The 46,868-nt window shown below is 32.6% G+C and carries 45 protein-coding genes and 2 pseudogenes; 29 read left to right on the top strand and 18 right to left on the bottom strand.

Annotated elements, in window-relative coordinates; genetic code table 11:
• The 3 genes and pseudogenes from ABJD66_RS05135 to ABJD66_RS05125 all read left to right on the top strand — a co-directional run.
• Positions 1–143: pseudogene (locus ABJD66_RS05135) on the top strand (D-alanine--D-alanine ligase); the annotation flags it as partial.
• A 76-nt stretch (positions 144–219) separates the two neighbouring features.
• Complete coding sequence (gene coaD, locus ABJD66_RS05130) at positions 220–675, top strand: pantetheine-phosphate adenylyltransferase (protein WP_100895093.1); 456 nt, start codon at positions 220–222, stop codon at positions 673–675.
• A gap of 43 nt (positions 676–718) precedes the next feature.
• Positions 719–2,464, top strand: a complete 1,746-nt coding sequence (locus ABJD66_RS05125; protein WP_348128927.1) for a M14 family metallopeptidase — start codon at positions 719–721, stop codon at positions 2,462–2,464.
• A gap of 2 nt (positions 2,465–2,466) precedes the next feature.
• Here ABJD66_RS05125 and ABJD66_RS05120 read toward each other — a convergent pair whose 3' ends face one another.
• Entirely contained in the window at positions 2,467–3,054 is a 588-nt protein-coding gene (locus tag ABJD66_RS05120) for an NUDIX hydrolase (protein WP_100896827.1), read from the bottom strand.
• 7 nt (positions 3,055–3,061) lie between these two features.
• Between ABJD66_RS05120 and pyrE the strand changes: the two genes are divergently transcribed.
• Together pyrE and ABJD66_RS05110 are read left to right on the top strand one after the other, a co-directional pair.
• On the top strand, positions 3,062–3,703 hold the full coding sequence (gene pyrE, locus ABJD66_RS05115) for an orotate phosphoribosyltransferase (protein WP_013620152.1): 642 nt from the start codon (positions 3,062–3,064) through the stop codon (positions 3,701–3,703).
• 4 nt (positions 3,704–3,707) lie between these two features.
• On the top strand, positions 3,708–4,100 hold the full coding sequence (locus tag ABJD66_RS05110; RefSeq protein ID WP_348128922.1) for an SRPBCC family protein: 393 nt from the start codon (positions 3,708–3,710) through the stop codon (positions 4,098–4,100).
• Here the strand turns inward: ABJD66_RS05110 and ABJD66_RS05105 are convergent.
• Positions 4,097–4,828 carry a biotin--[acetyl-CoA-carboxylase] ligase gene (locus tag ABJD66_RS05105; protein ID WP_348128920.1) on the bottom strand — a complete coding sequence of 244 codons (732 nt, stop codon included), beginning with the start codon at positions 4,826–4,828 and terminating at the stop codon, positions 4,097–4,099. The genes ABJD66_RS05110 and ABJD66_RS05105 overlap by 4 nt on opposite strands.
• Before the next feature lie 93 nt (positions 4,829–4,921).
• Between ABJD66_RS05105 and rsfS the strand changes: the two genes are divergently transcribed.
• The 6 genes from rsfS to ABJD66_RS05075 are packed head-to-tail and all read left to right on the top strand — an operon-like array spanning position 4,922 to position 9,651.
• The gene (rsfS, locus tag ABJD66_RS05100; protein ID WP_100895089.1) at positions 4,922–5,299 is read left to right on the top strand and encodes a ribosome silencing factor; all 378 of its coding nucleotides are present in this window, start codon (positions 4,922–4,924) and stop codon (positions 5,297–5,299) included.
• Positions 5,300–5,308: 9 nt separating this feature from the next.
• The gene (ftsH, locus tag ABJD66_RS05095; protein WP_100895088.1) at positions 5,309–7,291 is read left to right on the top strand and encodes an ATP-dependent zinc metalloprotease FtsH; all 1,983 of its coding nucleotides are present in this window, start codon (positions 5,309–5,311) and stop codon (positions 7,289–7,291) included.
• Between the two features lie 31 nt (positions 7,292–7,322).
• Positions 7,323–7,931: an LUD domain-containing protein gene (locus ABJD66_RS05090; protein WP_100895087.1), complete on the top strand. Its 609-nt coding sequence runs from the start codon at positions 7,323–7,325 to the stop codon at positions 7,929–7,931.
• 2 nt (positions 7,932–7,933) lie between these two features.
• On the top strand, positions 7,934–8,737 hold the full coding sequence (locus ABJD66_RS05085) for a phosphatidate cytidylyltransferase (protein ID WP_303545079.1): 804 nt from the start codon (positions 7,934–7,936) through the stop codon (positions 8,735–8,737).
• Complete coding sequence (locus ABJD66_RS05080; protein ID WP_100895085.1) at positions 8,727–9,392, top strand: phosphatidylserine decarboxylase family protein; 666 nt, start codon at positions 8,727–8,729, stop codon at positions 9,390–9,392. Before ABJD66_RS05085 ends, ABJD66_RS05080 begins: the two co-directional genes overlap by 11 nt.
• Positions 9,385–9,651: an acyl-CoA-binding protein gene (locus ABJD66_RS05075; RefSeq protein ID WP_100895084.1), complete on the top strand. Its 267-nt coding sequence runs from the start codon at positions 9,385–9,387 to the stop codon at positions 9,649–9,651. The genes ABJD66_RS05080 and ABJD66_RS05075 overlap by 8 nt, the downstream gene beginning before the upstream one ends.
• Here ABJD66_RS05075 and ABJD66_RS05070 read toward each other — a convergent pair whose 3' ends face one another.
• Positions 9,652–10,920, bottom strand: coding sequence for a sterol desaturase family protein (locus ABJD66_RS05070; RefSeq protein WP_348128915.1), 1,269 nt, complete (start codon positions 10,918–10,920; stop codon positions 9,652–9,654).
• 117 nt (positions 10,921–11,037) lie between these two features.
• Positions 11,038–13,671, bottom strand: coding sequence for a valine--tRNA ligase (locus tag ABJD66_RS05065; RefSeq protein ID WP_348128912.1), 2,634 nt, complete (start codon positions 13,669–13,671; stop codon positions 11,038–11,040).
• A 197-nt stretch (positions 13,672–13,868) separates the two neighbouring features.
• Between ABJD66_RS05065 and ABJD66_RS05060 the strand changes: the two genes are divergently transcribed.
• A complete protein-coding gene (locus ABJD66_RS05060) occupies positions 13,869–14,264 on the top strand; it encodes a DUF1573 domain-containing protein (protein ID WP_075694382.1) in 396 nt (131 codons plus the stop codon).
• A gap of 47 nt (positions 14,265–14,311) precedes the next feature.
• On the opposite strand, the gene ABJD66_RS05055 is transcribed toward ABJD66_RS05060, so the two are convergent.
• On the bottom strand, positions 14,312–15,640 hold the full coding sequence (locus ABJD66_RS05055; protein ID WP_348128909.1) for an aspartyl protease family protein: 1,329 nt from the start codon (positions 15,638–15,640) through the stop codon (positions 14,312–14,314).
• A 145-nt stretch (positions 15,641–15,785) separates the two neighbouring features.
• Here ABJD66_RS05055 and ABJD66_RS05050 point away from each other — a divergent pair, with 145 nt between their 5' ends.
• The 9 genes from ABJD66_RS05050 (at position 15,786) to ABJD66_RS05010 (ending at position 24,595) form a co-directional block, all read left to right on the top strand.
• The gene (locus ABJD66_RS05050) at positions 15,786–16,976 is read left to right on the top strand and encodes a pyridoxal phosphate-dependent aminotransferase (protein ID WP_100895080.1); all 1,191 of its coding nucleotides are present in this window, start codon (positions 15,786–15,788) and stop codon (positions 16,974–16,976) included.
• On the top strand, positions 16,976–17,992 hold the full coding sequence (gene murB, locus ABJD66_RS05045) for a UDP-N-acetylmuramate dehydrogenase (protein ID WP_348128905.1): 1,017 nt from the start codon (positions 16,976–16,978) through the stop codon (positions 17,990–17,992). Before ABJD66_RS05050 ends, murB begins: the two co-directional genes overlap by 1 nt.
• A gap of 206 nt (positions 17,993–18,198) precedes the next feature.
• A complete protein-coding gene (locus tag ABJD66_RS05040) occupies positions 18,199–18,762 on the top strand; it encodes a sigma-70 family RNA polymerase sigma factor (RefSeq protein ID WP_100895078.1) in 564 nt (187 codons plus the stop codon).
• Positions 18,759–19,523 (top strand): anti-sigma factor, encoded by a 765-nt coding sequence (locus tag ABJD66_RS05035; protein WP_100895077.1) that lies wholly within the window; start codon positions 18,759–18,761, stop codon positions 19,521–19,523. The genes ABJD66_RS05040 and ABJD66_RS05035 overlap by 4 nt, the downstream gene beginning before the upstream one ends.
• A 56-nt stretch (positions 19,524–19,579) precedes the next feature.
• Entirely contained in the window at positions 19,580–19,789 is a 210-nt protein-coding gene (locus tag ABJD66_RS05030) for a membrane or secreted protein (RefSeq protein ID WP_100895076.1), read from the top strand.
• Between the two features lie 24 nt (positions 19,790–19,813).
• Positions 19,814–20,383 carry a sigma-70 family RNA polymerase sigma factor gene (locus tag ABJD66_RS05025; RefSeq protein WP_100895075.1) on the top strand — a complete coding sequence of 190 codons (570 nt, stop codon included), beginning with the start codon at positions 19,814–19,816 and terminating at the stop codon, positions 20,381–20,383.
• Between the two features lie 57 nt (positions 20,384–20,440).
• A complete protein-coding gene (gene lipA, locus ABJD66_RS05020) occupies positions 20,441–21,316 on the top strand; it encodes a lipoyl synthase (protein WP_100895074.1) in 876 nt (291 codons plus the stop codon).
• 64 nt (positions 21,317–21,380) lie between these two features.
• Positions 21,381–22,391: a type I glyceraldehyde-3-phosphate dehydrogenase gene (gene gap, locus ABJD66_RS05015; protein WP_348128899.1), complete on the top strand. Its 1,011-nt coding sequence runs from the start codon at positions 21,381–21,383 to the stop codon at positions 22,389–22,391.
• Positions 22,388–24,595: a response regulator gene (locus tag ABJD66_RS05010; RefSeq protein WP_303571904.1), complete on the top strand. Its 2,208-nt coding sequence runs from the start codon at positions 22,388–22,390 to the stop codon at positions 24,593–24,595. The genes gap and ABJD66_RS05010 overlap by 4 nt, the downstream gene beginning before the upstream one ends.
• Here the strand turns inward: ABJD66_RS05010 and lpxK are convergent.
• Entirely contained in the window at positions 24,588–25,586 is a 999-nt protein-coding gene (gene lpxK / locus ABJD66_RS05005; RefSeq protein ID WP_348128895.1) for a tetraacyldisaccharide 4'-kinase, read from the bottom strand. The two genes, ABJD66_RS05010 and lpxK, sit on opposite strands and share 8 nt — an antisense overlap.
• A 50-nt stretch (positions 25,587–25,636) precedes the next feature.
• Here lpxK and ABJD66_RS05000 point away from each other — a divergent pair, with 50 nt between their 5' ends.
• Both ABJD66_RS05000 and ABJD66_RS04995 read left to right on the top strand, forming a co-directional pair.
• The gene (locus ABJD66_RS05000; protein ID WP_348128892.1) at positions 25,637–26,731 is read left to right on the top strand and encodes a Nif3-like dinuclear metal center hexameric protein; all 1,095 of its coding nucleotides are present in this window, start codon (positions 25,637–25,639) and stop codon (positions 26,729–26,731) included.
• Positions 26,732–26,735: 4 nt separating this feature from the next.
• Entirely contained in the window at positions 26,736–27,515 is a 780-nt protein-coding gene (locus ABJD66_RS04995) for a C4-type zinc ribbon domain-containing protein (protein WP_100895070.1), read from the top strand.
• A gap of 52 nt (positions 27,516–27,567) precedes the next feature.
• On the opposite strand, the gene ABJD66_RS04990 is transcribed toward ABJD66_RS04995, so the two are convergent.
• A complete protein-coding gene (locus ABJD66_RS04990) occupies positions 27,568–28,911 on the bottom strand; it encodes an NAD(P)/FAD-dependent oxidoreductase (RefSeq protein ID WP_348128888.1) in 1,344 nt (447 codons plus the stop codon).
• 163 nt (positions 28,912–29,074) lie between these two features.
• Positions 29,075–29,623: an ATP-dependent Clp protease proteolytic subunit gene (locus tag ABJD66_RS04985; RefSeq protein WP_100895068.1), complete on the bottom strand. Its 549-nt coding sequence runs from the start codon at positions 29,621–29,623 to the stop codon at positions 29,075–29,077.
• A 116-nt stretch (positions 29,624–29,739) separates the two neighbouring features.
• On the opposite strand from ABJD66_RS04985, the gene ABJD66_RS04980 reads away from it, so the two are divergent.
• Positions 29,740–30,441: a hypothetical protein gene (locus ABJD66_RS04980; RefSeq protein ID WP_348128885.1), complete on the top strand. Its 702-nt coding sequence runs from the start codon at positions 29,740–29,742 to the stop codon at positions 30,439–30,441.
• On the opposite strand, the gene kynU is transcribed toward ABJD66_RS04980, so the two are convergent.
• Positions 30,442–31,716 carry a kynureninase gene (kynU, locus tag ABJD66_RS04975; protein WP_348128882.1) on the bottom strand — a complete coding sequence of 425 codons (1,275 nt, stop codon included), beginning with the start codon at positions 31,714–31,716 and terminating at the stop codon, positions 30,442–30,444. It lies immediately after the preceding gene.
• A gap of 60 nt (positions 31,717–31,776) precedes the next feature.
• Between kynU and ABJD66_RS04970 the strand changes: the two genes are divergently transcribed.
• Positions 31,777–32,418 (top strand): O-methyltransferase, encoded by a 642-nt coding sequence (locus ABJD66_RS04970; protein WP_100895066.1) that lies wholly within the window; start codon positions 31,777–31,779, stop codon positions 32,416–32,418.
• Here ABJD66_RS04970 and ABJD66_RS04965 read toward each other — a convergent pair.
• The 9 genes from ABJD66_RS04965 to ABJD66_RS04925 all read right to left on the bottom strand — a co-directional run bounded on the left by ABJD66_RS04965 (position 32,396) and on the right by ABJD66_RS04925 (position 40,047).
• Entirely contained in the window at positions 32,396–32,956 is a 561-nt protein-coding gene (locus ABJD66_RS04965; protein WP_303545128.1) for a phosphatase PAP2 family protein, read from the bottom strand. The two genes, ABJD66_RS04970 and ABJD66_RS04965, sit on opposite strands and share 23 nt — an antisense overlap.
• Before the next feature lie 3 nt (positions 32,957–32,959).
• Positions 32,960–33,241, bottom strand: a complete 282-nt coding sequence (locus ABJD66_RS04960; protein WP_303545131.1) for a twin-arginine translocase TatA/TatE family subunit — start codon at positions 33,239–33,241, stop codon at positions 32,960–32,962.
• A gap of 99 nt (positions 33,242–33,340) precedes the next feature.
• Positions 33,341–35,650 (bottom strand): M1 family metallopeptidase, encoded by a 2,310-nt coding sequence (locus ABJD66_RS04955; RefSeq protein ID WP_100895064.1) that lies wholly within the window; start codon positions 35,648–35,650, stop codon positions 33,341–33,343.
• A gap of 59 nt (positions 35,651–35,709) precedes the next feature.
• Positions 35,710–36,210: a DUF6702 family protein gene (locus ABJD66_RS04950; protein WP_348128877.1), complete on the bottom strand. Its 501-nt coding sequence runs from the start codon at positions 36,208–36,210 to the stop codon at positions 35,710–35,712.
• Between the two features lie 85 nt (positions 36,211–36,295).
• Positions 36,296–37,054 carry a carboxypeptidase-like regulatory domain-containing protein gene (locus ABJD66_RS04945; protein WP_303545137.1) on the bottom strand — a complete coding sequence of 253 codons (759 nt, stop codon included), beginning with the start codon at positions 37,052–37,054 and terminating at the stop codon, positions 36,296–36,298.
• Complete coding sequence (locus tag ABJD66_RS04940; RefSeq protein ID WP_348128874.1) at positions 37,047–37,793, bottom strand: carboxypeptidase-like regulatory domain-containing protein; 747 nt, start codon at positions 37,791–37,793, stop codon at positions 37,047–37,049. The genes ABJD66_RS04945 and ABJD66_RS04940 overlap by 8 nt, the downstream gene beginning before the upstream one ends.
• A 7-nt stretch (positions 37,794–37,800) precedes the next feature.
• Entirely contained in the window at positions 37,801–38,520 is a 720-nt protein-coding gene (locus tag ABJD66_RS04935) for a carboxypeptidase-like regulatory domain-containing protein (RefSeq protein ID WP_348128871.1), read from the bottom strand.
• A gap of 21 nt (positions 38,521–38,541) precedes the next feature.
• Entirely contained in the window at positions 38,542–39,303 is a 762-nt protein-coding gene (locus ABJD66_RS04930) for a hypothetical protein (RefSeq protein WP_100895059.1), read from the bottom strand.
• Positions 39,304–39,306: 3 nt separating this feature from the next.
• Positions 39,307–40,047, bottom strand: a complete 741-nt coding sequence (locus tag ABJD66_RS04925; protein ID WP_303545147.1) for a hypothetical protein — start codon at positions 40,045–40,047, stop codon at positions 39,307–39,309.
• A gap of 149 nt (positions 40,048–40,196) precedes the next feature.
• On the opposite strand from ABJD66_RS04925, the gene pepE reads away from it, so the two are divergent.
• From pepE to ABJD66_RS04905, 4 genes and pseudogenes are all read left to right on the top strand, one after another.
• Positions 40,197–40,889, top strand: a complete 693-nt coding sequence (pepE, locus tag ABJD66_RS04920; protein WP_348128866.1) for a dipeptidase PepE — start codon at positions 40,197–40,199, stop codon at positions 40,887–40,889.
• A 130-nt stretch (positions 40,890–41,019) separates the two neighbouring features.
• On the top strand, positions 41,020–43,605 hold the full coding sequence (locus ABJD66_RS04915) for a hypothetical protein (RefSeq protein WP_348128863.1): 2,586 nt from the start codon (positions 41,020–41,022) through the stop codon (positions 43,603–43,605).
• Position 43,606: 1 nt separating this feature from the next.
• On the top strand, positions 43,607–44,764 hold the full coding sequence (locus tag ABJD66_RS04910) for a gliding motility-associated C-terminal domain-containing protein (protein WP_348128860.1): 1,158 nt from the start codon (positions 43,607–43,609) through the stop codon (positions 44,762–44,764).
• Between the two features lie 363 nt (positions 44,765–45,127).
• Positions 45,128–46,868: pseudogene (locus ABJD66_RS04905) on the top strand (hypothetical protein); the annotation flags it as partial.

Raw genomic sequence — 46,868 nt, 5'->3', positions numbered from 1 at the left:
TTGTAGACAATGAGCCATATATGTTAGAAATGAATACTACACCTGGCCTAACCGAAGAAAGTATTTTACCGCAGCAAGCAGCAGCAGCAGGAATATCTTTACCAGAATTGTTTGAGAGTGCAATAACAGAGGCTTTAAGATAAATTAAGTAACTTTAGCGTTCGTAAAAATCTGCTATACAACTTAATACATTTTTACATTAAAATAAAAACCACTACTATGAAACGTGCCATATTCCCTGGGTCTTTTGACCCTTTAACTTTAGGCCATACAGATATTATTAACAGAGGTATTACACTTTTTGATGAAGTAATTATTGCTATAGGTATTAATGCTGATAAAAAATACATGTTTACCCTAGAACAACGTATGCAATTTATTAGTGAAGCTTTTAAAGATGAGCCAAAAATAAAAGTTATGACCTATGAAGGGCTTACGGTAGAATTTTGCAAAAAAGTAGACGCTCATTTTATTTTACGTGGTCTGCGTAATCCTGCAGATTTTGAGTTTGAAAAAGCCATTGCACACACCAACAGAAAATTATCAGAAATTGAAACCGTATTTTTACTAACTTCTTCTGGCAAATCTTATATAAGCTCATCTATTGTGCGCGATGTTATTAGAAACAATGGTGATTATACCAGCTTAGTACCAGATACAGTTAGAGTTTTATAAATACAAAACCACCCCTTATTAAACCAAAAAATCAATTTTTAAAATGAAAAAAATTATAGGTCTTTTTAGCTTGCTATGCATTATTGCTTGTAGCGATAAACCAGAAGACAAGGAGAAAGATTTTCAGACTTTTTTTGAAACTAGCAACGGATTAGAAACACCTACTTATACAGAGGTTATAGATTTTTATTTAGAACTTGCTCGTGAGTTTCCACAAATAAACGTGCTTACTATTGGCGAAACAAATAGTGGCCTTCCTCTGCATTTAGTAACTTATAATCCTGATGGAGAATTTAATTTTAATAAGTTAGAGGATAAAACGGTTATATTAATTAATAACGGTATTCACCCTGGTGAAAGTGATGGTATAGATGCTACAATGCTCCTTTTTAGAGATTTAGTAGTAAATAAAATTAGTGCTCCTAGAAAAACAGTATTAACCACCATTCCTATTTATAACATTGGAGGCGCACTAAATCGAAACTCTACATCTAGAACCAACCAAAACGGACCTAAAGAGTACGGGTTTAGAGGTAATGCGCAAAATTATGACCTAAACAGAGATTTTATAAAAAACGATACCAAGAATGCAAAAACTTTTGCAGAGATTTTTCATTTAACAAAACCAGATATTTTTATTGACAACCACGTTAGTAATGGTGCCGATTACCAATATACATTAACACATTTATTTACACAACATAATAAATTAGGTGGCGATCTGGGTAATTATCTTCATACAGAGATGATGCCAAATTTAGAAACTTCACTAGAAGAAATTAATTGGCCTATAACGCCATATGTAAACGTTTTTAATAGTGTTCCTGAAAAAGGTTTTTCTCAATTTATGGACCATCCTAGATACTCAACCGGTTATACTACGCTTTGGAACACCCTAGGGTTAATGGTAGAAACCCATATGCTTAAACCTTATAAAAAGCGAGTTATGGGTACGTATTATCTAATGCAAAAAATGATAGACATATCTGAAAAAGATCATAAAAAAATAAAAGAATTAAGATCAAATGCTTTTTTAGCAGACCAAGAAAAAACAACTTACCCTATACAATACACAATAGACACCACTAAAACATCTACTCTAAACTTTAAAGGGTATGAGGCAGATTTTATAGAGAGTGAAGTTACTGGACTTACAAGACTAAAGTACGACAGGTCTAGACCGTTTACAAAAGAGGTAGAATATAAAAATTACATAAAACCTACAAAGTTTGTTACCATACCAGAAGCATATATTATTCCTAAAGGTTGGAAAAAAGTGATTCCGTTTTTAGAGGTTAACAAAATAAACTACACCCAACTAGAAAAAGACACCATTATAAACGTTGCATCTTACAGGATTAAAGACTACCAAACACGTAAATCTGCTTATGAAGGTCACTACCCTCACAACAACACAACTGTTACTAGTAGTATGCAAAATGTACAATTTTTAAAGGGCGATTATTTTGTTCCCACAAACCAACCAGGTTTGCGTTACATACTAGAAACATTAGAGCCAGAAGCAGTTGACTCATTTTTTAACTGGAACTTTTTTGACACTATTTTACAGCAAAAAGAAGGTTTTTCTCCCTATGTTTTTGAAGACGTAGCTGCTAAATTATTAAAAAACAATCCGGCGCTTAAAGCAGAGTTTGACAAAATAAAAACTGAAGATCAAGGTTTTGCAAACAATTGGTATGCACAACTAGACTGGTTGCACAAAAAATCTGCACATTATGAAAAAGCGCATTTGCAATATCCTATTTATAAATTATTGAAGAGTAATTAAAATTACTCTTCAAACAGTATTTTAATATTAGCATAAGAATTTTCTAAGGCCTTGGCAATTTTGCTTGGGCCTTTCCATTTTACCTTCTCTATACCCTCTTCAAGCTGGCCAGTAAGCTCTCCTTTATATGAGGTTTTCATTGCAAACCAATGCACCTCTTTTAACTTGTACTTCCCATTTCGCTTAAAAATATGGTAGGTAATCTTCAACAAGTTTTCAATTTTTAAACCTTGCACACCTGTTTCTTCTTCAACCTCTCTAATAGCACATTGCTCTATAGTTTCGCCTTTATCTAGCTTACCTTTAGGCAAATCCCACTTGTCATTTCTATAAATAAAAAGTACTTTACCCTCTTTATTTGTTACAACGCCACCACCAGCAACCACTATTGGTATTTTTTTAGAGAATTTTTTTAAAATCTCCTCTTTATTAGGGTGGTAGATGTATGCCTTTGGCAATTTATTCTTAGACAAGGCCTTAATTGCCTCGTTAATTGCCTCTTCATTTAACAAAAAATATTTATTATCTGCTATATCTGACAGTTTATTTGTCAAAATCAAGGGCAATTCATTCACAAAAACTTTATACATTTGCGCTATGGTTTTAAATAAAGACACTGCAAAAAAAACAGCCGAACTTCTATTGCAAATTAATGCAATTAAGTTGAAACCAGAAAATCCTTTTACGTGGGCTTCTGGATGGCAATCTCCAATTTATTGTGATAATAGAATTATTCTATCTTATCCTATAATTCGTAACTACATACGAGAAGAAATGGCTAAGCAAGTAGAAGAACTATACGGCAAACCAGACGTTATTGCTGGTGTAGCTACTGGTGCTATTGGTATTGGTATGCTTGTTGCTGAGTACTTAGGACTTCCGTTTGTATATGTTAGACCAGAACCAAAGTCTCATGGAAGACAAAACCAAATAGAAGGTCAATTATCTCCTAACCAAAACGTTGTGGTTATTGAAGATTTAATTAGCACCGGAAAAAGTAGTTTAAATGCTGTTAAGGCTTTAAAAGAGGCCGGAGCAAATGTTAAAGGTATGGTAGCTATTTTTACCTACGGATTTAATGTTGCAGACGAAAACTTTAAAACTGAGGATATAGAATTACACACACTTAGTGACTACCCTAATTTAATACAACAGGCGTCTGACACTAATTACATTAAAGAAGAACAATTAAACACATTACTGCAGTGGAAAAGTAACCCAGCAGTTTGGAAACCATAATATTATGCACATAGAAGCTCCAAAAAAAACAGTAAATAAAAGCGACAAAGAAATTTTTGATTTTTTAATTGATATTAAAAACTTTGAACAGTTAATGCCAGAAAACATTAGTAAATTTGAGGCATTAAGTGAAGATAAATTTCTTTTTGCTCTTAAAGGAATGCCAGAAATAGTTTTAAAACTAAAAGAGCAACATCCTAATAATAAAATAATATTAGGAGCCGCTAGTGACAAACTTCCGTTTACTTTAACTGCAGATATTAATAGCATTGCAGCAGCAGAAACAGAAGTTACTCTTTGTTTTGAAGGCGAATTTAATGCAATGATGGCTATGATGATAAAAGGGCCTATTACTAAATTTATAGATACCTTATCAGACAACCTAAGTGTTATTTAATAAAGTAATTGTATTTCTTTTAAGTTATACTCTTTAAAAATATTATCCTCTAGTAGAACTATTAATCTTCCGCTAGAGGATACTCCTTTTATAAAGCCCATAAACAACTCTCCTTCTTTACTTTTAAAAGTTGATGGTTTATCTACTCTAAACATTATTTCCTGATATAACGCACGTAATGCGTCTGGACTATTTAAATAATCTGCAGTTAGATACTTTTTCAACTTTTTTAGTATCCCACTTAATACTTCATCTAAATTAAAAGTCTCTCCTTTAAGTAACTTTAAAGAAGATACATTGGGCAAATTGTTAAATTCTAGCTGATTTACATTTAACCCAATTCCTATAATAGATGACTGTATTTTACTGCCAGTCAGTATATTTTCAATTAAAATTCCACATATTTTAGAATTAGCTGACAGAATGTCGTTAGGCCACTTAACAGCTAAATTTGGTATATTTAATTCTTTTAAGGCCTCAAAAACAGCTAAAGAAACACACATATTTAACAAAAATTGATCTGCAACCTCTAAACCTTCACTTTTTTTTAAAACACTAAATGTTAAGTTTTTACCAGGTTCAGCAAGCCATTGTGTTCCCATTTGTCCACGACCTTGTATTTGTTTTTCTGCCGCAACCACAGTAAAATCGTCTAATGAGGTAGACACAATTAACTCTTTTAAATACTCATTTGTAGAGTTGGTGGCATTAAGTTTGATTATCTGCATATGTAGATTATAATAATATTCTGCAATCTTATGTTAAAAACAATAGTTAAAAAAACAAAAAAACAATAACTTTGTATAATCTAAAATTTTTGAATGCAAAAAAATACACCTAGTGCAGACGAACTTATTGCTTTAATTTTACAAGGAATTGAAGAAGTAAAAGGGCACGATATAAATTTACTAGACCTTAGAGAAATAGAAAATACTGTTTGTGACTATTTTATAGTTTGCAACGGTACCTCTAATACGCACGTTAATGCAATAGTAGGCTCAATCCAAAAAACCGTTAGTAAAGCCATACATGATAAACCTTGGCACGTAGAAGGCACAGATAATTCTGAATGGGTTTTACTAGACTACGTTAATGTTGTAGTACACGTTTTCCAGAAACAAATAAGAGATTTCTATGACATAGAAGGCCTTTGGGGAGACGCAAAAGTTACCGCAATAGAAAGTAGTTATAACCAGTAAATAATAAGAATGGCAAAAGATAATAGCACAAAACCTACTAAACCTAAATTTAACTCATGGTGGATTTATGGTATTTTAGTAGTTATAATTATAGGATTTCAATTTTTAAGTAGTGATGGTTTATCATCAACTAGTAAAAAAACAACATCAGATTTATTAGAATATATAAAAAACGGTGATGTTAAAAAGGTAATGATTATATCTAATGCAGGTTATGCAAAGGTATACTTAACAGAGGAAGCCTTAAAAAAGGACTCTCACAAGCCTGTTTCTAAACCTAGTTTCTCTTTAAATCCAACAGAGTCTCCTAGCTATGTTGTAAACTATGCTTCTTTAGAAATTTTTGAAAAAGAAGTAAAAGATGCAAAAGCATTAAATAATGTTGATACAATTATAGACAGTGAAAAAGAATCTAACACGTTTGAAAACTTGTTATTTACTTTACTACCATTTGTATTAATCATAGGTATTTGGATATTTATGATGCGTAGAATGTCTGGTGGTAGCGGCGGCGGTGCTGGTGGCCAAATATTTAATATTGGTAAATCTAAAGCAAAGCTCTTTGATGAAAAAACAGACACACGTACATCTTTTAAAGATGTTGCTGGTTTAGAAGGTGCTAAAGAAGAAGTTGAAGAAATTGTTGAGTTCTTAAAAAACCCAGAAAAATATACATCTTTAGGTGGTAAAATACCAAAAGGAGCTTTATTAGTAGGCCCTCCTGGTACAGGTAAAACATTATTAGCTAAAGCCGTTGCTGGTGAAGCTAAAGTACCTTTCTTCTCTTTATCTGGTTCAGATTTTGTAGAGATGTTTGTTGGTGTAGGTGCATCTAGAGTACGTGATTTATTTAAGCAAGCAAAAGACAAGTCTCCTGCAATTATTTTTATTGATGAGATTGATGCTATTGGTAGAGCCCGTGGAAAAAATAATGTTACAGGTTCTAATGATGAAAGAGAAAACACATTAAACCAATTACTAACAGAAATGGATGGTTTTGGCACCAACACAAATGTTATTGTATTGGCAGCAACAAACCGTGCAGACGTTTTAGATAAAGCATTAATGAGAGCTGGTCGTTTTGACAGACAAATTTATGTAGACTTACCAGACATTAGAGAACGTAAAGAAATTTTTGAAGTACACGTTAAGCCAATTAAAACGGCAGAAACGTTAGATTTAGATTTCCTAGCTAAGCAAACTCCAGGTTTTTCTGGTGCAGACATAGCTAACGTTTGTAATGAAGCTGCTTTAATTGCTGCTCGTAAAGAGAAAAAAGCTGTTAATAAACAAGATTTCTTAGACGCTGTTGACCGTATAGTTGGTGGTTTAGAAAAGAAAAACAAAATAATTACTCCAGGAGAAAAGAAAACTATTGCTTATCATGAAGCAGGCCACGCAACTGTAAGTTGGATGCTAGAGCATGCTGCGCCATTAGTAAAAGTTACTATTGTACCTAGGGGACAGTCATTAGGAGCTGCTTGGTATTTACCAGAAGAGCGCTTAATTGTTCGTTCTGAGCAAATGCTAGACGAAATGTGTGCTACTCTTGGTGGACGTGCTGCAGAAAAAGTTATTTTTGACAAAATATCTACTGGTGCTTTAAGTGATTTAGAAAAAGTAACCAAGCAAGCAAGAGGTATGGTTACTGTTTATGGTTTAAATGACAAAATAGGTAACTTAACGTATTACGATTCTTCAGGTAATGACTCTTATGGTTTCTCTAAGCCATACAGTGAGGAAACTGCTCGTATTATTGATGAAGAAATTTCTAAATTAATAGAAGAGCAATACGTAAGAGCTATAGAGCTTTTAGACAAAAACAAAGACAAGCTTACAGAGCTAGCAGAACGCTTATTAGAGAAAGAAGTTATCTTTAAAGATGATTTAGAAAAGATTTTTGGAAAGAGACCTTTTGCTAAAGATGTTAGAGAAAATGCAGAGGAAGAAGCAAAAAAAGACGCTACTACTAAGTCTTCAGAGGAAGAATAGTACGTATATAGTATAAATTTTAAGAATTTTAATGAGCATATTTGGTAAACTTTTTGGAACCAGTAAAAAAAAGAGTTCGGATGTACCCGCAGAAAACCGTGGTGTTCATATGCCAGAACTGGATTTACCTATAGACGAAAAGTTTACCATATATTTTAAAAAAAATGGCGGTAAATTTATTTACTGCGATTCTAATGACGAAATTTCATCTGCATTAAAAAATATAATGGAAGAGAACGACTGGCAAAACAGTTCTTTCTTTTCTTTAGATGACAGATTAGAAAAAAAATTTACTAACGAGCATATTACATTTTCTAAATCTGCTCAAAAAAGTACGGTGTTCTTTACAACCTGCGAGCATTTAATAGCTCAAAACGGATCTATCTTAATTTCTTCTAATCAGTTAAAAGAAAGAAAGATGAACGAGCTACCAGACAATTTTATTGTTTATGCAACTACAAGTCAGCTTACCGCGAGCTTAGGAGATGGTTTAAAAAGCATAAAAAAGAAATACCAAGGCAGAATCCCTGCAAACATCACCACCATAAAACATTTTCAGTCTAATATAAAAGAAGAAGATTTTTTATCTTACGGAAGTACAGCTAAAAACTTATATCTTATCTTGATGGAAGATTTATAAGTATGAAAGAAATTTATAAAAGAGCAATAACAGGTATTATTTACGTATTACTTTTATTATCGGCTGTATTTTTAAACTCAGATGCATTCGATTTTTTATTTATGGCATTTGGTTTAGCTTGTTTATTTGAGTATAAACGTATAGTAAAATTAAAAGGTTACTATGTATTTGTTGCCTATTTAGCACTTTGGTGGACTTTTATTTATTTTATACAAGATGAATGGGTTATTAATTTACTACTTATTGCAACTTTAATAACAGACGTTCTACTACTATACTTTTTACTCTCTAAAAAAGAAAAAACTTTTTCTCCAATTGAGAAATTCCTAACCGGACTATTATTTTTAGGAGGTGGATGTATTTTTTTAACTATGATACCTTACAGAGGTGGTGGTTTTGAAAAAATATTAATTATGGGAATTTTTATTTTAATCTGGGTAAATGACAGTTTTGCTTACCTAGTTGGCCGTAAATTAGGACGTAACAAACTTTTTCCTTCGGTTTCTCCTAAAAAAACTATTGAAGGCGCAGCAGGCGGATTAGTATTTGCCTTAATTGCTGCGTATATTATTTCTATCTTTGAAACTAATTTAAGTATTGTACAATGGCTTATATTAGCAACCGTAATAGTTGTAACAGGTAATTTAGGCGATTTAATAGAATCTAAATTTAAAAGAAAAGCTAAAGTAAAAGATAGCGGAGCAATATTACCAGGACACGGAGGAATTTGGGATCGTTTAGACAGTTTAGTCTTTGCTGCACCATTTGCATTTTTAACATTAATTATATTTTCACATGTTTCATAAAGAGGGACAAAAAATTATTATCATTACCTTTATTTTAGTAGCTGCAGCAGTTATATCTGCTCAATATTTTGTTACATTAAACTGGCTAAGATTAGGTTTGCAAGTTGCTGCATTAGTTTTTTTAATATTGATATTACAATTCTTTAGAAACCCTAAAAGAAAAGTAGTTAAAACTTTTGATGACATTTTAGCCCCTGTGGATGGTAAAGTTGTTGTTATTGAAGAAGTAGAAGAACCTGAATATTTTAAAGGTAAGCGCAAGCAAATTTCTATTTTTATGTCTCCAGTTAATGTACATGTTACAAGGTATGCAGCTTCTGGCTCTATAAAATATTCTAAGTATCACCCTGGAAAATATTTAGTTGCTTGGCACCCAAAAGCAAGTACAGAGAATGAACGTACTACAGTTGTAATAAACACTCCTAAATTTGGAGATATTTTATACCGACAAATTGCTGGTGCATTGGCAAAAAGAATTGTAAACTACGCTAAAGTTGGCGATAGTGTACACCAAGGTGAAGATGCTGGTTTTATTAAATTTGGATCTAGAGTAGATGTTTACCTACCACTAGATACCGTAGTTACTGTTAAATTAAACCAAAAAGTTGTTGGGGCAAAAACTTGTATTGCTACCTTACCAAGCCAGGATGACTAATGAAGAGCTACATAAAGAGTTTTTAGAGACTGTAGAGTACGTTAATAGCTATACAGAACCTTTGCCTGCAGATTTACTTTTAAAGCTGTATGCTTACTACCGTATAGCTCATAAAAACTTTGACAATCCAGGAAGTAGAACTCCACTTATTAATGCTTTTAAAGCAAATGCTTTAATACAAGCTAAAAACTTATCGCCTAAACAGGCAATGAAAAAATACATAAAATTAGTAGAGAAAGAAATTAGAATTAAAGAATAACTAGACTACAACCTCTTTATTAAAAAATTCTTTTTCTAACAATGTAAAATATATTGTTGCCGCTATAGTTATTAAAAAATAGCTCAGCATAACACTTGTTGCCCCCTTAAAATATACTTGCATTCCAAACCAACCATTTTGTATTATTAAATAGGCTACACCCAGCATACTCCTAATTACCTCAATAGTTAATGCATATTTTTTTCTATCCATTAGGGTAGTATACCCATAAATACCAACAAAAATAAAACTTCCATAAAGCAAAGCTGCTGTAAAACCTATGCTTTCAAAATTATAAAACAAAAAAAGCATTAGTCCTAAAGTAGCAAACATTTGAAAAATAACATACCCCTTAAATAACTTAGAAGCTTCAGTTGCATAACGATCAAAAGTATAAACATCTTCTATAATATCAATAGGATACTTTTGTTTAACATCATTTGGTCTCCAACCTGTTGGCATAAACCAAATTCTAATTTTATCCCACACATTTTTTGTATGCCAAGCATCTTTAGCTAAACGCAAAAAATGCTGAAAATTTATATGTACAGGGTTCCATGTCGCAGCAGGTTTTAAAACTCCGTATTGAGGCGGAACTTCATCTAACTCTTCTTGAAATGTACCAAAAAGACGATCCCAGAAACTAAAAATTTGACCTAAATTTTTATCTATATACTCTGAATTAATTGCATGATGTACTCTGTGCTGAGAAGGCGTTACAATAACATACTCTAACCATCCCAACTTACCTATATGCCTTGTGTGGTACCAAAACTGAGCAAACAAATGCAATGGCGCTAAAACAGCAATTACTTGCTCTGGAACACCCAAAATAGCTACTGGAAGCAATAATAAAGGCACGTAACCAATTAAATTAGAAATTGATTGACGTAACGCACAAGACAAGTTAAACTCTTCACTACTATGATGAATTACGTGTTGATTCCAAAAAATATTAATTTTATGACTCAATCTATGATTCCAATAACCAGCAAAATCAATAAATAAAAAGCCAATGAGCCAAACACCCCAAGAGTTACCAATATTAAATAGTGCTAAGTGTTTAACTAAAAAAGGATAAGACACAATTAACAGTCCTATCCCTAGAGAATCTTTTATAATATTTGTAAACCCAGAACTTATACTAGAAACAGTATCTAATACTGTATACATTTGTTTTTTAATAAAATATCCGTAAGCTATTTCTATAGCCATTAAAAGCATAAAAAACGGAATAGCGTACAAAAGAGCAGTGGTATAGCTAATCATAAATGTCTGGTTTACTCAAATTTACTAAAAAAAACCAAACGATTTACATTACACTTTTAACAAAAAAAGCTACTCTAAAACAGAGTAGCTTTTTGCATATTTATCAAAATAACAAGCTTATTTTAAACCTTTTAAACTCTTTTCTAAAGTTTCTATTTTAGCTTCTGCGTCTGCTTGTTTCTTACGTTCTACACCTATAACCTTGTCTGGAGCATTATTTACAAAACGCTCATTACTTAATTTTTTTTGTACAGAAATTAAAAAGCCTTTAGTGTATTTTAACTCCTCTTCTATTTTTTTAATCTCTGCCTCTATATCTATAGCGCCAACCATTGGAATAAAATATTCGTTAGATTTTACCCTAAAAGAAAGTGCGCCATCCACAGCAGCATCTGCATAGTTAATTGAAGATACATTGGTTAATTTAGCAATAACAACATCCCATTCTTTAGAAACATTTTCTGCATTTAACACAGAAAGCTCTAAAGCTTCTTTCATTGGAATATTTTTATTTTTCCTAATTGTTCTAACTCCAGAAACAACCTCAGCAGCAAAATCAAAATTAGCAATAATAGTCTCATCTACTTTTTGTTGTTTTGGCCATTGCGCAACAACTAAAGCTTGCTCTGGTGTACGATCTTCTATATGCTGCCAAACTTCCTCTGTTAAGAAAGGCATAAACGGATGCAACAACTTTAAATTTTGCTCAAAAACTGTAATTAGAGCATTGTAGGTTGTTTTATCTATTGGCTTTTGGTATGCAGGTTTTACAATTTCTAACAACCAAGAGCTATAATCGTCCCAAACTAGTTTATAAATTGCCATTAAAGCATCAGAAATACGATACTTACTAAAATGGTCTTCAATCTCTAACAACGTTTTATTAAACTTAGCGTTGTACCACTCTAATCCTATTTTAGACGCTTCTGGCTGTGGAATATCTGCTACTCCCCAACCTTTTATCAATCTAAAGCCATTCCAAATTTTATTAGCAAAGTTCTTTCCTTGCTGACAAAGAGACTCATCAAACATTAGATCGTTACCTGCAGCAGCACTTAACAAAAGCCCTACTCTAACGCCATCTGCACCATACTCTTCAATTAACTTTAAAGCATCTGGAGAATTACCTAGAGATTTAGACATTTTTCGCCTTTGTTTATCCCTAACCAGACCAGTTAAGTAAACATTTTCAAAAGGTTTTTGATCTTTATACTCATACCCAGCAACTATCATACGGGCAACCCAAAAGAATAAAATATCTGGACCTGTAACTAAATCGTTTGTTGGATAATAATATTTAATTTCTTCATTTTCTGGCTCTAATATTCCATTAAAAACACTCATTGGCCATAACCAAGAAGAAAACCAAGTATCTAGTGCATCTTCATCCTGACGAAGATCTTCAACTTTTAATGCTGCATTACCAGATTTTTCTTGGGCTAATTTTAACGCATCTTCTTTATTTTCTGCTACAACAAAATCATCTGCACCGTCACCAAAATAATAAGCAGGTATTTGCTGTCCCCACCATAATTGACGAGAAATATTCCAATCGCGAATATTCTCCATCCAGTGACGGTATGTGTTTTCAAACTTTTTAGGAAATAATTTAACCTCTGCATCATCACCAAGAACAGCTTCTATAGCTGGCTTAGCCAATTCTTCCATTTTTAAAAACCATTGGTCAGACAACCTTGGTTCTATAACAGCCTTTGTACGCTCTGATGTACCCACTTTGTTTAAATGTTGTTCAGTTTTTATTAAAAAACCTTTTTCTTCTAACTCTTTAGAAATTTCTTTACGAACAACAAATCTATCTTTCCCCTCATAATGTAGACCAAAACTATTTAAAGTAGCATCTGCATTAAAAATATCTACTACCTCTAAGTTATGCTTATCTCCTAAATTTTTATCGTTTACATCATGTGCAGGTGTAACTTTTAAGCATCCAGTACCAAACTCAAGATCTACATACTCATCTTCTATAATAGGTATAACCCTATTTACAATTGGCACTATTGCTTTTTTACCTTTTAAATGAGTAAAACGCTCGTCATTAGGATTTATACAAATTGCTGTATCTCCAAAAATAGTTTCTGGACGGGTAGTTGCAATTGTTAACGTGTCTTCAGATCCTTCAATTTTATAATTGATGTAATATAGGTTTCCTTGTTTTTCTTCATGAATTACCTCCTCATCAGACAATGTAGTTTGTGCCTCCGGATCCCAGTTTACCATACGGTAGCCACGATATATTTTTCCTTTGTTATATAAATCAACAAAAACTTTAATTACAGATGCTGACATATGATCGTCCATAGTAAAAGAAGTACGGTCCCAGTCACAAGAACACCCTAACTTTTTAAGTTGATCTAAAATAACTCCTCCATACTCATCTGTCCAATCCCAAGCGTGTTTTAAAAACTCTTCTCTGCTTAGGTCTGCCTTATTAATTCCTTGTTCTTTTAATTTTGCTACAACCTTAGCTTCTGTTGCTATTGAGGCGTGATCTGTACCAGGAACCCAACAAGCATTTTTACCTTGCAAACGCGCTCTACGTATTAACACATCTTGTATAGTGTTATTTAACATATGCCCCATATGCAAAACTCCTGTAACGTTTGGCGGCGGTATTACAATGGTATATGGCTCTCTTTCATCTGGAGTAGAATGAAAATAATTATGTTTTAACCAATAGTCATACCACTGGTTTTCAGATTTTTGAGAATCGTATTTTGATGCAAGTTCCATTCTTTGGTATAGTTTTTGTATTACTCTATGTGTGAGTATTTAATTTTTACAATAAAGCCTGCAAATTTAAAGAAAAATTAAGGATTTTTACTGTGTTTAAATACGAAACAAAAATAAGTAACGTTATTACATAACAAAAGAATTTTTAAAGGTTAAATTGTAAATAGTATATTTGATCTTAATTAAAACCCAAAATGATGAAAAAGATAGTATTAGTATTATTTGTTGGCCTACTAGCATTTAACCTAAGTGCACAAGACAAAAAGGCTAAAATTGAATTTAAAACTGAAACTGTAGACTACGGAAAAGTTGAACGTGGTGGTAATGGTGTAAGAGTTTTTGAATTTACAAATACTGGAGATGCACCTTTAATTATCAGCAAAGTAAACTCTAGCTGTGGATGTACTATTCCTAAAAAACCAAAAGAGCCTATTATGCCTGGAAAAACTGGTGTAATTGAAGTTAAATATGACACTAAAAGACCTGCTGGTCCTATTAGAAAAGCAATCACTGTTATTTCTAATGCAGAAACACCAACTAAGGTTTTAAAAATAAAAGGTGAACTTGTAGAAGCTAAATCTGTAGCACAATAATTACTACAAACCACAAAAAATAAAAAGCACCCTTTTTGGGTGCTTTTTTATTTAAATAAGTTTTTAATACGCAAATTAAAGAGTAGCCTTTCTCCCCTACGCTCTATTAAAACTACTACTTTTTTGCCTGGAATATCGTCTACCATATGCGTAAGCTCTTGCAACTTATACTTATGTGCTTCTTTTTTATTTACCTCTAAAATAACGTCACCAACTTTTAAACCAGCATCTTTTGCAGGACTGCCCTCTCTAAGGTCAGACACAACTATTTGGGGTACTAAACTTATAACCACCTCATTATCATAACTAACAGTTACTTTAGACGCAGAACCATTTTTACTTACTCCGCCAAAACCTTTTTGCTGCTTTAGCTTACTTTGTTTAATATAACGCATCCCTCCGTGTTGTAAAGCCATACCACTAGTTCTAAACCAAAAAGGCTTTTTATAGTTAGAATTTTTTTTGAAAGAAACCTGTTTATTAGGATAATCAATAACCCAATTAAACCTTTTTAAAACCTCACCGCCTACACTACCATTACGTTCTCCTTTTTGAGCTAAATACCTTATAGATGTACTATCCGGAAAAGCAGTTTTTGTATCTTTAATAACATAACTTCCCAATTTAAGATAATCTATCTTAGTTCTTTTCCCATAAATATCACCACTTAATCCTTTTCCTAAAAAGTCTTCAAAATACTTATGTTGCACAGCAATACCTTTTACTTTATTTTCAAAAAGCCAAACAGCATCACTACTACCCGTATCTATTAACAATTTTACAGGTACAGTATTTTGTTTTAATAACGCAGCCGCTTCTATATAGGCTTTTTTACGCTCTAAACTTAGCGGTAAATATTCTATTTTTTTATTTTTAGATTGCTTGTAAGTATTAGGGTTGTAAACTTTAATAAAGGTATTTGTGTAATTAATTTCTACAATATGATTTTTAAAAAAATCATACCCTAAAATACCGTGTATAGGAACACCTAATTTTGGAGAAAAATTTAAATCTTTTTCCAAAACAATATAAACTAATTGATTGGTGTTTTTAAACGAATTTAGCTCTAATAAGTTTCCTTTAGATTTTAGAGCTTTTATTGGCTCACCTCCACCAAGACCTTTAATAGTAATTTCTGATACGTTTTTAATATCTACTGAATCTTGATTAGAAAAATTAAAAAGTATAGGTTTACTTACACCAGTGTCTAATATAAAAGTAAATTGAGCACCATTGATCTTTGCTGGTAAAACAATGAGGTTGTTAATTAATTTAAACTTAATTTTCTCATACTTTTTACCTTCTGGTAACTCAAAATTTTGAGCTCCTGATAAAAAAGGAAAAAGCAGACAAAAAATAAAGATCCTGTGCATCATAATTACTGATTTTCAGCTCATACCCACTTAAAATACAAAAAAAAATGTTAAACCCCTTATTTTCAATCTTAAAATAGATGAAAAATAAGTATTTGGTTGTTGTTTTCTATGCTTGTATTTCTCATTTTTGCCTAAAATATTTTTTATGCCATCAATTTCAACAAAAGGGCTAGCAATGCCAGAATCACCAATTCGTAAATTGGTACCTTATGCAGAAGATGCAAAGAAAAGAGGAGTAAATGTTATTCATTTAAATATTGGTCAGCCAGATATTAAAACTCCACAAGTAGCTTTAGATGCAGTAAAAAATAACACACTAGATGTTATTGCATACAGCAGAACTGAAGGATCTGAAACATACAGAGAAAAAATAGCTGCTTATTATAAAAAACAAAATATAAATGTTACAGCACAAGAAATAATTGTAACAACCGGTGGATCTGAGGCTTTAGCTTTTGTAATGGGTAGTATTGCAGATGCAGATGATGAAATTATTATTCCAGAACCATTTTATGCAAATTACAACGGATTTGCTACTGCAGCTGGTGTAAATGTGGTTCCTGTTGTATCTAAAATAGAAGATAATTTTGCACTACCTGCAATAGAGGAGTTTGAAAAATTAATTACTCCAAAAACAAAAGCAATATTAATTTGCAACCCAGGTAACCCTACAGGATACTTATATAGTAAAGAAGAAATTAAAAAATTAGCTGCAATTGTAAAAAAACACAATCTGTTTTTAATTGCAGATGAAGTATACAGAGAGTTTACTTACGACGGTAAGGAGCACTACTCTATTTTACAAGAAGAAGGCTTAGAAGAAAATGCTATAATTGTAGATTCTGTTTCTAAAAGGTATAGTATGTGCGGTGCACGTATTGGTTGCTTAGTATCTAAAAATAAAGAGCTTATAAAAACAGCTCTTAAATTTGCACAAGCAAGACTATCACCTCCTACATATGCACAAATTGCTAGTGAAGCTGCTTTAGACACACCTAATAGCTATTTTACAGATGTTATTGAAGAATATGTAGAACGTAGAAACATACTAATAACAGAACTAGAGCAAGTAAATGGTGTACGTGTTGCAAAACCACAAGGCGCATTTTATTGTATAGCAGAATTACCTGTTAAAGATGCTGATAAGTTTGCACAATGGCTACTAGAAGACTTTAATGTTGACAACGAAACTGTGATGGTTGCACCTGCTGCTGGTTTTTATGCTACTAAAGGTCTTGGAAAAAATCAAATTAGAATAGCATACGTTTTAGACAAAGAACGATTAAAAAGAGCTGTTAAAATTATTAAACAGGCTTTAGCTGTATACCAAGATTAATGATTATTAAAGAAAACATATCATTAAAGGAATACAACACTTTTGGTATTGATGCAAAAGCATCTTACTTCTGTACAGTAACATCTGTAACAGAACTACAAGAAGCAGTAGCATTAACCAATTACCCTAACAAGTTTATTATTAGTGGTGGTAGCAATATGCTTATCACCACTAATATAAATGCACTAGTAATACACATAGCAATTAAAGGTATAGAGGTTAGCAAGGAAGATAGCAACAATGTGTGGCTAAATGTTATGGCTGGTGAAAATTGGCATAATCTTGTACTTTGGTCTTTAGACCGTAATTATGGCGGACTAGAAAATATGTCTTTAATTCCGGGTAATACTGGCACTGCTCCAATACAAAACATTGGAGCTTATGGTGTAGAGTTAAAAGATAATTTTGTAAGCTGTGAAGCTCTACATATTAAAAGTGGAGAAATACATAGTTTTACTAAAGAAGAATGCAAATTTGGCTACAGAGATTCTTTTTTTAAAAACGATGGTAAAGGAAAATACATTATTACATCTGTAGTTTTAAAACTGACTAAAAAAGATCATAATTTAAAAATATCTTATGGTGCTATTGAAGCAGAATTATTAAAAAATAATATAAACCAACCTACTATTAAAGATGTTTCTAATGCAGTTATAACTATTAGACAAAGTAAACTACCTAACCCGGCAGAACTTGGTAATAGCGGTAGCTTTTTTAAGAACCCAATAGTAGACAAATTAATTTTTGATAACTTTAGCCAAAATAATCCTGAAGCTCCGTTTTACGCCTTGCCAGACAATACGTACAAAATACCAGCTGGCTGGCTTATAGAACAATGTGGATTTAAAGGAAAAAGATTTGGTGATGCTGGCGTTCATAAAAATCAAGCTTTGGTTTTAGTAAACTATGGCAACGCAACAGGAAATGACATTCTTGAGCTATCTAAAAAAATACAAAACACTGTACTAAAGAGATTTAACATTAGTATTGAAGCAGAAGTTAATATCATAAAATAACCCCTGAAACCATAAAGGAACAGGGGTTATACCAAACCAAACTAACCAAAAATAAGTGGCAGTAACCAGCTGCCTACTTAAGTTGTAAATATTTTAATTATCGCAATCATTTTTGTAATCTTGCGTTGAACTATATACGTTAACAAATGTATATTTGGATGACGCAGTGTAAAAAAAATTTACAGAAATAGCGTAACACAACTAGAATGAGTACACTACTTGAAAAACATATTGTAGAATTACTACAAGACAGGGATGAAAAAGCAATATCTTTATTGTACGACCATTATGGTGATACTTTATTTGGTGTAGCTAACAAAGTTGTTAGAGACGAAGATTTAGCACAAGATGTGCTGCAAGAAAGTTTTGTGAAGATCTGGAAAAAAGCAGACTCTTATGATTCTTCTAAAGCAAAACTATTTACTTGGTTATTTAGAATTACACGTAACACAGCTATAGATAAACTTAGAAGTGTAAACACAAAATCAGATAAGGAAATCCAAATAGACGTTTCAGACGTATATAATTTAGGAACAGAGAGCACTAAGCCAGAATTAATGGATGTTAAGGATAACTTACACAAGTTAGAACCTAAATATAAAATTGTACTGGAAGCCTTATTTTTTGAGGGAATGACCCAACAAGAGGCTAGTGAAGAATTAGATATCCCTTTAGGAACTATTAAGTCTAGATTAAAAATAGGTCTTAGAGAATTAAAGAAAATATACGGTTCTACCGCATTAACAATACTTATATCATTTTTGTTATGACAGATAAAATAAAAAAATTCTTAGAATCAGACCTTCTAGAAAAGTATCTTTTAGACACCACTACTACAGAAGAAACGCTTAAGGTAGAACGCTACATAGCAATACACCCAGAGGTAAGTAAAACGTATAATGAATTGCAAGAAAATTTAGAGATTTTTGCAAAACTGCATGCTATTGACACTCCTGATGGTTTAAAAAATAAAATTTTAGAAAGAGTAAAAGCAGAGAAAAAATCGAACAAAAAATTCTATAGATATATAGGTATTGCATGTTCTTTAGCTTTTCTTTTTGCTGCTGCATCATTTTTCTTCTGGAATCAGAATAAATCATTACAAGAAGAAAACACTATTGTTAACAATAAAATGAAGACTATTGAAGACAATATGAAACAGCAATTAGAGGATGTTAGAAACCAATTTATTGTTCTTAACAACCCTAAAACAAAAAGATACAATGTAAAAGGAAACACAAAAGCAAAAGAATTAAAAGCAGTTGCTTATATAAATCCTGTTAAAAAACTATCATATATAAACGTTAAAAACATACCTAATTTACCAGAAGATCAATGTTTACAAATGTGGGCAGAAGTAGATGGTAAAATGATAAACATTGGTGTTATTAAAGACATTAGTGATAAAGATAAATTACTGGCATTACCTTACGGAGAAAATGCTATGGGTTACATTACAATAGAACCTAAAGGTGGTAACAAAACACCTACAGTAGAAAATATTGTAGCCAATATATCATACGCAAACTAACGTTAAAGTGTATACATATAAAAGCTATAATTAGTATCTTTGCTTAAAATTTAATTATGAAACTAGTTTTAATAACCATAGGCCTTCTAAGTCTTGGTTTTGCAGGAATAGCAATTAAAATTTGGGCAAAGAAAGATGGCAAATTTGCAGGGACGTGTGCTAGCCAAAGTCCATTTTTAAATAAAGACGGACAAGCTTGCGGTATGTGCGGCAAACTACCTGCGGAGCAAGATTGCAAAATGGAGGCATCAACAGAAATACAATAGGCAAATGAAAATTTGCCTTTTTTTATGAAATTATCTGAAGAAGAACTTATCTCTAACCTAACCAAAGCTAAAGCAGGTAACCAAATTGCTTTTAGCAACCTTTTGGACACTTTCTGGAACGATGTTTATGGCTTTTTATTAGTTAGAACAGAGAACGAGAATGATGCTGAAGACCTTACCATACAAACGTTTTCTAAAGCTTTTGATAAAATAAACACTTACGATGATAGCTATAAGTTTAAAACTTGGCTAATTACAATTGGTAAAAATTTACACGTAGATTTATTTAGAAAAAGAAAACGTAGTGTATTAGAAAATATGAATTATGGCAATGATGATGTTATAAAAGTATTAGACGATGCACCCACTATTGAAGATCAATTAATAATAGATCAAAATTTAGCAAATTTACTGCAAGACATAAAAAAGCTAAAACCAGCATATCAAAAAATTATAAACCTACGCTACTTTAACGAACTTAGTTACGCAGATATAGCCACAGAGCTAAACGAACCTATAAACAGTGTTAAAGTAAAACTACTAAGAGCAAAAAAACTACTTGCACAAATTATAAAAGCTAAACGTAAATCTTGACCACTACTCTATTATAAGTAACGCTATTTTGTTCGTATATTTGTACAAAATATTTTTATGAGTATTAACACTGTAGATAACGTAAAACCGCCTAAGGGAAAACCAAAATGGTTACGAGTAAAACTACCTACTGGTAAAAAGTACACACAATTAAGAGGCTTAGTAGATAAGTATAGCCTTAATACTATTTGTACTTCTGGTAGTTGCCCTAATATGGGAGAATGTTGGGGAGAAGGCACAGCTACATTTATGATTCTTGGTAACGTATGTACAAGATCATGTGGTTTTTGCGGTGTAAAAACAGGCAGACCAGAAGATGTAGATTGGGAAGAACCAGAAAAAGTAGCTCGTTCTATTAAAATAATGAGCATTAAACATGCTGTTATTACATCTGTAGACAGAGACGATTTAAAAGATATGGGTTCTATTATATGGGCAGAAACTGTTAAGGCCATAAGAAGAATGAACCCTGAAACTACCTTAGAAACTCTTATTCCAGATTTTCAAGGAATAAACACTCATTTAGATCGTATTATTGAAGTGGCTCCAGAAGTAGTTTCTCATAATATGGAAACTGTAAAAAGACTAACAAGAGAAGTGCGTATACAAGCTAAATATGAAAGAAGTTTAGATGTATTACGATACTTAAAAGATAACGGTGCCAGAAGAACTAAATCTGGTATTATGCTTGGTCTTGGTGAAAAAGAAGAAGAAGTTATACAAACTTTAAGAGACCTTAGAGATGCAAATGTAGATGTTGTAACTATTGGTCAATATTTACAACCTTCTAAAAAACACCTACCTGTTAAGGAGTTTATTTTACCAGAACAGTTTAAAAAGTATGAAGAATTAGGATTAGAAATGGGCTTTAGACACGTAGAAAGTGGCGCCTTAGTTAGATCTTCATACAAAGCACACAAACATATTAACTAACTTTAGCTTACCTATAATTTGCTAAAGACTGCTTTTAACTAAGCATTATTTTTTCGTATTTAAAATGAAAAAAATAAACATTGGTATTAACGGCTTCGGCAGAATTGGTCGTACGTTATTTAGGTTACTAAACCAATACCCAAATTTAAACGTAGTAGCTATAAATGATTTAGCAGATGCTAAAACATTAGCTCACCTATTAAAGTATGATAGTGTACACGGTATTTTTAATGAGAATATTTCTAATACAGAAAGTACTATCACTGTAAATGATGAAGTAATTAACCTTACAAATGCTAGTACTCCAAAAGATATTCCTTGGCACGCTAGTAATGTTGACTTGGTTATAGAATCGTCAGGTAAATTTAAAACGCAAGAAGATTTAAATTATCATTTACAAAACGGAGCTAAAAAAGTTATATTATCTGTTCCACCAGTAGACAACGCTATTAAAATGATTGTTTACGGTATAAATCACACAGATATAACTGCAGAAGATCACATTATTTCCAATGCATCATGTACTACAAATAATGCCGCTCCTATGGTAAAGGTTATTAATGATTTATGCGGTATAGAGCAAGCGTATATTACAACTATACACTCTTATACCACAGACCAGAGTCTGCATGACCAACCACACAGAGATTTACGTAGAGCAAGAGCAGCAGGGCAATCTATTATCCCTACAACAACTGGTGCAGCAAGAGCATTAACCAAAATATTCCCAGATTTGGCAGATGTTATTGGAGGTTGCGGTATACGCGTACCTGTACCAAACGGTTCTTTAACAGATATTACTTTTAACGTAAAAAAAGAAACATCTATAAAAGAAATAAATAATGCTTTTAAGTACCAATCAGCCAATGACTTAAAAGAAATTATGCATTACACCGAAGATCCTATTGTTTCTATTGATGTAAACAATAGTTTTTATTCTTGTACGTTTGATTCTCAGATGACTTCAGTAATTGGAAAAATGGTGAAAGTTATTGGTTGGTATGATAATGAGTCTGGATACAGCAGTAGAATTATTGACCTTATAAATTTGTTGGTTCAAAAAAAATATATTTGAAAAAAGTAAAACATAATCTAATTTTTAAAACAGTACTTGCTGCTATTTTTAGTTGCTTACTGTTTTCTTGTGCAGTTGCTCAAGAATCCCCAACTGCGCTTAAAGATTTAGATTACTACTTTGCTCTTGCACGAAAATACAAGAACCAGAACAACACAAAACCTGCCTTAGAAGCAATACAAAAAGCTACCGAATACGCAGAAAAAAATGAAGATGAAAAAGGTCAGATAGATTGTTTTCATCAATATGCATTTTTATATTTAAAACTTAACAATGTTCCTAGATCTAAATTTTATTGGGAACGCACCAAAGTATTATTAAAAGGTATTACATATCCTTATGGGTCTAGTGAAAGCAAATACCTTGAGGCAATTTATTTATACTTAGATAAAAATAATTTTCAGGCTGAAGAAAAATTAGTAGAAGCAAAACAACTAAGTAATGATCGTAATTTACTTAACCGCATAGTATTAACTCAGGCCAACATCAACTTTCAAAAAACAAATTTTTTAAAAGCATCTAGGTTTTATAATGCATTAGTTGTAAACTCAGACATTTACGAAAAAGACTATTTTACCACTCAAGGCTACTTGGGCCTTGCTAATATTAATTCTTTAGATAATCCTGAAGATTGTATTAAGTTTTGCTTAGAAGGCTTACCTATTGCAAAAGCAAATGGCTTTGTAAATGAATTATTAGAATTTAATACACTAATAGCTAAGGCGTATGAAGACATTGAAGACTACAACTCTTCTCTTCTTTTTAATAAGAATTTAATTCATATTAAAGACTCTATCTACAGTATTACTAATGCTAAAGCCAAAGAAAGAACTGCAAATGATATACATATAGAAGGGTTAGAGGAAGACGTAAAAACTCTACTTGAAAAAAACATAGAGCAAGAGGCATCTATAAACAGGTCTGAAAGCACCAATATTGTAGCCTTTGCTATTTTGGCAATTATTTCTCTTTTAGCTATTTCTTTATATAGAAATAATCAAATAAAAATAAAAACAAATAAAATACTACACCAAACCAATAAAGAATTAGAAATTGCTAAGGATGATGCTGTAAAAGCTATGGAAGCCAAAACCAATTTCTTATCTACAGTAAGCCATGAACTACGCACACCTTTATATGCTGTTACTGGTTTAACTAATTTGTTGCTTGAGGAAAACCCAACAGAAAGCCAAAAGGATCATTTAAAATCTTTAAAATTTTCTGGAGACTACCTTTTAAACTTTATAAATGACATACTACAGGTAAATAAAATTGATGCTCAAAAACTAGAGACGTTACAGATAGAGTTTAGCCTAAGAAAAACAATTAAAGACGTAATAGACTCACTACAGCAAAGTGCAAAATCTAACAACACTAAACTTAGTTTAAATATTGATAAAAAAATATCTAGAGCACATTTAGGAGATCCTATAAAAATATCTCAAATACTTATAAACCTTATAGGTAACGCCATTAAGTTTACTAAAAACGGAGAAGTATTTGTTACTATTAATGAAATTAAGAAGGTTGAAGACCTTTGTACAATTTCTTTTGAAGTAAAAGACACAGGTATAGGAATATCTAATGAGTTACAAGAAAATATTTTTGATAGTTTTGAGCAAGGCTCTATACAAATAAATAGAGAATATGGTGGCACAGGACTTGGTTTAACCATTGTAAAAAACCTACTAAAACTTTTTGGAAGTACTATTCATTTAGAAAGTACAAAAGGAGTTGGATCTATTTTTAGCTTTGATATAGACCTAATTTGTAAAGATAAAAACACAGAAAATCCAGAAGAAGAATATATTCCGCAAGAATTTATTTTTGAAGGCTTAAAATTACTTATTGTTGAAGACAACAAAATAAATCAAGTAATTACAAAAAAAATGCTTTCTAAAAAAGGAATGGTTAGTGACATAGCTAATAACGGCACAGAAGCAATAGAGCTTGCACAGAACAACACTTACGATGCTATTTTAATGGATATTCATATGCCAGGCATTAGCGGTGTAGAAGCTACTATAGAAATTAGAAAATTTGATTCTGAAATACCTATTATTGCACTTACGGCAATATCTTTAGATGATAGTGTAGAAAATTTTTATGCTGCAGGCTGTGATGATATTGTTACCAAACCTTTTAAACCAGACTATTTCTACCAAAAAATTGGTGAGAATATTTTTAACAAAAAAATTACTTAATTACGCTATTAATAGCAGACAGTAATTTATCTTTTCCTTTATCTAAAATTTTGTGCTGCACTTCTATGTAACACAAGTTTTTTAATTTTCCTTTTAGTCGTACAAAATCTTTTTCTGTAGTTAATACAAATTCTTTACTAGCAAAAGTTTCTATTTCTGCTGCAGTAAAAAAATGATGATCACTATATGCCAGATGTTCAAAATCTACGCCTTGAGTATTTAAAAAATCTACTAAAGGCTTTGGATTTGCAATACCCGTTACCAAGGTTATTTTTTTTCCTTTAAAGCTAGTTAAAGTTAAACCCTCTGTAAACCCCTTTAGTTCTTGCGCATAACTTAAACTTGCAAACAATAATTGCTGGTGTTTTTTAAGTTTTAGCTTACCCTCTATTTTTAAACACTCTTCATTATTAATTGTAGCCGGACATTTTGTTACTATAATAACATTTGCTCTTTTAGCTTCATTTTTTGCATCACGCAAGTTTCCTGTTGGCAAATACCAATCATCAACATACAAATTACCATAAGCAGTAAGTAAAATAGCAAAGGTTGGCTTTACCTTTCTATGCTGATAAGCATCATCCAATAAAATAACATCTGGTTTAATTTGTTGTTCTAAAGTCTCAATTCCGTTTCTACGATCACCATCTACAACCATTGTTATAGCTGGGTATTTCTTATAAATTTGATAAGGCTCATCTCCTAATTCCTCTACTGTAGTTGCACTTTTAGCTATTAGCAACCCCTTTGATTTACGACCATACCCTCTACTTAAAACTGCTAGCTTATAATGTTGTTGTAGGTTTAATATTAAAAGCTCTATCATTGGCGTTTTACCTGTACCACCAGCACTTAAATTACCAACACATACTGTTGTTGTCTTATAAGATTTTGAAGAAAAAACACCTATATTAAACAAATAGTTACGCAGATATACCACTAAAGCGTAAAGTAAAGAAAAAGGGAATGCTATTTTTCTGAGTAGTTGCATAAGAACGAAAGTAAATATTTTATCTTTGAAAACCATTAAAGCAATCAAAAATGACTGTAAAAGAAATTACAAACATTATTGAAGATTTTGCGCCGCTAAATTACGCAGAAGATTTTGATAATGTAGGCCTACTAATTGGTAATGCTACCACAAAAGTTACTGGGGTACTAGTTACTCTAGACACTTTAGAAAATGTTGTAGATGAAGCTATTGCCAAAAACTGTAACTTAATTGTAAGTTTTCATCCTATTATTTTTTCTGGCCTAAAGAAAATTACGGGTGTAAACTATGTAGAGCGTGTAGTTTTAAAGGCTATTAAAAATGATATTGCAATTTACAGTATGCACACCGCCTTAGACAATAGTAACAAAGGTGTAAATGCTAAAATTTGTGAAGTTTTAGAACTTACAAACACTAAAATTTTAATTCCGCAAAAAGGCACTATAAAAAAATTAACAACTTATGTCCCTAAAAAAGAAGCTGCAGAATTAAAAGAAGTTTTATTTGCTGCTGGCGCAGGTAATATAGGTAATTATAGCAATTGTAGTTTTACAACAGTAGGTACAGGCAGTTTTAAACCTAATGAAAAAGCTAACCCAACAATAGGCGAAATTGGAAAAACACAAACCGAAGAAGAAGTACAAATAAATGTAACTTTTGAAAAAGCTAAAGAGAAGAAAATTTTACAAGCTCTTTTTAAAAATCATTCTTACGAGGAGGTTGCTTACGAAATAACAACCTTAGAAAACACCAATCAAAATATTGGTATGGGAATGGTAGGTGAGCTAGAAAATCCCGTAAATGAGACCAAATTTCTTCAAGATTTAAAGATAAAGATGAATGCCGACTGTGTTAGGCACTCTAATTTGCTAAATAAAAAAATAAAAAAAGTAGCTGTACTAGGCGGGAGTGGCTCTTTTGCAATAGCCGCCGCAAAGGCTGTAAACGCTGATGTTTTTATTACAGCAGACTTAAAATATCATCAATTTTACGAGGCAGAAAACAAAATATTACTGGCAGATATAGGACACTTTGAAACAGAGCAGTTTACAAAAAATCTTTTAGTAGAGATACTTACAAAAAAAATTCCTAATTTTGCAGTCTCTTTATCGGAGAGTATTACAAATCCTATCAAGTATTTTTAAAAATATGGCAAAAAAGAAAGAAGCAACGGTAGAAGAAAAATTAAGAGCATTATATGACTTGCAATTAATTGATTCTAGAGTCGATGAGATAAGAAACGTTAGGGGTGAACTCCCGTTGGAAGTTGAAGATTTAGAAGATGAAGTTTTAGGACTTAAAACTAGATTGGATAAATTAAAAACTGATGTGGAAACCGTTAATTTTGAAATAACAGCTAAGAAAAATTTAATTGAGGAAGCTAAAGGCCTAATTAAAAAATACGCTGAACAACAAAAGAACGTAAGAAACAGTCGTGAATTTAACTCTTTATCTAAAGAAGTTGAGTTTCAAGAATTAGAAATTCAATTGGCTGAAAAAAACATCAAAGAATTTAAAGCGCAAATAGAGCAGAAAAAACAAGTTATTTCTGATACTAAAGAGCGTTTATCTGCTAAAGAATCTCACTTAAAGCACAAGAAAAGTGAATTAAGCGAAATTTTAGCTGAAACTGAAAAAGAAGAAAAAGCATTACTAAAAAAATCTGAAGACTTCCAAAGTCAAATTGAAGAGCGTTTAGTAAAAGCTTATACTAGAATTAGAACCAATGTAAAAAATGGTTTAGCAGTTGTAGCTATTGAAAGAGGTGCATCTGGAGGTTCTTTCTTTACAATACCACCACAGGTACAAGTAGAAATTGCCGCTCGTAAAAAAATTATTACAGATGAGCACAGTGGTAGAATATTAGTAGACCCTGTTTTAGCTGAAGAAGAAAGTGAAAGAATGCAAAAAATGTTTTCTAAATTATAGAAACTCATTTTATATTGAATAAAAAAAAGACCGCTAAATTAGCGGTCTTTTTTTATTTAAGTAATTCTATTATTTTGTTAGTAACCTCGTCACTATCCCACTTTTCTTTTATATTAGGTAGCTGCATTACTTTTTTCATTATTGCTTCTTGCTCATCTCCTAATGCTAATGCCTCTGCATAAGGCCTATTACTAAACGTTACCCTAGAGTACACCGGCAACCATTTTTCTGGGTATTCTGTTGCAAATTTTTTCTCTATCTTTTTTTGCAGTAAAAACATTGGATCTGCTGTTTTACTACTCATTTCTACAAAATTCCTATAACTAAGTTCTGCTATAGCATCTGCATTTGGTTTACGCTCTTTTTGGTATTCATTAAAAGCCATGGTCCAATTCTCTGGATACTTCTTAAGTAAATTTGTAAGTACAAAAATATCTTCAAAACCAGCATTCATACCTTGACCATAAAAAGGTACTATTGCATGTGCAGAATCGCCCACAAGCGCAGCCTTATCCCAATACGTCCAAGGAAAACATTTCATTGTAACCATTGCACTTGTCGGATTTTTAAAGAAATCTTCTATAAGGTTATCTAAATCTGGCATTACATTAGGGAAATGCGTAGAGAAGAACGTTCTAGCATCATCTTTGGTCTTAATACTCTCAAAAGAAATATCACCCTCATACGGCATAAAAAGCGTACAGGTGAAGCTACCATCTAAGTTTGGCATGGCAATAAGCATAAACTTACCTCTTGGCCATATATGAAAAGAGTGTTTATCTAATTTATGCGTACCATCTTCATTAGGTAAAATAGACAGTTCTTTATATCCTACCTTTATAAATTCCTGAGAATAATCAAACCTACTACGTCTTTGCATTTTATGACGTACTCTAGAAAAAGCACCATCACAACCAAAAACACAGTCAAACTTATATTCTTCCCAGACACCTTTTTCAGATTCTCCTGTAAATATTTTTGCTTCAGGTAAATCTACATCCCAAACTTTTTCTGAAAAACGAAATTCTGTTCCTTCGGCTTCTGCCAAATCTATCATTTTTCTATTTAAAATTCCTCTAGATGTAGACCAAATTGCCTCTTCTTCTTTACCATATTTTTGGTAATACAAAGGCACACCATCTACGTGCATTGCTCTTTGGTAAAGTGGTATTGCTATTTCTTTTATTTCTTTTTCTAAACCTACTTGCTGCAATGCGTTCCAACCCCTATTGCTCATTGCTAGGTTTATAGACCTACCAGAAAACTCTACTGTGCGTATATCTGGTCGCCTGTCAAAAACAGTAACCTTGTGTCCTTCTTTTCTTAAGTAAATAGCTAATAAAGAGCCCACTAATCCGGAGCCAACTATGGCTATGTCTTTTGGAGATTTTGACATATTTTATTTGTGTAAAGAGGTGATAACGAACGTTAAAATTATACTAACAAGCACCTAAACATATTGTATAGCTCGTATATATAAAACATCCGCTTAATGCGTCTACATATAAAAAAGTCCTTCATAATTTTACTTTTATGAAGGACTTTTTCTTTTATAAACCTTATTCTAAGATTCCGTCTACAATTCCGTAGGCAACAGATTCTTCTGCGTTCATCCAGTAGTCTCTGTCAAAATCTTTCATTACTTTATTAAAGTCTTGACCACAATTTTCTGCTAAGATTCTTGCACTCAATTCTCTTGTTTTTATAATTTCTTTTGCTTGTATTTCTATATTAGAAGCCTGGCCTCCTGCCCCACCACTTGGTTGGTGAATCATTACCTGCGCGTGCGGTTGTATAAAACGTCTTCCTTTAGCACCAACAGATAATAATATAGAACCCATAGAAGCTGCTAAACCAGAACAAACTGTAGAAACAGGACTCTTAAGAGATTTAATCGTATCATAAATAGCAAAACCTGAAGTTACATAACCTCCTGGGCTATTTATAACGAACTGAATTTCTTCATTTCCTTGTAAATCTAAATATAACAAACGATCTATAACGTGCTTTGCTGAGTTATCATCTACCATACCCCATAAAAACACTTTTCTTTCATTCAACAATTTTTCATCAATTGCTTCTTGAACTTTACCTTTTTTTGAACTCATGCCTTATTTCTTATTTACATCAAAAATAATCAATTTATTTATAAAGTACACGCTAGGTTTCATCAATCTAAAAAACATACTACAAAACATAGTATCTTTGTTAAAAAACAATAAATATGATGCGTAAAATATTCACTTTTATACTAACTACAACACTTTTTATTTCTTGTAAAGAAGCTAAAAAAGAAGAGGTTTCTTCACCTAAAGAAACTGTAGTTACCAAAGAAAAAGAATTTACAGTTTTAGATTCTGTTGCTCATGCACACGGATATAAAAATTGGAAAAATATTTCTCAGATACAATTTACTTTTAATGTAGACCGTGGAGAAAACCATTTTGATAGAACTTGGAACTGGCGCACCAAAAGTAATGATGTATTAGCAATGTCTGCTAAAGACACTATTGCTTACAACAGAGCCTCTATGGATTCTATTACCCAAAAAACTAATGCTGGCTTTATTAACGATAAATATTGGCTACTAGCCCCTTTTAATCTTGTTTGGGATAAAAGCAACATTACATTTACAACTACCAAAAATGAAGAAGCGCCAATTAGCAAAAAACCAATGCGTAAATTAACCATTGTATATGGTAATGCTGGCGGGTATACTCCTGGTGATGCTTATGATTTTTACTTTGAAGATGATTACCTAATTAAAGAATGGGTTTACAGAAAAGAAAATGCAGCAGAACCATCTATGAGTACTACTTGGGAAAACTACACTGAACAAAACGGATTAAAAATTGCCTTAGACCATAAGAATGCCGAAGGCAATTTTAAATTATATTTTACAGACGTAAAAAGCATTAGCAAGTAATTATTTGCTTTGCAAAATACCTTCTTTTAAAATTTGACCAAAACGGTACATATCTTCAAAAGAACAGTAAAATGGTGCAGGAGCTAAACGTATTACGTTTGGCTCTCTCCAATCTGTTATTACACCGTTTTTCATTAAGTAATTAAACAATTCTTTTCCTTGTCCATGTAACAACACAGACAGTTGTGTACCTCTTTCTTTAGGAGTTATAACCTCAAAAGTAGCTTCTTCTACCTCTTTATCTATTTCCTGTAATACAAACTCCAAATAACTTACTATTACATCTCTCTTTTTAATTAAAGCTGGCAAGCCTACCTCTGTAAACATTTCTAATGATGCTAAATAAGGTGCCATAGCTAATACTGGCGGATTACTTACTTGCCAAGAATCTGCAGTGTGACTAGACTCAAACTCTGGTTTCATTAAAAAACGAGTTTCCTTTTTAGATCCCCACCAACCTTCTAATCTAGGAATAGTATCATCTGCTAAATGTTTTTCATTAACATACACTCCAGATGCGTTGCCAGGACCACTATTTATGTATTTATAACTACACCATGATGCAAAATCTGCATTCCATTCATTTAACTTAAGTTCTATATTACCAGCTGCGTGTGCCAAGTCCCAACCTACAAAAGCACCAACATCATGACCCGCTTTTGTTATGGTTTTCATATCAAAAACTTGTCCGTTATAATAGTTAACACCTCCAATTAAAACAAGTGCAAGCTCATCTCCTACTTCATTAATCTTAGCAACCACATCTTCTGTTCTCCAAAAATGCTCTCCTTCTCTTTTTTTAACCTCAACTATTGCTTCCTTTGGGTCTAAACCGTGAAATTTAACTTGACTAGTTAGCATATACTGGTCTGATGGAAATGCCTTTTCTTCGCAGATAATTTTAAACCTCTTAGCGGTAGGCCTGTAAAAAGAAGCCATTAAAAAATGAAGATTTACCGTTAAGGTATTCATTACACAGACCTCTTTTATTTTTGCTCCTAATAATGTTGCCATAGGTGCCGCTAAACGCTCATGGTAATCCCACCAAGATTTTTCTGCATAAAAATGCCCTTCTACCCCTAACTGTGCCCAGTCTTTCATTACATCATCTACAAACTTCTGCGCTGTTTTTGGTTGTAAACCCAGAGAGTTTCCTGTAAAATAAATAGCATCTTTACCATTAATTTTAGGAAAGTAAAACTGATCTCTATATCCTTTTAAAGCATCATTAGCATCTAATTCTTTTGCAAACTCTAAGGTATTTTTAAACTGCATCTATTTAATTTTTATTCAAAAATAAGAAATCAAAATAACTATTTTTGCAAAAACTTTTTTATGCATTTTTTATCGTCTTTATTAGAAAACTACATTGCAAATAACTCTGAAAATGAACCTACAGTTTTAACGGAACTTACTAGGGAAACACATTTAAAAGTTATACAACCAAGAATGTTAACAGGTCATTTTCAAGGACGTGTATTAAGTATGTTGTCTAAAATTATATCACCAGAAAATATTTTAGAAATAGGCACTTACACAGGATATTCTGCTATTTGTTTAGCCGAAGGTTTACGTAATAATGGTAAATTACACACTATAGATGTTAATGAAGAACTAAGCCACATACAACAGAAATATTTTGAAAAAAGTGGCTTTTCTGATAAGATTAATGCTCACGTTGGTGATGCCTTAGATATTATACCAACACTAGATGTTACTTTTGATTTGGTTTTTATTGATGCAGAAAAAAAGAGCTACCCTGCTTATTTTGAAGCTGCACTAGCTAAAACAAGACCTGGTGGTATAATTTTATCTGATAATGTTTTATGGTCTGGTAAAGTTGTAGAGCCTTTGAGTCCAAAAGATGTTACTACAAAAATCTTATTAGATTATAATAAAGCTTTAAAAGAAGACTCTAGAGTAGAAACTGTATTGCTACCTATTAGAGACGGACTTACGTTAAGTAGGGTTTTGTAACCTTTTTACTTAATTTATAAATTAAAATAGCAAAAACAATACCCACTAAAGCACCTGTAGCAATGTCTAAAGGATAATGCACACCTACATATATTCTGCTCGTACAAAATAACAGTGGCCATATATAGGCAAAGTATATCCATTTATACTCCGCTCTTAATACCAACACAACAATTGTTGTTAATGAAAATGATGATGATGCGTGCCCAGAGAAAAAACTATAACCTTTAGCTTCTACAACTACACGTATAAGGTCTCCTAAAGCGGTATCACTACTTGGCCTAACCCTTGCAACAAAATCTTTAGTTAAGTTGGTTAGTAACATTACAAATAGAAACACTGCTAGTACAGTAAAAAAATCTACCAATGCTTGCTTTCTTGGACGCTTGTAAAAAATTAGAATAAAAAAAAGTACATATAAAGGAATCCAATTATTAATATTGGTTACAAAAGACCAAAAATAATCGTACTCTTCAATACCCAGATTATTTAAGTAAATAAAGAGATCTCTATCCCAATCTAATATTTTTTCCAACATAGATTACTTTCTCTTAATTACGCCAGCAATATCTTCTACATCTTCTTTTACCTTAGTAACACCTTCTTTAATGTCTTTGGTAAAGCTAGTATCAATACCTTGCTTTTCTGCGCTTTTAGTAATCTCTTGTTTTATATCTTCGGTTGCATCTTTAAGTTGACGCATACCTTTACCAAGTCCCTTAGCAATGTCAGGAACCTTATCTGCTCCAAAGACCATCACTACAATAAACATAATGAAGAAAATTTCGCCTCCGCTAATAAATAAGATAAACGTTGAATACATACTACAAATATAAACAGAAGTTTTATTTGCACCATAAAAAAAGCCCCACATCTTGAATAATTAACAAGTGTGGGACTTTCTATATTTTTAGGACTGAAACTATTTCTTCATATTTCCTTTAAACTTATCAAAACCAGACTTAACTTCTTTAGCTGGCCAAGAGTTGTTTGTTGTATCTATATCAGCAGTTTCTGCTTTAGGATCTACAACTATACCTACTAATTCTTTTTGAGAAGAAACTACTTTTTTAATTTCTTTATCACTCATTCTCCAAACTTCTGCTGGGTAAGTAATATTCTCTTTAGAACCGTCTGCATAAGTATACTCTACAATTAATGGCATTGGTATACCACCTGGCTTGTTAAAAGTAACTTCATAAAAGAATTTTGGTTCTTTAACTGCTGCTCTCTCTGCTGCTGTTAAGTTATCCATCATATATTCTTTTAATGTTTTAGAAACATCAGATGGGTTTTTACCTTTTAAGCTAGCGTCATAATCATCACTATCTATATCTGCTAAGAAAACCATTGGAGGCAAGTCGCTCATTTTTAAGTTTCTCTGCTCCATAATATCTCTAATTTGCTTTGGTGGCTTAGATGATACTTGGTATTTTTTAACCTCTTTAACTCCCATATCTACATAATCTGTAGTATAGAACCAACCTCTCCAGTAGTAATCTAAATCTACTGCAGACGCATCTTCCATAGTACGGAAGAAATCTTCTGGAGTTGGGTGTTTAAACATCCAACGTTGAGAGTATGTTTTAAATGCATGATCAAACAATTCTCTTCCCATAACAGTTTCTCTTAAAATATTAAGAGCCGTTGCAGGTTTACCATATGCGTTGTTACCTAATTGGTACACGTTTTCTGGGTTAGACATAATAGGAGCAATAAATTCTTGGTCTCCTGCCATGTAAGGTACTATTTTAGAAGGCTCTCCTCTTCTAGATGGGTATTTAGCATTTGGCGCTATAGCATCTGGAAACTCTTCTCCAAATTCTTGCTCTGCCATATACTGCATAAAAGTATCTAAACCTTCATCCATCCATCCCCACTGACGCTCATCAGAATTAACAATCATTGGAAAAAAGTTGTGACCAACTTCATGAATAATTACACTAATCATTCCGTATTTTGTACGGTCTGAGTATTCTCCTTTTTCATTTGGTCTTCCGTAATTCCAGCAAATCATTGGGTATTCCATACCTTGTTGTTTTGCGTGTACAGAAATTGCCTTAGGATAAGGATAGTCAAAAGTATGACTAGAGTAAGAACGTAATGTATGCGCTACTGCTTTAGTAGAGTACTCTTCCCATAATGGGTTACCTTCTTTTGGGTATAAAGAAACTGCCATTGCTGTTTTACCACTTGGCAATTTAACATTTTGCATATCCCAGATAAATTTACGAGAAGTAGCAAAACCATAATCTCTAACGTTTTTAGCTTTAAATTTCCACGTTTTTTTATCTTTAGAAAAACCTTTTTCTGCAGCTTCTGCTTCTTTTTGTGTTACAATAATAACTGGCTTATCAAAAGACTTTTTAGCCTTTTCATAACGCTTCATCATATCTTTAGAAAATACTTCTTTTCTATTTTGTAACTCTCCTGTTGCATCTAATACGTGATCTGCAGGTACAGTAATATTTACTTCGTAATCTCCAAAAGGAAGTGCAAATTCTCCACTACCCCAAAACTGATGATTTTGCCATCCGTCTACATCACTATAAACAGCCATTCTTGGGAAAAACTGTGCTATAACAAAAGCTTTATTTCCATCTTTCTCAAAATACTCATATCCAGATCTTGCTCTGTTTACAGTATGGTCTGGTACATTGTACCACCATTTAATAGAAAAAGAAACCTGAGTTTTGCTTTTTAATGGTGTAGGTAAATCTACACGCATCATAGTTTGGTTAATTGTGTATGGTAAATCTTTACCACTTGCATCTTTTACATGCTGAATTTTAAATCCACCATCAAATTCTGCTCCTTTCATATGAGAACCTGCAAATTGACCTACAGGCATTGCTCCTTGTAAAGCAGAACCATTTCTTAATGCAGATTTAGTACCTTTTTCACGTACGTTCTGATCTAACTGAACCCATAAAAATTCTAAATCATCTGGAGAATTATTTACATAAGTAATAGTCTCTTCTCCGTATATTTTTGCGTTTTTATCATCCAACTCAATATCCATTTTGTAGTTGGCTTGTTGCTGATAATAATTTGGACCTGGTGCTCCAGATGCAGACCTGTACGTGTTTGGAGTTGAGAACTCCTGATACATTTGTCTAAATTTGCTCTGGTTGGTGTGGCCAGCTTGTTTTTCTGTTTGTTCCTGTGCTTGCACCATTACAGTGGCAAACAAAAATAGAACAGCAGCTAAATAGTAGTTAATTTTGTTCATTTTACATTGTTTTAAGTAGGCGAAAATTAACACTTTTTTAGCGATTTGATAAAGGAGTCTTAAAACTTTAACATTCCTTTATTATTTCCACGTGTTAACACCACACTTTTCTTATTTTTTAAGAACTTAAAGTGCACTATATTCTTTTGTTCCTCATAAATATCTGTAAGCACTGTACTTTCTGCTTCAATGGTTTTTAAGTCTTCTAGCTTTATATTTTGTACTTCTAAATACATAACAACATTATCTACATCATACTCTTTTCCTAAATAAGTAACCTCAACTTCTTTTCCGTTTATATAAATATGAAACTTTTGCTTCATGTATTTTTTAATATAATCTTCAGCTAAAGGGTTCTCGTTTTTAGTTGCCAAGTTAGATTTTACATCGTATCGCTGTTTTAAAAGTTCATCAAAATCATCTATAAATACTCTAGACGTAATTTGCAAAGTGTGTTCTTTATCAGAATATTTAACACTAGTAACACTCACATAATATTTATGTATGGCAACAAAAGCAAAAAGGGGTAACAACAATAATAAAAATCTTTTTTTAAGCATAATGTGTAATTTACAATCATCAAAAGTAAGCAATTGGCGTGCCAAATTATAGAACGCAATTGGATTATTTAGTTTGATGAATACTCTATTTTTCCGTTTTAAACTCTACACTCATTTTACGTAAATAAGCCCAAATTTTTAATTGGTCTTTGGTATTTATCACAACCTGAAAATCATCTTTAAACTCACAATACCACATAAACAAGTCTATCTTATCCTTTTCTATCTTTAATTCATTTACAAATAAAGAGTCTGCATAATATCTTTTAACGCGCATAGTTTTCTGGTATCTACGGTTACGCTCTACTCTTTTCTTTAATAATTTGGTTTGCCCGTTTATTGCATTTATTAAAGATAAAATTGATCCGCCAGACATTGATGTATACAGTGCACGTTCATCTGAAGATAGTGTTTTTACATTTTGATTAGGCAACCCCAATGACCTACCATCTACCACTGGTTTTAAAGGTAAATTATTTAAGTCTGTAGATAAGTCTCCAGACAAATTAAAAGGCTTTACTACAACTTCATTTAAGGTTGTTACAGACTCGTACAAAGGCACTATATAGTTGTTAGTTTTTAACATACTTTCTGTAACAACTACAACTTTATTTGCAAACTGAACTGCAGAAAACTCTAAGGTATCTTTTACACGAACCGGAATAGAGAAATAGCCATTTAAATTGGTTATTGTCCCTTTTTCTGTGGTTCTGTTTAATACATACACACCAACAACTTCTTCTGTTGTACTAGTTACAGTACCTTTTAAATCTACCTGCTTTTTCTGTGCCACAGTAGACGTTACTACAAAAATTAAAACAATAAAAAACGAAAGTCTATTCATTTCCCTCTTCTTTTAATGTTAAAAAAGTTTTACTTTTCATTTTAAAAAAAGCCTTTATAAAAACATCATTGGTTTGCAACATAAAGGCATCAAAATCCTCATCTTGCTCGCAATACAATACAAATTCTTGTAGTCTTGATCTTGGTATTTTTAGCTTGGTAAGAGTTATAGAGTCTAAATACTTATGCTGCATTTTTTGTCCTGTAGCGTAACGCTTGTTTCTGGCTACACGCTCATTTAACATTTTTGTACGCCCGCTTACAAAATTAATAACCGGATCTAATGAGTTTTTAATACCATCAAAAGACATAGTTTTACCAGAAATTAATTCCCTTTCTGCTAATTCTAATGTTTTTACGTTTGCATGAACAAAACCTAAACTCATTGCTGTTACTTGTGTTCTTTGGTCCAGAACAACCTCATCTAACTCCTCTAGAGTTTCGTCTAAATTGATGATGTATTTTTTAAAATCTAGTATTTTTTGGGTGATAATAATTTCCCTATTTTTAAACTGCACAGCAGAAAACAACAAAGTATCTTGTAAACTAACTGGGATAGAAAAACCTCCATTTTCATTAGTTATAGACCCTTTGTTACTTGTTTTATTTAATACATAAACGCCAACAACCTCTTGCTCTTTACTAACTACGTTTCCTTTTAAAGTTTTAACTTTTAGCTCTTGTGCTGTACTAAACTGAACTACAAATACAAAAAACAATAAAAGTTGAAAACGAGTCATATCTATCTTATTTAAATTTTAAAAATAATTCACTTTTCTGTCGTAAAAAATCCCAAACAACAAGTTCATTTTTATTTTTGGTAATACTTTTAAATCTAGGATCGTACTCGCAATACAGCATAAACTCCTCTATCCTATCTATTGGTATTTTTAAATTTTTAGAAAATATAGAATCTACATACCTAGTGCGCAGCTCTTTGCTACGTGCGTATATATCATCTCTTTTTATACGGTCTTTAAGCATTTTTGTGCGCCCACTTAAAAAGTTTATTAGCGGATCTATACTCAAGTAATTATTACCGTTGTTTGCAGAAAATAATTCTCTTTCTGTTAAAGACAATACTTTTACATCTGCATTTGGCAAGCCTAAGCTCTTGGCTGTTATAAATGTTCTGTTATCTAAAACAACCTCATCTAACTCCTCTAAAGTTTCATCTAAGTTTACTAAAAACGATGAGTAGTCTAGAATTTTTTGAGTGATTATAATTTGTTTGTTTTTAAACTGCACAGCAGAGAACTCTATTGTATCTTTTAAGTGTACAGGAATAGAAAAATTTCCGCTCTTAGACGTAATTGTACCCTTTTTATTTGTTTTATTTAATACATAAACACCAACTACTTCTTGCGAGTTACTTACAATACGCCCCTTTAGTATTTCTATTTTTTGCTGCGCATTGGTTTGTTGCGCAATTAAAACTAAAAACAAAAAAGTATATACGTACCTCATATAAAAAATAGTATGGTTAATTTATTTGCTGTTATCCTCTGTATCTACATCATCTTCCTTTAAAAAGGCTATACTTTTGCGAGTTAAAAAGTCCCAAATAATAAAATCGTTTTTTTCTTTAGATACAGAAGTAAACTCATTATCTACCTCGCAATACAACATAAACTCTTCTATACGGTCTTTAGGAATACTTAAATCTTTTATAAAAACAGAATCTGCATAAGAGTTACGCATTTGCTGACTTTGTGCATATCTCCTGTCTCTGGCAACACGCTTTTTTAGCATTTTAGTACGGCCGCTTATGGCATTTAAAAGCTTGTTCATATTTAAACTTAAACCACCAAACATTGGTCCGTGATCTGCATCATGCAACAAACGCTCACTTTGTGGTAATACCACAGCATCTGCATTTGGCAACCCTAAACTTTTAGCGGTTACAAAGGTTCTGTTATCTAAAACAACCTCGTTTAACTCTTCTAAAGTTTCTTCTAAATAAATTAGATTGGTCTTTTTTTCTAAAATTTCTCGGGTAACAATTAGCTGTTTCTTTTTAAACTGTACAGCAGAAAAAATTAAAGTATCTTTTTCCTTGGCTGGCATTACAAAATAGCCTCTGGCACTAGTAATTGTTGCTTGTCCACTGGTAGTGTTAATTACATATACACCATTTACCTCTTGCGCTTTACTTACTACAGCGCCTTTAACAGCTTTGTAGAGTATATCTTGTCCGTTTGCATAAAAACAGACACTTATAAAAGTTAAAAAAAATACGTATTTCTTCAACCGTTATAATTTTTTATATTCTTTACTGTGAGTAACTAAAAAATCTATCAGCTGAAATTCGTTTGACTTTTTTAACAAGGTTTGCGATGGTATTTTATCATCACAATACTGTAAAAAGTTATCTATCTTATCTTGCTTTATACCTAAATCGGTTACAAAAAAATCGTCCTCATAAACCTGTCTTAAAACTCTACTAAGTTTAATTTCTGGTATTTTTGCATTAGGATTTTTCTTCTTTAGAGACTTTGTTAAAGCTTTAAAAATGTTTACAAAATTAATACCGTTTTGCAAACCTCCGTTTTCAATATCAGTATTAGCAACGTTTACAACAGTAGTGGTACGGTCTACCTCATACTCTACCTCTTTAAACTCTTCGTTTTTAAGCTCAACAAATTTTTCTTGATCTTCTGGACTTACAACTACCTCATCTAACTCTGTAACTTTTTCGTTAACGTCTATTACCAAACGGTTTTTCTTTAAAATATCTTTAGTAATAAAAACTATTTTAATTTGATAATTAACTGCTGTAAAAACTATTTGGTCTCCTAATTTTACGTCTATAGCAAAATCACCATCTTCATCTGTAACAGTAGCATCTTCTGCTGTTACATTAATAACATCTAAATTTGGAACGCTAATATCTCTGTAAATAACGCTACCTCTTAAAAGGTTTCTATCATTATCTTGCGCAAATACAGACACTGTGGTCAGCAGTAAAAAAAGTACTAGTAAATTGTTTTTCATAAAGGTAGTTTTTAGAGACTAAAAAAATAGTTTCTTTTAGCATCTCTTAAATATAATGAAATGCAATTTACATTCAAAAAAAATAGAGTACCATTAAACTTTTGTTAATTTGTAGTAATCAAAATAAAATAAAAAAAAGAGCACCGTTTATGAAAAACTTATTATTAGCAAGCACATCTACCTTATTTGGAGAGCATTACCTAGAATATATTTTAGACGATGTTGCCTTGTTTTTTAAAGACGTAGACACTATTACATTTATACCTTTTGCAAGACCAGGTGGTATTAGCCACGACAATTATACAGAAATTGCAGCAAAAGCTTTTGCTAAAATTAACAAAAAAATAATAGGCTTACACACCTACAAAAACGCACAAGAAGGCATTAGTAAAGCACAAGCATTTTTCTGTGGCGGCGGAAATACATTTTTACTTGTACAACAATTATATGCACAAGGTGCTATGCATTATTTAAAAGAACATATTAACACTGGCAAACCATATATGGGTACAAGCGCAGGTAGTAATATTGCAGGTGTAAGTATGCACACTACTAATGATATGCCAATTGTTTACCCACCAAGTTTTGCTACAATGCAATTGGTCCCTTTTAATATAAATGCGCATTATTTAGACCCAGACCCTAATAGCAAACACAATGGCGAAACCAGAGAAACTAGACTAAAAGAGTTTCACGCGTTTAACAGCACACCCGTAGTTGGCTTAAGAGAAGGTAGTTTTTTACTGGTGCAAGACACAAAAATTACCCTAAAAGGCAAACACACTGCACGTATTTTTGAAGCGCAAAAAACACCTTACGAAAGCAAAACAATAGATTTTTAAACAACATATAATGTTTAGATGTCATTTATAGGACAAATTTTGTCTTTTAACCACTGTTTTAGGTGTTAACATATCTTTACTATATTTTTGTTTGCAATGCGTAATTGCATTTTTAAAACACTCCTACTATATGAAAAAATTAGTTTTCGGATTACTTTTTAGTATCTGTCTCTTTACTAGCACACAAGCGCAAGTAAAAATTGGCGAAAACCCTCAAAACCTACATTTTAATTCGGTTTTAGAATTAGAAAGCACTAGTAAAGCTTTAGTAGTAACTAGACTTTCTACCCTGCAAATGGACGCCATTACACCACTTAACGGTGCTGTAATTTACAATACAGACACCAGTTGTTTGCATTATTTTAACGGGACAGAATGGATTAACTTATGTGAAGCAGAAAATGCTGCAGATATTAATTTAGTTGATAATGGTGATGACACTTACACCTTTACAAATGCGGCTGGTGATGATATTACGTTTGAGACTCCTGCCTTTACAAGCAATCATACAGGTAGTTTTGGAGCTACTTTTTCTAGCGGAATAAAAATAACAGATGATGGAAATACGGTTAATATTGAAGTAGACCAAGTACACGGAAACTCTATACTAAACAAAACAATTGGCAGAACTAAAATTGCAGATGATGCTATTGGTGTAGATGAGTTAGGAGATACAAGTGTAAATACAAATAATCTTATAGACGAGTCGGTTACACCCGTAAAAATACAACCAAGCACAACACCAAACCAAGTTTTAAAAACAAATGCTACAGGTACCAATGTAGAATGGGGAACTTTAGATGCTACCAATATTGCAGGACAAGATTTAACTGCAGATGATGCATCTATAACAGTAACCGGAGGAATTGGCACTACTTTAAATGCCACAAGTATTGTGGTTACCGATGGTGGAATTACGAATGCGAAATTAGATAAAACAAATATTCCTTTAAGCGGATTTGGTGATGCTACAACAGATGTTTCTTTAGGGGGCTTTCAAATAAATAGTCTTGCAAACCCAACCTTAGATGATGATGCTGCTACTAAATTGTATGTAGACAATGAAATTGCTGCCGCAGGAGTAGTTGCAAATGCTGCCTTAGCTGCGGAAGTTTTAAGAGCTACTACTGCCGAAAATAATATACAATCTGATGTTGATACTAATGAAGCTGATGCTGATGCTGCAATTTTAGCTGTACAGAATGATGTAGATGCTAACGAAACGGCAGCAAATACAGCAATCGCTCTAAAAGAAGATACCGCAAATAAGTCTACAGATGTAACTTTAGCAGATGCTACTAACACCAACTTCCCAACGGAACTTGCTGTAAAAACGTATGTAGACACACAAGTTGCAGCCTCTGACCAAGTAATTGTAAGTACTGATGCTGACAACGATGTTACTGCTGGTGCTGATGGTGGTGCTTTTTATGATGATGCTGCCTTACAAACAAACATTGCGACTAACACAAGTAACATTACTAATAACGATACAGATATTTCTGATTTAGAGAGTGATAAAGAAGATACCGCAAATAAATCTACAGATGTAAACTTAGCTGACGCGACTAACACTAAGTTCCCTACTGAACTTGCTGTAAAAACGTATGTAGACACACAAGTTGCTGCAGGAGCTACTGCTTTAGCCACAAAAGAAGACACTGCTAATAAGTCTACAGATGTAACTTTAGCGGATGGTACAAATACAAAGTTCCCTACCGAACTTGCTGTAAAAACTTATGTAGACACACAAGTTGCAGCCTCTGACCAAGTAATTGTAAGTACTGATGCTGACAACGATGTTACTGCTGGTGCTGATGGTGGTGCTTTTTATGATGATGCTGCCTTACAAACAAACATTGCGACTAACACAACGGCAATAACTGCCGAAACTACAAGAGCAACTAATGCTGAGAATGCAAATACTACTAACATTACAAGCAATGACACAGATATTACTGCTTTACAGAATGATAAAGAAGACAGTGCTAACAAATCTCCAAACGTTACCTTAGGTACTTCAAATGATCTGTTCCCTACCCAAAATGCAGTTAAAACTTACGTAGATACTCAAGTTGCTGGTATTGGAAATTTAGCCACTACAAATTTGACACAGCCAAATGGTAGTGATCGTAATTATGATATAAACGGAACGTCTTCTCCTGTTTCAGGAAGTTTAAATTTCATAGGACTTGGTAGAGTTGGTATCGGGACTAGTTCTCCTTCCAATAAACTACATGTAGCAGGTGCTATTAGATCAGAAGGTATATTAAATAGTGATGGAGGCATAGGAGAACCTTCTTATAGATTTAGTGATGACACTAATACAGGGATGTATTCTCCTGCAGCTGATGAAATTGGTTTTTCTGTTGGGGGTACACAAGCTCTTAAAATTGAAGAAGATTCAGGCGAAACAAACGTTTCTGTAAACGGTGCTTTTTCAACACGAATAAAAAGTATTAATTCAGGAACAACAGCTATTCTTGAGGTTGATGAACACACCGTTATTTTTTCTGGAACAGTTACTAATGTTACTTTTCCTGTATCTGCAAGTTTAGGTCAAGTATTAATTCTGAAAAACTTAACTGGTGGCAGTATCACCATTAACGCAACAGTCTCTTACATTCCTTCTGCTAGTACAACTGCAATATCAATACTACCTGTAGGTGTTACTCAATTGCAATATGATGGTACTAACTGGCAACAAATAAACTAGTATGAAAAACTTACTTTACATATTTTTATGTTGTAGTTCTGTTGCCGTAGCACAAAATGCTATGTACAACAACGGTAGCATACGCATACACGATACGGGTACTCTTGGGCTGCACACCAACCTTATTAACGATGCTACGTTTGACCAAAATTTGGGCACAGCAGGGTTTTACGGTCAAGTAACAACTAGTGTTACTGGTGCTTTTATTCCTGTTTTTTATGATGTAGAAATTTTTAAACCTTTTAGTTCTGCTATTTTAGAGACTTCTATTACAGTAACTAATGCTCTAAACTTAGTAGATGGCGACTTTGTAACCTACCGTAATAACCCGTTAGAGAACATAAAACTAACACAAGATGCATTTACTGTAGGTGAGTCTAACTTATCTAAAGTAGATGGGTATATGATGATAGAGCAAAAACAAAATTTCTTTTTTACCGTTGGCGATTTTGGCTACATAAGACCATTAACATTACAGTCGCAAAGCGAAAATGCCACTGCTAAATGTGCTTATTTTTTTGAAGATCCTAACTTGCCATCAACCTTTGCTACCAGTTTTAATACCAATAGTAAAGAAAAAGAAGTTAGAGCCGTGAGCACAACAGAGTTTTGGGATATAGACAGTAGTTTACCATCAACCGTTAGTATTTCTTGGAACAACCGTAGTGATATTGGGAGTCTTGTAGATGAGTATTACCAAATAGGTATTGCGGGGTGGCACAGAACACAAAGAAGATGGGTAAACTTAGGTAGTGTAGATCCAATTGGCGACATAAACCAAGGTGCAGTAACCTCTGAGACTTTTGTTCCTAACAATTACGAAGTTATTACTTTGGCTAAAATGGCCATACCAACAGAGTTATTAGACCTAGAAAATTACTACGTAAGTAATAATGGCGATGGTGTAAACGATTTTCTTGTAATTCCAGAATTAGAACAATCTCCCAATAATAGGCTTCGTATTTACGACCGAAACGGACTTCAAGTTTTTGAAAAAGACAATTACACTAATGAGTTTAATGGCTACTCTAACATAAACAATAACGTATACAAAAGAAAAGAAGGTCTACCAAGTGGTGTTTATTTTTACCTTGTATTTTTAGATGATTTACAGCTAGAGTACCAAGGATTTTTGTACTTAACCGGCACAGGAAATTAGTACTATGTAAGTTAACAAATCATCATTATTTTATATAAAAGCAGGCTTTTTAGCCTGCTTTTTTTATGCTATAAATTGGTTTTAAGCAGCAAATAAAGTAGTAGAATAACAATGGTTATTTTTAGCCTTAACACAATTGTAAGAATTTACTTTTAATTGAATACGTAAATTCAAATCTTATTTTTGTATTTTTATAATAGACAAACACTAAAACTACTTAAAACAAAGGTTTTACAGACTTACATAAGCACATAAAGCCTACAAAAAAGTCGTAACACATACAATAAACTATGTTTTACAACATAATTTCTACAATTTTCCATTAATTTATTAATTTACAAATGCTAACCCATATATAAACAAATGAAAATCAACAAATTATTATTAATCAGTTTTTTTGCTATGGCTCAATACTCTTTTGGGCAAGTAAAAATAGGTAATGATATAAACACAATAGATTCTGCTTCTATTTTAGAGTTAGAAAGTACAGATAAGGTGTTAATTTTAACTAGAGTTACAAATACTCAAATGAATGCCATTACTCCCCTAACTGGCGCTATGGTGTATAACACAGATGAAGGTTGTATGTTTCAATACAATGGTATTTTGTGGCAATCTTTATGCAACACAAGTTCTTTTAACCAAACTAACACCGTTATTTTTGATAATAATGACGGTACGTTTTCATACACAAACGAAAACAATATTACTGTTGTTATTACAAAAGCGCAGCTATCAGACAACGGAGATGGTACATTTAGCTTTGTAAACGGTGGCGGAACTTCCATTAATTTTGATGGTACAGATAATCAAAACCTAACTACAGATGGCAATCCTGGTAGTTTAACTATAGAAAACGGCGGTTCTGTTACTATAAATGTTAATGATGCGGATGCGGATGATACAAACGAATTAAATACTGACTTTAGTTTAAACGGTACAGCTTTAGAAATTACAGATGCAGACGGAACGTTATCTCAAGATTTAGACGCTACGTTTGTTACTGAAGCAGAGTTAACAACAAATAATACAACTACTACTGCGGCAATTAATGTAGTACAAACTGATGTTGATAATAACGAAGCAGCTGCAAACACTGCCATAACTGCTTTGCAAAATGACAAAGAAAATAGCGCTAACAAATCTGACGTAGTAACACTAGGAACTTCTGATGATTTGTTCCCCACTCAAAACGCAGTAAAAACTTATGTAGATAATCAAGTAGCAGGTTCTACACAAGTAATAGTAAGTACTGATGCTGATAATGATGTGACTGCGGGTGCTGATGGTGGTGCTTTTTATGACGATGCTGCTTTACAAACTAACATTGCAACTAATGCATCAAACATAACAACAGCTAATACAGCTATAACAAACGTTCAAGACGATGTTGATGCAAATGAAACTGCAGCAAATATTGCTATTGCAGCGGTACAAACTGATGTTGACAACAATGAAGCTGATGCAGATGCTGCCATAACTACAGCGAACACAGCAATCACAGCTTTACAAAATGACAAAGAAGATAGTGCAAACAAATCTGACGCAGTAACATTAGGAACTTCTGATGATTTGTTCCCGACTCAGAATGCTGTAAAAACATACGTAGATAATCAAGTAGCAGGTTCTGCTCAAGTAATTGTGAGTACTGATGCTGATAACGATGTGACTGCGGGTGCTGATGGTGGTGCTTTTTATGATGATGCTGCTCTACAAACTAGCATTGCAACTAATGCAACAAACATAACTGCTGAAACTACAAGAGCAACTAATGCTGAAAATGCTATTCAAGCTGATGTGGATGCTAACGAAACTGCAGCTAATAATGCTATTGCAGCAGTACAAACTGATGTTGACAACAATGAAGCTGATGCAGATGCTGCCATAACTGCAGCGAACACAGCAATCACAGCTTTACAAAATGACAAAGAAAATAGTGCAAACAAATCTGACGCAGTAACATTAGGAACTTCTGATGACTTATTCCCGACTCAAAATGCAGTAAAAACTTATGTCGATAATCAAGTAGCAGGTTCTGCTCAAGTTATTGTGAGTACTGATGCTGATAATAATGTAACTGCGGGTGCTGATGGTGGTGCTTTTT

It is taken from the genome of Cellulophaga sp., assembly GCF_039943695.1.
Taxonomy (GTDB): domain Bacteria; phylum Bacteroidota; class Bacteroidia; order Flavobacteriales; family Flavobacteriaceae; genus Cellulophaga.
The sequence above is the reverse complement of the archived record's forward strand: the minus strand, read 5'-3'. Positions and strand labels throughout refer to the sequence as shown.

Excerpts from the sequence above, each read along its gene's own strand:
- ABJD66_RS04940 (WP_348128874.1), bottom strand. The coding sequence starts at position 37,793 with ATGACTCGTTTTCAACTTTTATTGTTTTTTGTATTTGTAGTTCAGTTT.
- ftsH (WP_100895088.1), top strand. The coding sequence starts at position 5,309 with ATGGCAAAAGATAATAGCACAAAACCTACTAAACCTAAATTTAACTCA.
- ABJD66_RS04925 (WP_303545147.1), bottom strand. The coding sequence starts at position 40,047 with ATGAAAAACAATTTACTAGTACTTTTTTTACTGCTGACCACAGTGTCT.
- ABJD66_RS05120 (WP_100896827.1), bottom strand. The coding sequence starts at position 3,054 with ATGTATAAAGTTTTTGTGAATGAATTGCCCTTGATTTTGACAAATAAA.
- ABJD66_RS04955 (WP_100895064.1), bottom strand. The coding sequence starts at position 35,650 with ATGAACAAAATTAACTACTATTTAGCTGCTGTTCTATTTTTGTTTGCC.
- ABJD66_RS05055 (WP_348128909.1), bottom strand. The coding sequence starts at position 15,640 with ATGATGCACAGGATCTTTATTTTTTGTCTGCTTTTTCCTTTTTTATCA.
- ABJD66_RS04990 (WP_348128888.1), bottom strand. The coding sequence starts at position 28,911 with ATGTCAAAATCTCCAAAAGACATAGCCATAGTTGGCTCCGGATTAGTG.
- ABJD66_RS04915 (WP_348128863.1), top strand. The coding sequence starts at position 41,020 with ATGAAAAAATTAGTTTTCGGATTACTTTTTAGTATCTGTCTCTTTACT.
- ABJD66_RS04960 (WP_303545131.1), bottom strand. The coding sequence starts at position 33,241 with ATGTATTCAACGTTTATCTTATTTATTAGCGGAGGCGAAATTTTCTTC.
- ABJD66_RS05075 (WP_100895084.1), top strand. The coding sequence starts at position 9,385 with ATGACTAATGAAGAGCTACATAAAGAGTTTTTAGAGACTGTAGAGTAC.
- ABJD66_RS05040 (WP_100895078.1), top strand. The coding sequence starts at position 18,199 with ATGAGTACACTACTTGAAAAACATATTGTAGAATTACTACAAGACAGG.
- ABJD66_RS05105 (WP_348128920.1), bottom strand. The coding sequence starts at position 4,828 with ATGCAGATAATCAAACTTAATGCCACCAACTCTACAAATGAGTATTTA.
- lpxK (WP_348128895.1), bottom strand. The coding sequence starts at position 25,586 with ATGCAACTACTCAGAAAAATAGCATTCCCTTTTTCTTTACTTTACGCT.
- ABJD66_RS05125 (WP_348128927.1), top strand. The coding sequence starts at position 719 with ATGAAAAAAATTATAGGTCTTTTTAGCTTGCTATGCATTATTGCTTGT.
- ABJD66_RS04985 (WP_100895068.1), bottom strand. The coding sequence starts at position 29,623 with ATGAGTTCAAAAAAAGGTAAAGTTCAAGAAGCAATTGATGAAAAATTG.
- lipA (WP_100895074.1), top strand. The coding sequence starts at position 20,441 with ATGAGTATTAACACTGTAGATAACGTAAAACCGCCTAAGGGAAAACCA.
- ABJD66_RS05065 (WP_348128912.1), bottom strand. The coding sequence starts at position 13,671 with ATGGAACTTGCATCAAAATACGATTCTCAAAAATCTGAAAACCAGTGG.
- kynU (WP_348128882.1), bottom strand. The coding sequence starts at position 31,716 with ATGCAGTTTAAAAATACCTTAGAGTTTGCAAAAGAATTAGATGCTAAT.
- ABJD66_RS04935 (WP_348128871.1), bottom strand. The coding sequence starts at position 38,520 with ATGAGGTACGTATATACTTTTTTGTTTTTAGTTTTAATTGCGCAACAA.
- ABJD66_RS04910 (WP_348128860.1), top strand. The coding sequence starts at position 43,607 with ATGAAAAACTTACTTTACATATTTTTATGTTGTAGTTCTGTTGCCGTA.
- ABJD66_RS05110 (WP_348128922.1), top strand. The coding sequence starts at position 3,708 with ATGCACATAGAAGCTCCAAAAAAAACAGTAAATAAAAGCGACAAAGAA.
- ABJD66_RS04965 (WP_303545128.1), bottom strand. The coding sequence starts at position 32,956 with ATGTTGGAAAAAATATTAGATTGGGATAGAGATCTCTTTATTTACTTA.
- ABJD66_RS05035 (WP_100895077.1), top strand. The coding sequence starts at position 18,759 with ATGACAGATAAAATAAAAAAATTCTTAGAATCAGACCTTCTAGAAAAG.
- gap (WP_348128899.1), top strand. The coding sequence starts at position 21,381 with ATGAAAAAAATAAACATTGGTATTAACGGCTTCGGCAGAATTGGTCGT.
- ABJD66_RS05085 (WP_303545079.1), top strand. The coding sequence starts at position 7,934 with ATGAAAGAAATTTATAAAAGAGCAATAACAGGTATTATTTACGTATTA.
- rsfS (WP_100895089.1), top strand. The coding sequence starts at position 4,922 with ATGCAAAAAAATACACCTAGTGCAGACGAACTTATTGCTTTAATTTTA.
- ABJD66_RS05050 (WP_100895080.1), top strand. The coding sequence starts at position 15,786 with ATGCCATCAATTTCAACAAAAGGGCTAGCAATGCCAGAATCACCAATT.
- ABJD66_RS05000 (WP_348128892.1), top strand. The coding sequence starts at position 25,637 with ATGACTGTAAAAGAAATTACAAACATTATTGAAGATTTTGCGCCGCTA.
- murB (WP_348128905.1), top strand. The coding sequence starts at position 16,976 with ATGATTATTAAAGAAAACATATCATTAAAGGAATACAACACTTTTGGT.
- ABJD66_RS05090 (WP_100895087.1), top strand. The coding sequence starts at position 7,323 with ATGAGCATATTTGGTAAACTTTTTGGAACCAGTAAAAAAAAGAGTTCG.
- ABJD66_RS04980 (WP_348128885.1), top strand. The coding sequence starts at position 29,740 with ATGATGCGTAAAATATTCACTTTTATACTAACTACAACACTTTTTATT.
- ABJD66_RS05060 (WP_075694382.1), top strand. The coding sequence starts at position 13,869 with ATGAAAAAGATAGTATTAGTATTATTTGTTGGCCTACTAGCATTTAAC.
- ABJD66_RS05030 (WP_100895076.1), top strand. The coding sequence starts at position 19,580 with ATGAAACTAGTTTTAATAACCATAGGCCTTCTAAGTCTTGGTTTTGCA.
- ABJD66_RS04995 (WP_100895070.1), top strand. The coding sequence starts at position 26,736 with ATGGCAAAAAAGAAAGAAGCAACGGTAGAAGAAAAATTAAGAGCATTA.
- ABJD66_RS04950 (WP_348128877.1), bottom strand. The coding sequence starts at position 36,210 with ATGCTTAAAAAAAGATTTTTATTATTGTTGTTACCCCTTTTTGCTTTT.
- pyrE (WP_013620152.1), top strand. The coding sequence starts at position 3,062 with ATGGTTTTAAATAAAGACACTGCAAAAAAAACAGCCGAACTTCTATTG.
- ABJD66_RS05070 (WP_348128915.1), bottom strand. The coding sequence starts at position 10,920 with ATGATTAGCTATACCACTGCTCTTTTGTACGCTATTCCGTTTTTTATG.
- pepE (WP_348128866.1), top strand. The coding sequence starts at position 40,197 with ATGAAAAACTTATTATTAGCAAGCACATCTACCTTATTTGGAGAGCAT.
- ABJD66_RS05080 (WP_100895085.1), top strand. The coding sequence starts at position 8,727 with ATGTTTCATAAAGAGGGACAAAAAATTATTATCATTACCTTTATTTTA.
- coaD (WP_100895093.1), top strand. The coding sequence starts at position 220 with ATGAAACGTGCCATATTCCCTGGGTCTTTTGACCCTTTAACTTTAGGC.
- ABJD66_RS04970 (WP_100895066.1), top strand. The coding sequence starts at position 31,777 with ATGCATTTTTTATCGTCTTTATTAGAAAACTACATTGCAAATAACTCT.
- ABJD66_RS05025 (WP_100895075.1), top strand. The coding sequence starts at position 19,814 with ATGAAATTATCTGAAGAAGAACTTATCTCTAACCTAACCAAAGCTAAA.
- ABJD66_RS04945 (WP_303545137.1), bottom strand. The coding sequence starts at position 37,054 with ATGAATAGACTTTCGTTTTTTATTGTTTTAATTTTTGTAGTAACGTCT.